At 62.8% G+C, this 50,315-nt stretch carries 41 protein-coding genes and 3 pseudogenes; 33 read left to right on the top strand and 11 right to left on the bottom strand.

From position 1 onward, the window contains the following. The 9 genes and pseudogenes from ASE69_RS05340 to ASE69_RS05305 all read left to right on the top strand — a co-directional run. Nucleotides 1-161, top strand: a 161-nt coding sequence (locus ASE69_RS05340) for an SDR family oxidoreductase (RefSeq protein WP_156362169.1), incomplete at its 5' end; no start/stop codon positions are given. Between the two features lie 9 nt (nt 162-170). Next, complete coding sequence (locus tag ASE69_RS05335; protein WP_056484070.1) at nt 171-932, top strand: SDR family NAD(P)-dependent oxidoreductase; 762 nt, start codon at nt 171-173, stop codon at nt 930-932. After that, nucleotides 929-2,058 (top strand): annotated as a pseudogene (locus ASE69_RS05330) (acyl-CoA dehydrogenase family protein); the annotation flags it as partial. The gene ASE69_RS05335 and the pseudogene ASE69_RS05330, both read left to right, overlap by 4 nt. A 1-nt stretch (nt 2,059) precedes the next feature. Beyond that, the coding region (locus ASE69_RS21820) for an acyl-CoA dehydrogenase family protein (RefSeq protein ID WP_268795480.1) at nt 2,060-2,251 on the top strand (192 nt) is incomplete at its 5' end. After that, a complete protein-coding gene (locus ASE69_RS05325; protein WP_056484064.1) occupies nt 2,248-3,033 on the top strand; it encodes an enoyl-CoA hydratase/isomerase family protein in 786 nt (261 codons plus the stop codon). The genes ASE69_RS21820 and ASE69_RS05325, both read left to right, overlap by 4 nt. Nucleotides 3,034-3,076: 43 nt before the next feature. Further along, the gene (locus tag ASE69_RS05320; protein ID WP_056484061.1) at nt 3,077-5,089 is read left to right on the top strand and encodes a 3-hydroxyacyl-CoA dehydrogenase NAD-binding domain-containing protein; all 2,013 of its coding nucleotides are present in this window, start codon (nt 3,077-3,079) and stop codon (nt 5,087-5,089) included. A gap of 93 nt (nt 5,090-5,182) precedes the next feature. After that, on the top strand, nt 5,183-5,947 hold the full coding sequence (locus ASE69_RS05315; RefSeq protein WP_056484058.1) for an SDR family oxidoreductase: 765 nt from the start codon (nt 5,183-5,185) through the stop codon (nt 5,945-5,947). 178 nt (nt 5,948-6,125) lie between these two features. After that, nucleotides 6,126-7,040, top strand: a complete 915-nt coding sequence (locus ASE69_RS05310; RefSeq protein WP_056484055.1) for an HNH endonuclease — start codon at nt 6,126-6,128, stop codon at nt 7,038-7,040. Continuing rightward, nucleotides 7,037-8,779, top strand: a complete 1,743-nt coding sequence (locus ASE69_RS05305) for a class I SAM-dependent methyltransferase (protein WP_056484052.1) — start codon at nt 7,037-7,039, stop codon at nt 8,777-8,779. The genes ASE69_RS05310 and ASE69_RS05305 overlap by 4 nt, the downstream gene beginning before the upstream one ends. 81 nt (nt 8,780-8,860) lie before the next feature. Here the strand turns inward: ASE69_RS05305 and ASE69_RS05300 are convergent, their stop codons facing one another. Next, the gene (locus ASE69_RS05300; RefSeq protein ID WP_056484050.1) at nt 8,861-10,126 is read right to left on the bottom strand and encodes a phospholipase D family protein; all 1,266 of its coding nucleotides are present in this window, start codon (nt 10,124-10,126) and stop codon (nt 8,861-8,863) included. A 501-nt stretch (nt 10,127-10,627) separates the two neighbouring features. Between ASE69_RS05300 and ASE69_RS21125 the strand changes: the two genes are divergently transcribed. The 4 genes from ASE69_RS21125 to ASE69_RS05285 all read left to right on the top strand — a co-directional run bounded on the left by ASE69_RS21125 (nt 10,628) and on the right by ASE69_RS05285 (nt 17,228). Beyond that, the gene (locus ASE69_RS21125) at nt 10,628-11,332 is read left to right on the top strand and encodes an RNA polymerase sigma factor (RefSeq protein ID WP_235518150.1); all 705 of its coding nucleotides are present in this window, start codon (nt 10,628-10,630) and stop codon (nt 11,330-11,332) included. Next, complete coding sequence (locus ASE69_RS21120) at nt 11,316-12,242, top strand: FecR family protein (RefSeq protein WP_082452905.1); 927 nt, start codon at nt 11,316-11,318, stop codon at nt 12,240-12,242. The genes ASE69_RS21125 and ASE69_RS21120 overlap by 17 nt, the downstream gene beginning before the upstream one ends. A gap of 93 nt (nt 12,243-12,335) precedes the next feature. Beyond that, a complete protein-coding gene (locus ASE69_RS05290; RefSeq protein WP_056484044.1) occupies nt 12,336-15,128 on the top strand; it encodes a TonB-dependent siderophore receptor in 2,793 nt (930 codons plus the stop codon). A gap of 78 nt (nt 15,129-15,206) precedes the next feature. Continuing rightward, the gene (locus tag ASE69_RS05285; RefSeq protein WP_056484041.1) at nt 15,207-17,228 is read left to right on the top strand and encodes a hypothetical protein; all 2,022 of its coding nucleotides are present in this window, start codon (nt 15,207-15,209) and stop codon (nt 17,226-17,228) included. On the opposite strand, the gene ASE69_RS05280 is transcribed toward ASE69_RS05285, so the two are convergent. The 3 genes from ASE69_RS05280 to ASE69_RS05270 form a co-directional block, all read right to left on the bottom strand. Next, nucleotides 17,225-17,896: a DUF6445 family protein gene (locus ASE69_RS05280; protein WP_056484037.1), complete on the bottom strand. Its 672-nt coding sequence runs from the start codon at nt 17,894-17,896 to the stop codon at nt 17,225-17,227. The two genes, ASE69_RS05285 and ASE69_RS05280, sit on opposite strands and share 4 nt — an antisense overlap. Continuing rightward, complete coding sequence (locus tag ASE69_RS05275; protein ID WP_056484034.1) at nt 17,893-19,401, bottom strand: tryptophan halogenase family protein; 1,509 nt, start codon at nt 19,399-19,401, stop codon at nt 17,893-17,895. Before ASE69_RS05275 ends, ASE69_RS05280 begins: the two co-directional genes overlap by 4 nt. Before the next feature lie 336 nt (nt 19,402-19,737). Further along, complete coding sequence (locus ASE69_RS05270) at nt 19,738-21,402, bottom strand: amidohydrolase (RefSeq protein WP_235518148.1); 1,665 nt, start codon at nt 21,400-21,402, stop codon at nt 19,738-19,740. Nucleotides 21,403-21,594: 192 nt separating this feature from the next. Here ASE69_RS05270 and ASE69_RS05265 point away from each other — a divergent pair, with 192 nt between their 5' ends. The 5 genes from ASE69_RS05265 (at nt 21,595) to ASE69_RS05245 (ending at nt 29,285) form a co-directional block, all read left to right on the top strand. Then, on the top strand, nt 21,595-22,182 hold the full coding sequence (locus ASE69_RS05265) for an FMN-binding negative transcriptional regulator (RefSeq protein WP_056484031.1): 588 nt from the start codon (nt 21,595-21,597) through the stop codon (nt 22,180-22,182). A gap of 65 nt (nt 22,183-22,247) precedes the next feature. After that, nucleotides 22,248-23,765 carry a PLP-dependent aminotransferase family protein gene (locus tag ASE69_RS05260; RefSeq protein ID WP_056484028.1) on the top strand — a complete coding sequence of 506 codons (1,518 nt, stop codon included), beginning with the start codon at nt 22,248-22,250 and terminating at the stop codon, nt 23,763-23,765. Between the two features lie 190 nt (nt 23,766-23,955). Then, complete coding sequence (locus ASE69_RS05255; protein ID WP_235518145.1) at nt 23,956-26,205, top strand: TonB-dependent receptor; 2,250 nt, start codon at nt 23,956-23,958, stop codon at nt 26,203-26,205. Nucleotides 26,206-26,219: 14 nt separating this feature from the next. Beyond that, a complete protein-coding gene (locus ASE69_RS05250; RefSeq protein WP_056484025.1) occupies nt 26,220-28,304 on the top strand; it encodes an alpha/beta hydrolase family protein in 2,085 nt (694 codons plus the stop codon). Nucleotides 28,305-28,313: 9 nt separating this feature from the next. Further along, nucleotides 28,314-29,285: an alpha/beta hydrolase fold domain-containing protein gene (locus ASE69_RS05245; protein WP_056484022.1), complete on the top strand. Its 972-nt coding sequence runs from the start codon at nt 28,314-28,316 to the stop codon at nt 29,283-29,285. 293 nt (nt 29,286-29,578) lie between these two features. On the opposite strand, the gene ASE69_RS05240 is transcribed toward ASE69_RS05245, so the two are convergent. Beyond that, nucleotides 29,579-30,439, bottom strand: coding sequence for a hypothetical protein (locus tag ASE69_RS05240; RefSeq protein WP_156362167.1), 861 nt, complete (start codon nt 30,437-30,439; stop codon nt 29,579-29,581). Nucleotides 30,440-30,453: 14 nt separating this feature from the next. Beyond that, nucleotides 30,454-31,725, bottom strand: a complete 1,272-nt coding sequence (locus ASE69_RS05235) for a PQQ-dependent sugar dehydrogenase (RefSeq protein ID WP_056484016.1) — start codon at nt 31,723-31,725, stop codon at nt 30,454-30,456. A gap of 224 nt (nt 31,726-31,949) precedes the next feature. Between ASE69_RS05235 and ASE69_RS05230 the strand changes: the two genes are divergently transcribed. Both ASE69_RS05230 and ASE69_RS05225 read left to right on the top strand, forming a co-directional pair. Further along, nucleotides 31,950-33,443, top strand: a complete 1,494-nt coding sequence (locus ASE69_RS05230; RefSeq protein ID WP_156362166.1) for an FAD/NAD(P)-binding protein — start codon at nt 31,950-31,952, stop codon at nt 33,441-33,443. Next, nucleotides 33,440-34,372 carry an AEC family transporter gene (locus tag ASE69_RS05225; RefSeq protein WP_056484010.1) on the top strand — a complete coding sequence of 311 codons (933 nt, stop codon included), beginning with the start codon at nt 33,440-33,442 and terminating at the stop codon, nt 34,370-34,372. Before ASE69_RS05230 ends, ASE69_RS05225 begins: the two co-directional genes overlap by 4 nt. A 53-nt stretch (nt 34,373-34,425) precedes the next feature. On the opposite strand, the gene ASE69_RS05220 is transcribed toward ASE69_RS05225, so the two are convergent. Further along, nucleotides 34,426-35,355 carry a serine hydrolase domain-containing protein gene (locus tag ASE69_RS05220; RefSeq protein WP_235518139.1) on the bottom strand — a complete coding sequence of 310 codons (930 nt, stop codon included), beginning with the start codon at nt 35,353-35,355 and terminating at the stop codon, nt 34,426-34,428. Nucleotides 35,356-35,702: 347 nt separating this feature from the next. Further along, complete coding sequence (locus tag ASE69_RS23360) at nt 35,703-36,728, bottom strand: serine hydrolase domain-containing protein (RefSeq protein WP_414882954.1); 1,026 nt, start codon at nt 36,726-36,728, stop codon at nt 35,703-35,705. Nucleotides 36,729-36,974: 246 nt separating this feature from the next. Here ASE69_RS23360 and ASE69_RS05215 point away from each other — a divergent pair, with 246 nt between their 5' ends. The 8 genes from ASE69_RS05215 (at nt 36,975) to ASE69_RS05190 (ending at nt 43,346) form a co-directional block, all read left to right on the top strand. Then, nucleotides 36,975-37,811, top strand: a complete 837-nt coding sequence (locus ASE69_RS05215; RefSeq protein WP_156362163.1) for a DUF5694 domain-containing protein — start codon at nt 36,975-36,977, stop codon at nt 37,809-37,811. Continuing rightward, entirely contained in the window at nt 37,808-38,509 is a 702-nt protein-coding gene (locus tag ASE69_RS22780; RefSeq protein ID WP_235518138.1) for a hypothetical protein, read from the top strand. Before ASE69_RS05215 ends, ASE69_RS22780 begins: the two co-directional genes overlap by 4 nt. Continuing rightward, nucleotides 38,433-39,254 (top strand): S41 family peptidase, encoded by an 822-nt coding sequence (locus ASE69_RS05210; protein ID WP_235518137.1) that lies wholly within the window; start codon nt 38,433-38,435, stop codon nt 39,252-39,254. The genes ASE69_RS22780 and ASE69_RS05210 overlap by 77 nt, the downstream gene beginning before the upstream one ends. Nucleotides 39,255-39,412: 158 nt before the next feature. After that, nucleotides 39,413-40,198, top strand: coding sequence for an aspartyl protease family protein (locus ASE69_RS05205; RefSeq protein WP_156362162.1), 786 nt, complete (start codon nt 39,413-39,415; stop codon nt 40,196-40,198). A gap of 132 nt (nt 40,199-40,330) precedes the next feature. Beyond that, a complete protein-coding gene (locus ASE69_RS05200; RefSeq protein ID WP_235518152.1) occupies nt 40,331-41,155 on the top strand; it encodes a retropepsin-like aspartic protease in 825 nt (274 codons plus the stop codon). Between the two features lie 52 nt (nt 41,156-41,207). After that, nucleotides 41,208-41,933, top strand: a complete 726-nt coding sequence (locus ASE69_RS21110) for an AraC family ligand binding domain-containing protein (protein WP_082452901.1) — start codon at nt 41,208-41,210, stop codon at nt 41,931-41,933. Further along, a complete protein-coding gene (locus ASE69_RS23355) occupies nt 41,875-42,018 on the top strand; it encodes a helix-turn-helix domain-containing protein (RefSeq protein ID WP_414882953.1) in 144 nt (47 codons plus the stop codon). The genes ASE69_RS21110 and ASE69_RS23355 overlap by 59 nt, the downstream gene beginning before the upstream one ends. A 104-nt stretch (nt 42,019-42,122) precedes the next feature. Beyond that, nucleotides 42,123-43,346, top strand: a complete 1,224-nt coding sequence (locus tag ASE69_RS05190) for a S41 family peptidase (RefSeq protein WP_056484074.1) — start codon at nt 42,123-42,125, stop codon at nt 43,344-43,346. 131 nt (nt 43,347-43,477) lie between these two features. Here ASE69_RS05190 and ASE69_RS21100 read toward each other — a convergent pair whose 3' ends face one another. Beyond that, nucleotides 43,478-44,608, bottom strand: a complete 1,131-nt coding sequence (locus ASE69_RS21100) for a serine hydrolase domain-containing protein (RefSeq protein ID WP_082452899.1) — start codon at nt 44,606-44,608, stop codon at nt 43,478-43,480. 210 nt (nt 44,609-44,818) lie between these two features. Between ASE69_RS21100 and ASE69_RS22775 the strand changes: the two are divergent. Both ASE69_RS22775 and ASE69_RS21090 read left to right on the top strand, forming a co-directional pair. Continuing rightward, nucleotides 44,819-45,223 (top strand): annotated as a pseudogene (locus tag ASE69_RS22775) (Arm DNA-binding domain-containing protein); the annotation flags it as partial. A 508-nt stretch (nt 45,224-45,731) separates the two neighbouring features. Then, nucleotides 45,732-46,400 carry a hypothetical protein gene (locus tag ASE69_RS21090; protein ID WP_235518153.1) on the top strand — a complete coding sequence of 223 codons (669 nt, stop codon included), beginning with the start codon at nt 45,732-45,734 and terminating at the stop codon, nt 46,398-46,400. A 195-nt stretch (nt 46,401-46,595) separates the two neighbouring features. Here the strand turns inward: ASE69_RS21090 and ASE69_RS05165 are convergent. After that, nucleotides 46,596-46,718 (bottom strand): annotated as a pseudogene (locus ASE69_RS05165) (IS3 family transposase); the annotation flags it as partial. 206 nt (nt 46,719-46,924) lie between these two features. Here ASE69_RS05165 and ASE69_RS05160 point away from each other — a divergent pair. The 3 genes from ASE69_RS05160 to ASE69_RS05150 all read left to right on the top strand — a co-directional run bounded on the left by ASE69_RS05160 (nt 46,925) and on the right by ASE69_RS05150 (nt 50,154). Next, nucleotides 46,925-48,154: a GGDEF domain-containing protein gene (locus ASE69_RS05160; RefSeq protein WP_082452896.1), complete on the top strand. Its 1,230-nt coding sequence runs from the start codon at nt 46,925-46,927 to the stop codon at nt 48,152-48,154. A 67-nt stretch (nt 48,155-48,221) separates the two neighbouring features. Continuing rightward, the gene (locus ASE69_RS05155; protein ID WP_056483982.1) at nt 48,222-49,868 is read left to right on the top strand and encodes a putative bifunctional diguanylate cyclase/phosphodiesterase; all 1,647 of its coding nucleotides are present in this window, start codon (nt 48,222-48,224) and stop codon (nt 49,866-49,868) included. Then, entirely contained in the window at nt 49,858-50,154 is a 297-nt protein-coding gene (locus tag ASE69_RS05150) for a BLUF domain-containing protein (RefSeq protein WP_082452895.1), read from the top strand. Before ASE69_RS05155 ends, ASE69_RS05150 begins: the two co-directional genes overlap by 11 nt. 21 nt (nt 50,155-50,175) lie before the next feature. On the opposite strand, the gene ASE69_RS05145 is transcribed toward ASE69_RS05150, so the two are convergent. After that, the coding region (locus ASE69_RS05145; RefSeq protein ID WP_156362160.1) for a transposase domain-containing protein at nt 50,176-50,315 on the bottom strand (140 nt) is incomplete at its 5' end.

The raw sequence follows: 50,315 nt of genomic DNA, 5'->3' as shown, positions 1-50,315 counted from the left end.
CGTCGGAGGAAGGACAGCGCGCGCTGCTGGCGGACACGCCGCTTGGGCGCAAGGCCTCGCCGGACGAGATAGCCGACGCCATTGTCTTCTTGGCCGGAGACGGATCGCGTTACATGACGGGCTCCGAACTGGTCGTCGATGGCGGATCCACCGCACAATAGGAGACAGTCTTGAAGATCAACGACATAGCCGCCATCGTCACCGGTGGCGCATCCGGACTAGGCGGCGCCACCGCTGCGATGCTCGCGGCCAGAGGGGCCAGGGTAACGATCGTAGATCGGGATCGTGACGCCGCAGAGTCTCACGCCACAGCAATCGGCGGGCGCGCCGCGATCGTCGACGTAACGGACGACGCCGCCATCGAAGCTGCACTCGCCGAGGCGGAGCAGGCCCACGGCGTCGCCCGGATATTGGTCAATTGTGCCGGCGTAGCGCCCGCGATCAAGACCGTCGGCAAAGAAAACGTTCCGCATCCGCTCGACGCCTTCCGCCGCGCCGTCGAGATCAACCTGATAGGCACCTTCGCTATGATTGCCCGCTTCTCGGCGAGACTGGTCGCGGCCGAGCCGATCGGTGAGGAACGCGGCGTGATCGTCAACACCGCTTCGGTGGCCGCCTATGACGGACAGGTAGGCCAGGCAGCCTATGCCGCCTCGAAGGGTGGCGTCGTCGGCATGACGCTCCCCATCGCTCGCGACCTTGCGCAGCATCGCATCCGGGTGATGACGATCGCCCCCGGGATCTTCCTGACGCCGATGCTCATGGGCCTGCCACAAGCGGCGCAGGATTCGCTGGGAACGCAGGTGCCGCACCCTAGCAGGCTCGGGAAACCAGACGAATATGCCGCGTTGGTCGAAGCGATCCTAACCAATCCCATGCTCAACGGCGACGTGATCCGCCTGGACGGTGCGATCCGGATGGCACCCCGATGAGCGGCACCACCATTGCCGCAGCCGTGGCAGGCTTCGTTCGCGACCAGGTGGTGCCGTACGAACACGATCCCCGGCGTAACGCGCACGGTCCTTCGGACGAACTCGTCCAGGAGTTGCGCAATCTGGCGCGTGCGGCCGGAGTCCTGACCCCGCATATTCTTTCCGACGGCAGCCACCTGTCGCATAGAGATACGGCTAAGGTGCTGCGCGCTTCCGGGTTGTCGCCACTCGGGCCATTGGCGGTCAACGTCATGGCACCCGACGAGGGCAACATGTATCTGCTCGGCAAGGTCGCCAGCACCGAGCAAAAGACGCGCTTCCTCTCGCCGCTGGTGGACGGAACGGCGCGATCCGCCTTCTTCATGACGGAGCCAGCGGCCGATGGTGGCGCCGGCTCGGATCCGTCGATGATGCTCACGACCGCAACGCAAGATGGAAACCACTGGGTCGTCAATGGTCGCAAGGCGTTCATCACGGGCGCCGACGGTGCCAAGGTCGGCATCGTGATGGCGAAAGCCGACGAAGGTGCGACGATGTTCCTGGTCGACCTGCCCGATCCTGCGATCACGATCGAACGCGTGCTCGATACGATCGACAGTTCCATGCCGGGCGGTCATTCGGTTGTCGCTGTCACAAACCTGCGCATCCCGGCCGACCAGATGCTTGGCAATCCGGGAGACGGCTTCAAGCTCGCGCAAGTTCGGCTGGCGCCCGCACGGCTTACCCATTGCATGCGGTGGCTGGGTGCCTGCGACCGCGCGAACGAGATCGCGACCGACTATGCCTGCCGCCGCCACGCGTTCGGCAAGCCGCTGGTCGATCACGAAGGGGTCGGCTTCATGCTTGCCGAGAATCTGATCGATCTGAGACAGGCCGAACTGATGATCGATTGGTGCGCCGACGTGCTCGATACGGGCGCGCTTGGTACCGTGGAAAGCTCGATGGCAAAGGTTGCGGTCAGCGAGGCGTTGATGCGCATCGCCGATCGTTGCGTGCAGGTCATGGGCGGCACCGGCGTGACCGACGACACGATCGTCGCGCAAGTCTTTCGCGAGGTACGCGCCTTTCGRATCTACGACGGTCCCACTGAATCTACATCAAGCTTACCGATCCGGTGGTCCGATCGNATGCGCATCGCCGATCGTTGCGTGCAGGTCATGGGCGGCACCGGCGTGACCGACGACACGATCGTCGCGCAAGTCTTTCGCGAGGTACGCGCCTTTCGGATCTACGACGGTCCCACCGAGGTCCACAAGTGGAGCCTTGCCAAGAAGATCAAGCGCGACTGGCGCGACGCCCAAGGTCCGGTTCAAACATGAACGGCTTGCTGTTCGAGCGCGTTGGACCAGTGGCTTGGCTGACCCTCGATCGCCCTGACGCAGCCAACGCGATAGACGTGCCGATGGCGAAGGCGTTGATGGAGACTACGATCGAGTGTGACGAAGACCCGGCGATACGGTGCGTCATCTTGACCGGAAACGGCCGCATGTTCTGTGCCGGTGGGGACGTCGCCGGCTTTGCAAAAATGGGTGATGCGTTACCCGCGCACATCAAGCAGACGACTGCGTATCTGCATGCCGCCATCACTCGCCTGGCGCGAATGGACAAGCCGCTCATTACGGCAGTCAACGGTCCAGCGGCGGGTGCTGGTATCGGGCTTGCCGTCATCGGTGACATCGTGTTGGCAGGCCCCGAGGCCCATTTCACGATGGCGTATACCGCACTCGGAATGTCGCCAGATGGCGGTACAAGTTGGCTTGTTCCACGTCTCGTAGGATTGCGACGGGCACAGGAACTATTCTTCTGCAACACACGCGTCTTGGCGACCGAAGCCGCCAAGATGGGACTTGTGACGCGCGTCGTAGAAGGCGGCAGCCTCAGAGAAGAGGCAACGGCATTGGCCGAAAAGTTGGTGACCTCCGCCACATCGGCACTGGGCGCAACGCGGCGTTTGTTATTCGATAGTCTGGTCACGCCGCTCGAAACACATCTCGACGCCGAAGCACGCAGTATCGCAAGTCAATCGCGACGGTCTGAAGGCCGCGAAGGCATCGCGGCCTTCCTGAGCAAACGCAAACCGACATTCCAAGGTGCTTCTTAGCCCTGTCTACACCGCGTTGAACGACAGAAATTCTGGAGATTGTATGACTTCGCCGATCCGCTCCGAACGCCATGACGACGTGCTCGTCATCACCTCGAACAACCCGCCGGTCAACGCGCTCGGCGCCGCGGTCCGCCAAGGCCTTGAGGCGGCGATCAAGGAAGGCTTGAACGACGACAGCATCACCGCGATGGTGATCCGCTGCGACGGCCGTACGTTCTTTGCGGGTGCGGACATCACCGAGTTCGGCAAGGAGATGGTCGAGCCCGGCCTGCCCACCGTCGTCGACATGATCGAGGCGTCGTCGAAGCCCGTCGTCGCGGCGATCCACGGCACGGCGCTCGGCGGCGGCTGCGAAGTCACGCTCGGTTGCCATTACCGCGTTGCCGTCCCCTCGGCCAAGATCGGCACGCCCGAAGTGAAGCTCGGCCTGCTCCCCGGCGCGGGTGGCACGCAGCGTATTCCGCGCATCGCCGGCGTGAAGCTCGCGCTGGAGATGACCGCGAAGGGCGATCCGATCTCGGCCAAGAAGGCGCTCGACGCCGGCCTGATCGACAAGATCGTCGGCGAGGATTCGCTTGAGGCCGACGCCGTTGCATTCGCGCGCGAGATCGCGACCAAGCGCCCCCTGCCCCGTGCGTCCGAGAAGACGGCGCAGGCCGATCCCGAGGCAGTCGCCGCGTTCAAGAAGGAGAATGCGCGCCGTTTCCGTAACTTCGACGCGCCGGCGGCCAACATCGCTTGCGTCGAGAAGGCCGCCGACGGCTCCAGCTTCGAAGACGGCATGGCGTTCGAACGCCAGGAGTTCATGAAGCTTATGACGGGCGTCCAGTCGGCCGCACAGCGCCACATCTTCTTCGCCGAACGCCAGGCCGCCAAGATCGACGACGTTCCTGCGGACACCAAGCTCCGCGAGATCAAGCGCGTCGGCGTGATCGGTGCGGGCACGATGGGCGGCGGCATCTCGATGAACTTCCTGTCCGCAGGCATCCCCGTGACGATCGTCGAGATGCAGCAGGACGCGCTCGACCGCGGCACCGGCGTCGTCCGGAAGAACTATGAGGCGACCGCCGCCAAGGGCCGGATGAAGCCCGAGCAGGTCGAGCAGGCAATGGGCGCGCTGAAGCCGACGCTCGACTTTGCCGACCTCGCTGAGTGCGACCTGATCATCGAGGCCGTGTACGAGACGATGGAGGTGAAGAAGGAGATCTTCACGAAGCTCGACGCGATCGCCAAGCCGGGCGCGATCCTGGCGTCGAACACCTCGTATCTGGATATCGACGCGATCGCGGCGTGCACGAAGCGGCCCGAGGACGTGGTCGGGATGCACTTCTTCTCGCCGGCCAACGTGATGAAACTGCTCGAAGTTGTACGCGGTGACAAGACCGCTGACGATGTGCTGGCGACGGTCATGGCGCTCGCCAAGAAGATCAAGAAGGTCGCTGTCGTCGCCGGCGTCACCTACGGGTTCATCGGTAACCGGATGCTGATGCCGCGGCAGGTCGAGGCGACCAAGCTGCTGCTCGAAGGCGCGAGCCCCGAGCAGATCGACAAGGTCCATGTCGCGTTCGGGATGCCGATGGGGCCGTTCCAGATGAGCGATTTGGCGGGCGTCGACATCGGCTGGCACCGCGATCCGAGCCGGATCGAGAACATCCGCGATGCGTTGGCGGCGGAGAACCGCTGGGGCCAGAAGACCAAGGCGGGCTTCTACGATTACGACGAGAAGCGGACGCCGTCGAACTCCCCCCGCGTCGCCGAGATCATCGACGACTTCCGCAAGAAATCGGGCGTAACGCCGCGCGAGATAAGCGACGAGGAGATCGTCGTGCGGACGCTCTACACGATGGTGAACGAAGGCGCGCTGATCCTCGAAGAGGGCAAGGCGCAGCGCGCGTCGGACGTCGATGTGGTGTGGATCTATGGCTATGGCTGGCCGGTGTACCGCGGCGGGCCGATGTTCTGGGCGCAGTCCGAGGGGTTGCCGAAGGTCGTCGCGGGGCTCGAGCAATACGGGTTCCCGGTAGCGGAGTCGTTGAGAAATGGGATACGCTGATCTTAGCATGCGCTGCTGTGCGGCATGCCGATGTGGCCCCGTCCGCCCGCTCCCGTCCGTGATTAGGTGGTACAACACAGGCTGCGAAGCCCGATGATCCCGTCGCCGGCCCGACAAGTGAGCAGAACGCTGACCGGGCGGCTCGCGCTTGTCACGGGCGCGGGTGGTGGTCTCGGCCACGCAATCGCTCGGAGCCTCACTGAGACTGGTGCGGAAGTGGTAGTTCACGGTCGTGACCGGGGGCGGTTGGAAGCGGTCGTCGCCGAATTGGTGGATGCGGGCGGCTATGCCAAGGCAATTGTCGTCGACCTAGAGGACGAGAGCGCCCTTCGCGATTCCGTAACAGCGCTCGGTCCGATCGACATACTCGTCAGTAATGCGGGTCTACGCGATCGACGTCCCCTCGCTGAACTCGACCGCGCCGCTTTCCGCCGGCTGCTCGAAGTAAACCTTGTCGCTCCGTTTGACCTCGTGCGAATGGTGGCACCGCAAATGCGAGAAGGTGGGCGGATTATTACGATCACATCAATTGCCGGACAGATCGCGCGCGCTGGTGACGCCGCTTATACCGCCACCAAGGGCGGGCTTGAAGCGCTGACCCGCGCGCTCGCTGTCGAACTGGGCCCACGTGGGATCACGGTCAACGCGGTCGCGCCGGGCTATTTTGCGACTGATGCCAATGCGCCGATGGTGGCCAGCGAGGAGATCGCGGCGCACCTTGCGAGGCGCACGTCACTCGGCCGCTGGGGTTATCCTGCCGAGATCGCCGGAGCGGTCGTGTTCCTCGCCTCGCCGGCAGCTTCCTACATTACGGGCCAGGTAATTGCCGTCGATGGCGGATACCTTGCCCACTTTTAGGCCGTAGCTTGGTCGGCGTCGAGCGTATCGACCCAGAACCGGACGTTCGAGGCCGCATCTGGACTCCCCGAAAGCGGCCGTTCGTTCAGCAGCAGCTTGTTCCACGATCGCTGACCGCTGACCGTTGAACGTTGTTAGCAAGGTTGCTCCAACCCGAGAACCGCGTCACGATCCTGGCATGAAGGGTGTGTTCGAAATCAGCGGTGCATCGCGCTACGACGACATGATCGCGGAGCGGTACCATTTCCCACGCATCTACCTGCGCGCAGCCGAAGCATGCGTCGGCGATTGGATCATCTACCGCGAAACCGGCTCGGCGGGTGGGCGCAAGGCCTATGTGGCGGCCGGCCTGGTGCGCAGCATCGACCCTGATCCCGCCGACCGCACGCTCTTTTACGCCCGCATCAGCGACTTCATCGAGTTCGATCGTCCCGTGCCGTATCGCGATCCTGACGGCCGCTTTCTTGAGCGTATGCTGCGCGAGCTGGACAACCCCGCCGTCGTTGGTCGGACACTACGCGGTCGATCGGTTCGAGGCATTGATGATGCTGACTTTGCTGCCATCGTGAACGCCGGCTTGGTCGACACGTTATCGCCCGAACACGCGATCCGGCTCGAACTCGATCCCCGCCACATCGACGCCTCCACGGCCGCATTACTGGCCTCACCGCCCGACGAGCGGCGCGTGGCGCAGCTACTGGTCAACCGCAAGGTGCGCAGCGCCGCCTTCCGCGGCCATGTGCTGGACGCATATGACAACCGTTGCGCGGTGACGGGGCTGCGTATGGTCAATGGCGGCGGAAAGGCCGAAGCTCAGGCCGCGCATATCTGGAGCGTCGCCGATGGCGGGCCGGACGTAGTGCAGAACGGCATTGCTCTGTCCGCGACCGCGCACTGGTTGTTCGACCGTCACCTCATCAGCCTCGACGATGAGTGCCGGCTGCTGGTGTCGCACAACAAGGTGCCGTCCGAGCTCATTCGGCTGTTCCCACAACCGGGCGAGCGCGTTCGCCTGCCGGTCGATCCACGGCTCCACCCGCGCCCCGACTATGTCGCTCGGCACCGTGCCCGTTTCGCGGGCCTCGACGCTTGAACAGCTACCTCGACGTCGTTGCTGCCTATGACGGCCAAGCCGACATGCTAGCCGAGCGGTACGAGGCGGTATCATCCGAGCGCATGCTGGCGGAGGTGTTGCCGGTTATCCCTGACGGCAGCGACAGCAAGCTGGCGCTCGACGTCGGCGCCGGCACAGGACGTGACGCGGCCTGGCTCACCTCACGAGGCTACGAGATTGTGGCGGTCGAGCCTGCTGCAGGTATGCGCCGGATCGCGGCCGAGAAGCATAGAAACGACGGCGTAAGGTGGGTGAACGATACCCTGCCCTCGCTCGACCATGTCCATGGGCTTGGACTTGCCTACGATTTCGTGCTGCTGTCAGCCGTTTGGCAGCACGTCGCGCCTGCCGATCGGCCCCGTGCCTTCCGCAAACTCGCCACTCTGTTGAAGCCGGGCGGTGTGCTGGTGATGACGCTGCGCCACGGTCCCGCCCCGTCCGGTATGCAGATGCACCCGACCTCAACCGCCGAGATCGAGGGGCTGGCCCGGGCACATGGGCTGGAGGTGTTACGGGTTGCGACATCCAGCGATCAGGGCGGACGCGCCGGTGTGACATGGGACGTCATAGCGCTACGCATGCCCGATGACGGCACCGGCGCGCTTCCTCTGGTGCGCGGCATCGTCTTGTCCGACGAGAAGTCATCCACCTATAAGCTGGCACTGCTCCGAGCCGTGGCACGCATCGCCGAGTATGCGCCTGCCGCAGCTACGCCAGCGCCCGAGGGCCGCGATGCAGTCGAAGTGCCGCTGGGCTTGGTCGCACTGAACTGGCTTAGAATGTACCTGCCCCTGGTTCGGGCGAGGCTCCCGCAGATGCCGGGTAATGTCGGCATTGAGCGACTGGGCTTCGCCAAGGACGGGTTTGCAGCACTGCTCGCGCTCGGCACGGCACCGGTCGAGCTACGGATTGGTGCGGTCTTCGCCGGCGAGCAGGCCCACGCCATCGCTTCCGCGCTGTCCCGGGCTGCTCACACAATCGCCAAAATGCCGGCGACCTTCACCCGCTATCCCAACAGTGACATGCAGGTGTTCGGCGTCAGCCGCGGGCGGCGGGGCGGTGCATCCGCAACCGTGCTCGACCTTGAGACGCTGCGCGGCTGGGGCCTGATCGAGGTGCCGGGCCACCTGTGGCGGGCTATGTCGCGGTTTGGGTCCTGGATCGAACCCATGCTGGTCGCTGAATGGTCCCGCCTCATCCGCGTCTATGCCGACCGTATGGGTCTGGCGGTCGCGCCCGGCGCTGCAGAAGCCGCCCTGGCGTGGGTAGAGCCGGTTCGCACCACCGCTCTTGGTCGCGACGTGCTCCAGCGGCTGCTCGGTCGCGGGCAGCCGCTCGAGTGCGTCTGGACGGGACGCCCCCTCAAGCCGAACAGCTTCGACATCGACCACTGCCTGCCATGGTCGGTTTGGCCATGCGGGGATCTGTGGAACCTGATGCCGGCGCACACCCGAGTTAATCAGCACGAGAAGCGCGACCGCCTACCATCGGCCGCTGCAATGGCAAATGCGCGAGATCGCATCATCGGCTGGTGGGAGGCAGCCTATCTGGAGGATGACGCGCTTCGACCTCGTTTTCTGCGTGAGGCCGCTGCGGCACTGCCACTAAACGATGCTGTAGGGTCCACAGCTGTCTACGATGCGCTGGACTGGCGACGTCTGCGACTATGGCAGGACCAGCAGGTGCCGCAGTGGACACCTGCGAACGCATTGACCTGACCGCCCCACAATGCGACATTCAGACTTGGCCTAAGCTTTCCCAAAAGCCGCCACTTATTCATGTTTGAGAGAAAGCCGGGCTCACCCACCTGGAACATCGAATCCGATGAAGCGAAGCGCTTTGGCCATGCGTCCGTTCATAGGTGGGCAGCGTTCCGGGTGAACCGTCCCGAAAAGCTCGAGCGCGCAAAACCGTCCGAACAGGCCAAGCTCGTATCGGGGCAAGTAGAGTGCGTCGTGCAGACGCTCGATGAAGTCGCCGTCCCCGTATAGCAGATGAGCAAGCGTTTTGCGCACCCGTGCTGCGTCGCCGCCGTTCGCGGTCCAGAACGCCGTGGGCAAATTCGATAGACCGCCCTTCGTGAATCGGAGTTGTTCGGCGAAAGCGTGGAGGGCGGTAAGCCCATCGGCGATCTCTTCGGGTGAAAGGCCAGCGATGCGCTCCGCCGATCCGAAAGCAGCATCGACTCTGCCAAGCCAGTCTAGATAGTCGTCGGGAACCCGTGACTGCTCCGCATCCCGCCACGCTTGGCCGGCTTCGATCACGATGGCCCGACGCTGCTCCGGCGCGCGTAGCGGCGCGTCCCGCCAAGCGTCGTCACCTGCCACTCTCGTCAGACGCAGCCAGTTCAGGAAGCGGTTGGTTTCGTTCGCGAGGCCGGCTCCGGCAAGTTCCGGACGGCGGAAGTGGTTCGCCACGAGGATACCCTCGACTTCCGAGAAGGCGGGCCGGTACTGCTCGTAAACAAGCTGACGCAGGTCCTCGAGAAAAATGCGCTCGCGACTGGGACTTCGGCTGTCGACCGAGATATTCGCGGGTTGGTTCTTCCCGACGGCCGCTTCGATCTCGGCGTCGGCGTCCCCATACTTACGGCGAACCATCGTCCACGACGACTTGAATGCGGCTAGCTTCTCGTCGGTCAGGACTGCCGCGCTTTCCCATAGATCACGGAACAGCTGCTTAACCTCGTCGATAGCGTCCGAATCCTCGGCTCTGTCGAGACATACGACCGCCTCTCGATTGCTCATCATGCCACCATCTGTCAGATTGGAGGAGCCGACCATCGCGATGTCGTCGAAGATGAATATCTTCGCATGGAAGCGGGACGTCAGGAACCGGATAGAGAGACCGGGAAGGTGATGCAGCTTCTCCAGCTCGAACGGCGAAGTCGCAGAGTTCAGGCCCACAATTAGCCTCACGCTGCGCCCCGCCTGGACCGCCGCGAGTATGCGGGCGCCGTCCGTAAAATACGGTGCCGCCAAGAGCACATTGCGGGCGTTCCGGACTCGATTGTCGAAGGCGCTTCCGACAAAGTTTCGGGAGGCATTGGTGAAGACCCGTCGCATTGTAGCCCTCGCGGTCGTGGATGGCGCCTCTCGCCGAGGGCCTAATTACTCTACGGTATCGCAACCATTTGCCAAACTGGAAGCGACGCGCACTGATCCCGAGCCGGACAAGTAGCCCCTTCTCTCAGGGCGCGTCACCAGGCCGCGCACCAACGTAGCCCCACCCTCGGCGCGTCGACCCACAAGTGGACACTCACGAGCCATTTCCTCTTTCCACATTTCTGCCGTTCGTTCATCTTCAGCCTGCACGAAATGTCGCCGATTTTCGAACTCAGAGCGGCTTTGTACGCGAGAGCCATCCCGTCCAATGGTCATGCCTGAGTGAGACGCATTCGATCTATCAGCGGTGTGGATGAGCGTCGAAAGCGAGCCCCTGCAGGGAAACAACCGACTGCAATCTTTTGAAAAATGTCGGTCAGGAAAGGGTTCTGATCGGCGCCGATCTTGTCCCCTACCATGTAGGTTTTCGAGGTAGTTCCAATAAATTAGCGATACTTTGCCATGGCAGAGCTTTCGACGCCTATCCACAACCGGCGCCATCGAATGATGGGAGCACAGATCTGGTCTTCGCTCGGTAAAATCGTGACGGAAATATCGGGGCCATGCATCTATGTTGTGGTCAGGAGTGAAATGAGGCACGTAACTACTGAACTCGTAAACTGGGTTGCCCAGCGGATTCTGCCGCATGAGCCAGAGTTGCGACGGTGGCTCCGGGCCGGATTTCCTGGCGTTGATGTCGATGATGTCGTCCAGGAAGCCTATTGCCGGTTGGCCGCGTTGGCAGATTTCAAGCGTGTAGAGGATCCGCGTCGTTATCTGTTTCAGACAGCACGCAACGTGGTTCTGACCGAGCTGCGCAGGGCTCGCGTCGTGCGTATTGAGGCCGTTGGAACCATTGCCGATCTCGAGCTTGCGCTAGCTGCCGACCATCTGTCACCTGAACGTATCGTCGCAGGGCGGGGACTATTAGCGAAAGTCGAACATCTTCTAGCCGCGCTTCCAGAGCGAAGCCGAACCATCTTTCGCATGCGAAAGGTCGAAGGACTGTCGCAGCGGCATATCGCAGAAGAATTGGGCGTGACTGAGATGATCGTTGAGAACGATCTGGCACGGGGATTAAAAGTTATCCTTAGTGGCCTTTCAACAGATGACAGGGCAGACTTGCCATCGCGAAACGAAAGGAACCGCAATGCGCGACCATCCTGACGCTATCGACGTTGCTGCAGCGCGGTGGGTCGCGCGGCTGGATCGCGCACCAGACGATGCGAACTTGGCAGGCGAGATCGACCGTTGGTGTGCAGAACATCCGCGCCACGTTGGTGCCTTGCTGCGTGCCCGTGCTGTTTGGAGTGGGTTGGACGCGGCCGATGCCCGCATAGTAGAGAGACCGTTATTCTCTCGTCGGCGAGTACTGACGGTCAGCGGGGGCTTAGCGGTTGCTGCCGCGGCCTTAGGCGTGGTCTGGCTAGAAACGCACCGCAGTATGGGCATAGAAACAGCTGTCGGTGAACGCCGTCTAGCCAGGCTTGAAGACGGATCAACCATCGTTCTCAACACCGCTAGCCGGACTCGTGTGCGAATGACGCCGGAGCATCGGTCGGTAGCGCTTGACGATGGCGAGGCCTGGTTCGCGGTAGCAACGGATCATGCTCGACCGTTTGTGGTCTCTGCGGGCGACGTGCGGGTTCGTGCGGTTGGAACGGCCTTCGCGGTTCGCCGTTATCTGGGCCGCGCTGAGGTGACGGTAACGGAAGGGCGTGTTCGAGTCTGGTCGGTTGCTGCCCCAGAACGCTTCGTCATGTTAAGCGCTGGCAAGCAAGCAAGCGTAGCAGATGTGTCCGGTACCGCCGAAACCGTCGTCGCAAATGCGAAGCCCGCCGAGTCATTAGCCTGGCGACAGGGTGAAATCATACTCGATGGTATGACTTTTGGCGACGCTGCAGCCGAGTTCAACCGGTACAATAGGCGACAATTATCCGTCGATACACAACTAGCCGAGCGCAGGATCGTGGGTTGGTTTCGCACCGATGATCTGGACGGGTTCGCACGCGCGGCTGCGATAATGACGGGTGCGAAGATCGAGAGAGACGGCACTGATTTACGGATCGTAAAATAAATCTCGCAAATCCTGACGGAAACAGGAGCGCGACGCATCTTCCCTGCAGACGCGCTAAAGACGCGGTCGGCAGATCGTAAGGGGAGGATTATAATGCGTTCGCAGTTCTATATGGGCCTTATGTTGACCAGCGTCGCGGTTGCCGCATCGCCAGCAGTTGCTTTCGGACAGACCCGAAACTTTGATGTCGCCGCCCAGTCGGCATCGACCGGTATCGTCGCATTCGCACGCCAGGCGGGCATCCAGATCATTGCGCCTGAAGACGCTACGCGCGGTCGACGGATCGTCGCAATCAAAGGCAATCTTGCAGTCGCCGACGGCCTCCGCCAGATCGCTAACGCCTCCGGTCTCAAGATCGTGTCATTCAATGGCCGCACGGCTGTGCTCGCGACTGGGGTTATGGCGGCACCCCGCTCGACAACTCAAGTATCAATTTCAGTTGCGCAGGATACAACCGCCCCAACTGCGGTGGGCGCATCTGATGAGAACGCGGACATAGTCGTCACAGGGCAAACATCCCGTAATCGAGCTCTAATAACATCGTCAGCTGATATTACGCTAGCGTCGCGCGCCGATATCGACCGCAAGGCTCCGCGGTCGACCGCGGATATGCTTGAACTTATCCCCGGCATTTTCGTCGAGTCGACCGCGGGCGCCGTATCGAACAATTATTCGGTGCGCGGCCTGCAAGGTGGCGGCCAGCGCTTCATCCAGCTGGAAGAGGACGGCATGCCGATCCTGTACAGCGGCGGCGGTGCCGACTTCTTCTTCGACCAGGACCTGACGATCGATCGCCTCGAAGCGGTAAAGGGTGGCTCGTCAGGCGTATTGACCGTCAATGGTGCCGGCGCGACGATCAACTTCATTTCCAAGACGCCGAACTTCACGCGTACTGAAGCGATGGCGCGCGGCAGCTACTATAATTACGGCCAGAAGCGCGGCGAAGTGTATCTATCGTCGCCGATCACCGACAAGCTGGCGTTCAACATCGGCGGCTATTTCCAGTCGAGCCCCGGCGTGCGCGACAACCCGTTCGACTATCGCGGCTGGCGCATCAAGGGCGCGCTGGAATATCGCCCCGAGGCCGGTGGCTATATCCGCATCTCCGCCAAGGGCGGCGATATCGAGAATGCGTTTTACGCAGATCAGCCGTATCGCTTTATAGATGGCGAGCCGAGCGGTATCCCGAGCCTCAGCACCCAGTTCGGCAATGTCGGCGGTGATGCGTTCAAGAGCATCCAGGTCCCGGTCTCGACTTTCGCGCATCCAAGCGGCTTCCGCGAATTTCGCTATCAGGATGGCATCAAGGCGAAGACTGCTCAGTTCCGCATCGACATGGAAACGCCGGTCAGCGACAGCGTCAACCTGTTCCTGCACAGTCGCTATCTGAAATACTCGTACGACTTCAACGGCCTGTTCCCTGGCTCGGGCACTGGGAATGCCGGTCTGACCAGCGCCGTCAACTATCTGACGCCCGGCGCCGGTTCGCCGATCAACGACCTATTGACCGCGGGCCGAACGGCGTTTCCGACCGCGACGCGCTTCGGCATCCGCAACCTGCGGACCGGCACGGTGCTGGGCAGCAACCAGACCACGGACCTGAATGCGCTGAACGGCAACGGCTTCCTCCAGCGCACGACGCTCAACCACGATTACATCGACGGCAAGGACTTCGGTCTGAACGGCGGCGGCACGTGGGAATATGAGAGCGGCGGGTTCAAGAACTCGCTGACCGTCGGCGCGATGTATTACGACGTGACACGCGAGCAGGACCAGTCGGCGACGGCAAGCGTCGTCAACGACGTGCGGTCGAACAGCGACATCTACGACATCGTCGCGCTGAACGCGGACAATGGCGTCGTCGGTACGCTGTCCGATAACGGCCTGGTTTCGTATGGCGACTGGGGCGCTGGCATCCGCACGCGCAAGGACTCCACCGTCTCGTTTTATGCCAATGACGAACTGTCGATCGGCGACCTACATCTCGACGGCGGCATCCGCTGGGAGCGCGACTCTGCGACGTTCCTGGACGGTCAGGCAGCGGCGGTGAACCAGCCGGTGCAGCCAAACGTGCCCGGGCTCATCCGCACGGTCGGATCGACCTTCGACGGGACCTTTGCACAGACGCAGCGGACGCAGTCGAAGGCAGCGTACACCGCCGGCGCGAACTATCAGTTCACGCCGAACCTCGCGATCTACGCGCGCTATGCGAACGGTTTCCAGACCAACAATACCGATCCTATCACGACGATCGAGCTGTACGAGGCTGGTGTCCGCTATCAATACCAGCGCTTCATCAGCGGCTCGGCGACCGTTTTCCAGACCAACTTCAAAAACCAGAACTACAACTTCGCCAACCCGACCAACCCATCGCAACAGCAGAACATCAACGCTGACCTGCGCACGCGCGGCGTCGAAGTGGATGTGAACGTCCGTCCGATCACCTGGTTCTCGGTGGATTTCCAGGGCGTGTTCCAGCAACCCAAGCTGCTCAACCTCGAGATCGACGGCGTTAGCCAAGGTGCGCAGTACGAAGGCAACCGCCCCGAACGCACGCCCGCCAAGCTGTTCACGATCACGCCAGCGATCAAGCTGCCGAATGGCTTTGGCGAAGTGTACGGTCGCTACAAATATGTCGGGCGCATTTTCGCCGATGCCGGCAACGGGGTCGCGCTCCCCAGCTACGGCGTGACCAGCGCGGGGATCACGATCAACGTCAACGACCGGATCCAGGCGAACTTCAACGCCGACAACATCTTCAACGTCGTTGGCCTGACCGAGGGCAATCCGCGGCAGGGCCAGACACAGGCGGTAACCGATGGCTATTTCTATGCCCGCGGCATTGTCGGCACGACCTATGGCGGATCGGTCACGCTAAAATTCTGATCGACCGACGATGTGAGGGTTCAAACGGGGCGGCGAGCAGGCAACTGTTCTGCCGCCCCTTTTCGCGGAGTGACAATTATGAAGACGATAGCGCGCATGGCGATGGCGGGTGGCCTCGCACTCCTCACCTGCGCCGCGGCGCCGATCACGGCTCGACCGGAGCTTGCGTATCAGTTGACCGAAGGAAAGAACCTCAACGCCTTCGTCCGCGACAAGGCGGTGGCGGCGCATGTCCTGCTGCGCAACGGTGACGATCCGCGCATCCTGGTAGCGTTTCCCGCGGGCAACAGCGGTGTCGGCCTGTGGTTCGCGAACACCGCACGTCCCGTCACCTGGCGGCTGGACCAAGCACCGCTACCGCTGAACCGCGGAAGCCTGCACGGCATCGTCGCGGTAGCGACCGCCGATGCGGCGCGGTTGGTTCCAAAGCAGGCGGTGTTGTCCAACATCCGCTTCCTGCGCGACTATCAGGCGGTCAGTACGTTTCCTGCGGAGCTCGCCGCGACGTCGGTAATCGCCGGGGACACAATCACGTGGCGCCGCAAGCGGCTCGACGGCGCGGCAGGCTATGAACTGACGCTGCGGGTTGTCGAGGGGCGGATCGACCAGGGCGCGATCATTGCTGGCGCGAACGGGCAAATCCGGTTGGAGATCACGGCGCTGACCGGCGACGGACCGTTGACCCCGATCCCGGCGGCGGAGTTGCTCAATGCGACAGCGGCCGCCGATCCCGCTGCGCGCAACGCGCTTGCGTTTCTCAGCTACCGGGAGAAGTTCCTGGCGGGTTCCTGGCGCTTCGATACCTATTTCGGGCGCGACACGCTGATGTCGTTGCGGCTGCTAATGCCGGCGCTCAAACCCATCGCGATTGAGTCGGGCCTCAATGCGGTCATCGCGCGATTGTCACCCGGCGGCGAAGTCGCGCATGAAGAAGGGATCGGTGAATTTGCGATCCTCGCCAATCGCAAGGCGGGCCGCAGCGGTGACGCCGCCGAACTCGACTATGGCATGGTCGACGACGATTACATGCTCGGGCCGGTCGCCGCCGACTATCTGCTCGGGGCGGGCAAGCAGCGCGCGTCCGCCTATCTGGCCGCACCCCTCGCGAGCGAGAGCCAGAAGGGGCGCGGCGAGACGGTCGGTGCGGCGCTGGTCCGCAATCTCCGCTTCGTGCTGGCGCAGGCGAATGCGTTTGCCGCAGCCCCATCGGCCCGCAACCTCGTCGCGATCAAGCCCGGGCGGATGACCGGCGAGTGGCGCGACAGCGAGGAGGGCCTTGGCCGCGGCATTTACGCGTATGACGTGAACGCCGCCCTAGTCCCCGCGGCGATCGAAGCGGCAGATCGCCTCGCGCAGGCCAGACTACTCGACAGATATCTGTCGGCGGGCGATCGCGCGGCGTTTGGGCGGGCCGGCACGATGGCCGAAGTCTGGCGGACAAAGGCACCCGCGCTGTTCCGCGTCGAAATTCCTGCTGCAACGGCCGCGGCGGACGTGCGGCGCTATGCGGCGACCCTTGGCGTGCCCGCAGCACCGGCGCTGGCGGCACTGGGCAAGGCCCCCGTCGTATTTCATGCGCTATCTTTGGGCGCCGATGGCGAGCCGGTTAAGATCGTCAATTCGGACGAGGGCTTTGCGCTGTTGTTCGGGCGACCGTCGTCAATCGATCTCGATACCTTTGTGGGCGGGATCATGCAGCCCTTCCCGGCGGGTCTGATGACCGACATCGGCTTGCTGGTAGCTAATCCGGCGTTCGCCGATGGGGCGGCACAGGCGCGCTTTACGCCCGCGGCATATCACGGCGCAGTCGTCTGGTCGTGGCAGCAGGCGTTGCTGGCGGCGGGGCTTGAACGCCAGTTGCAGCGGACTGACCTGCCCGCGGCGACCCGGACGCGGCTCAGGACGGCACAGGCGGCGTTGTGGCGCGCAATCGCGGCAGGCAGGACGATCCGCGGATCGGAACTCTGGTCTTGGGCGTACAAGGACGGCGGCTACCGCATCGTCGCATTCGGCGCGGGCAAGGCCGATGTCGACGAATCGAACGCGGCGCAATTATGGAGCACGGTCTATCTGGCCGTGCAGCCGCCCGGAACTCGCTAACCGGCGAAGAAGCCAGTGATCGTCAGGCGTCCGGTTTGCGGGTCGGACGCCAGCGACACGCCGTCCGCGATCTCACCCGAATGCAGCAGGCTGCTGCGATACAGCAGCGCACGATTGTACACGCCGTCGATGCGCGCGATCCGTTCGAACAGCTGCGTGTCACCGGCGATATAGGACTCGGGTGCGCCGTGCTTCACCAGATCCCGGTTAAGCGCGGCGAAATAAGTATCGCGGCGACTGGCGTCGATCGTCTCGAACCCGGTCGAACGATGCCGGTAGAACGCGGTACCGCCGGTTTTGTCGGGCACGAGATAATGGATCAGCGCCAGCCGTCCAGGCTCCACCGCATCAACGTGCGGCAGGCGTTGCTCGATCGACAGCGCGGACGGCGCCATCGTCACGATTGAGAAGCGCGCCTCCAACACCGACAGCCCGGCCGACATCCCAAAAACCTGCTTCGCGATCGTCGCGATGAGCGCCCCTTGATCGCGCATATAGCTATCGGGAAGCGTTGCCGCGATGCCGGGGTAGTGTCGTCCTGCCGGGCCATAATCCTGGGTCGCGGCAAAAACTCGCAGCGCGTGGGGATCGGGGACGAAGTGGTCGATGACGACTACCGGCTCCCCTTCCTTACCGATACGGCGCGCCCGCACGTCGGGCGTCGTCATCTCGCGGCGACCTGCGGGGCAACGAGCGCTGCGATGGCCGCGTCATGCAAGGGCAGCGTGGGCGTCGCGCGCGCGATGACCGTCTCGATCTGGTTGAGCTGGCGGCGGTTTGTCGCCGCATCGAGGGTATCGGCCAACGGCGCATGGCCCAAGGCGCCCACCCCCTGCCCCTCCAGCACGGCGAGCCAGCTTGCCTCGCGGAACAGTTCGTCGGCACTCAACATCAGACGTCCGGCGCGCGTATATTGCGCCATCTTGTCGACCAGCGTGGGAGGCGGCGTCATATGACGAGTGTGTTGCCAGAGCGGCGCGTCATGGCCCTGCGTCGCGTGATAGTGCAGGATCAGAAAGTCGCGAATGCCGTCCATGTCGCGCGCGAACAGCGTGTTGAACTGACGCGCCAGCGCGGGGTCGCAATCGGCATCCGGGAACAGCGTGATAAGCTTGGCGATGCCACTCTGGATCAAGTGAATACTGGTCGATTCGAGCGGCTCGAGGAACCCCGATGACAACCCGATCGCAACGACATTGCCGCGCCATGCCTCGCGCCGGAACCCTGCGGTAAAGCGCAGCATGCGTGGATCCGCCAGCGCTTCGCCATCGAGGTTGGAGAGCAGGGTCGCCACCGCCTCGTCGTCCGACACGAAGCTGCTCGCATAGACATAGCCGTTGCCGGTGCTGTGCTGGAGCGGGATCCGCCACTGCCAGCCGGCGGGGCGCAGCGTCGACCGCGTAAACGGCGTCGTCGCGGCGATGCGCGCGCACGGCACCGCGACTGCGCGGTCGCAAGGTAACCAGTGCGACCAGTCCTCGAACTGCGCGCCCATCGTCTCGTCGATAAGCAGGGCACGGAAGCCTGAGCAGTCGATGAAGAGATCGCCTTCCAATCGCTCACCCCGGTCACTTGTCAAAGCGGTCACGAAGCCGGTTTCGGGATCACGCTCGATATCGCGCAGCATGCCCTCGTGCCGGACGACGCCGCGTTTTTCGGCAAGTTGGCGTAAGTGGCGGGCGTAGAGGCCAGCGTCGAAATGATAGGCATAGCCGAGCGTTGACAGGATCGACCGTGGGTCGTCCACGGGCTTCGCGAAGCGGCCGGCGGCGGCAAGCTGCGCGACGAGTGAATAGGTTGAGAGCGGCCGATCGAGCCCATCCCCCTTGGCCCGCAACCAGTGCTGATGGAACGGTACTGGTCCAAGATCGACGCCGTAGCGACCAAACGGGTGGAAATACCGCGTGCCGGGTCGCGCCCAATCGACGAATTCGATGCCCAGCTTGAAACTCGCTTTCGTCGCCGCGACGAACGCCTCCTCGTCCAGTCCGACCAACTGGTTGAACCAGTGGATCGTTGGGATAGTCGCCTCGCCGACACCGACGGTGCCGATTGCGTCGGATTCGAGGATGCTGATCTTGACCAGGTCGCCGAATGTGGCGCTCAAAGCCGCGGCGGTCATCCACCCCGCGGTTCCTCCGCCAAGGATTACAAGACGTTGCACGCGCTTCATGCTACGTAGTCCTGCGCAATTTCTTTTGGATAGCAAGCTGCTTCCTTACCCGTGCCCCGCACGACGGTCAGCATTGACAGGTGCCCAATGCCCTGAAGTCCCGGTTGGCCAGCGGCTTTCAGCTAGCGTGTGATCGATTAAACTAGCCCGCGTAGACTGTGCCGTGCGCAAGCTCCGTAGCGAGGCAGCCACTCGGACACGTTGCCCCACATTCAGACGTTCCCGGTAGCTCCTCCGATCTACAACTACGATCGTTCGCTCATCTAGCTCCAACGGCCATTCTTTTAACGCATATAATGAATTCTAGTTGGGATAACCAATGGATCGTGTTCGGTATTATGCCTTAAAGCGCTCCCTGCCGCCGACTATCGTACGAACGACCTTAACCCTTTTGACCTGTTCGACGGGCGTCACCAGAAGGTCCGTATCAAGCACGGTCAGGTCGGCCAGATAGCTGGGTGCGATCCGACCGAGCTTGCCGTCCTGGAACCCGGCGTAGGCGTTGTTGACGGTGTACGCGGTCAGCGCCTGGGCGACCGTCGTCTTCTGGTCAGGAAGCCAGCCTGCCGGGTTCTTGCCGTCGATCGTCTCGCGTGTGACAGCGGCGTAGATGCCCTCGATCGCATCGAGCGGCCCGACCGGCCAGTCCGATCCGAACGTGACGGTCGCCCCGCTGTCGATCAGCGAGCGGAACGCGTACGTGCCGCGCAGCCGCGCCTGGCCGATCCGCTCGATTGCCCAGCGTCCGTCGTCGATCGCATGGAACGGCTGGACCGAGGCGATAACGTGCTGTTTGGCAAAGCGCGGGATCGCCGCCTGCGACAGATGCTGCGCATGCTCGATCCGGAAGCGACGATCACGCGCGCCGTTCTCGCGGACAATCTCCGCATACAGATCGAGCACGTCGTCGTTGGCGAGGTCGCCGATCGCGTGCGTGGTGACGTGCAAGCCCGCCCTGTCCGCACCGCCGACATACGCCTTCAAGTCGGCCAAGCTGGTGACGCGGACGCCGTGCTGGTCGTGCGCGTCGGTATAGGCGTCGCGGAACACCGCGGTGCGCGAGCCGAGCGAGCCATCCGCAAGCGCCTTGACCGCACCCCAGCGCACCCAGTCGTCGCCGCGCCCCTCGGCCTTGACGATCGCGGCCATCTTCTCCCAGTCGCGGATCGGCACGAAGCAGTAGAATCGCAGGTCGGTCTCGCCCTTGGCGCGAAGCTGCCGCGCGGTCTCGTACGTCGTCCAGTCGAACGGTTCGGGGGTATGAACCTGCGTGAAGCCGCGGCTGAGCGCATGGGCGATGCCGCCGCGCATAATCGCCTGCCATTCGCTCGGCGTCGGCACCGGGAACACCCGCTCGGCCAGCGCCTTGGCGTTGTCCTTCAGGATGCCGGTGGGCTCGCCCTGCGCGTCGCGGACGATGACGCCGCCCGCGATGTCGGGCGTATCGCGCGTGATCCCCGCGATCTTCAGCGCCGCGCTGTTGAGCAAATACATGTGCAGGTCGGTGCGCGGGATTGCGACCGGCGTGTCCCCTGTCGCCGCATCGATCCACACGCGCGTCGGCAACTGGCCGCCCAGACGCTGCTCGTCCCAGCTGCCACCGAGGATCCACTTGCCCGGCCGCGCCCTCGCCGCCGCACCGAGCCGCGCGGCGAAGTCGGGAATCGTGGTGGCGGACAGCAGATCCGGCTGCATCAGCGCAGCCGAGCCGATCATGAAATGCGTGTGGTTGTCGATGAACCCCGGCGTCACGAACGCGCCCTTAAGGTCGATCACCTTGGTTGCGCGACCGATCGCCGCCTTCACCGCCCCCGACCCGGTCGCGACGATCCGGTCGCCGACGAGGCCGATCGCGTCGGTATACGGCTGCCGCGGGTCGCCGGTCCAGGCATTCGCGTTGACATAGGCGACGTCCAGCACGCGCTCGATCGCCAGCGCCCGTCCCACCGACGCCCAAGCCACCCCGCCTGCCAACACCATCCGCCGGTCGATCATCGTCATGCTCCCATCATCGGACGATCGTGTCAGACGCCGACGCAGCGCGGACCCGCCAATTTTCCAATCCCGGCGGAGCCAAGCTGGCCCTCCCGGATTTTGCGTGTTGGCGCTTGCGGCGACGAGGCGGGTCGCGAGAGTGGCCGCATAAGGGGAGATCATGACGCACCACCGCCCTGCCACCGCGCCTGCTCCCGCATGACCGGGATTTTCGAAACGTTCGACAACAGCGACGTGCGCGATCTGATCGCGGGCTATCCGCTCGCCTGGGTGACGGCGCCAGGCCACGCCCCGCCCAGCCTGCTCCCGCTGCTTGGCGAATATGATGCGGAGGGACGGCTCACGCACCTGCTCGGCCACATGGGGCGGCGCAATCCGCTGCACGCGCAGCTGACGCAGGCGCCGACCGCGACGATCCTCGTCAACGGCCCGAACGGCTATGTCTCGCCCGAACATGCCGACCGCCGCGACTGGGGACCGACCTGGAACTACGCGCAACTCGTCATCGACGCGCAGCTCGTCTTCCTCCCCGACGAGACCGACCACGCACTGGGCGCCCTCACTTTCGCGATGGAGGGCGAGCACTGGACGCCGCGCGAACTCGGCCCACGCTACGACGGCATGGCCGCCGCGATCATCGCCTTCCGCGCCGAAGTCACCAGCCTGTCGGGTCGCTTCAAGCTCGGCCAGGACGAGGCACCCGCCACCTTCGCGGCGATCCTCGAACGCCACCCCGACAAAGCCCTCGTATCCTGGATGCAAAGGTTCGCACGGAAGCAGGCATAGAACACGACTTGCCGCCAGGACTTGGCCCCCTATGCTAGCCGCTCCACGATCGGGAGAGCGGGCCAATGCTGAGACCCTGGAAGATCACGCTGGGCCGCATCGACCCGGCCTTGCGGACGCCGCTCTACCTCCAGATCGTCCACGCGATCATCCACGAGATCGAGCGCGGCCGCCTGCCCCCCGGCGCCTTCCTGCCGAGCAGCCGCGAACTCGCGACAATCCTCGGCGTCAACCGCAAGACCGTTGTCCTCGCCTATGAGGATCTAATCTCGCAAGGCTGGCTGCTGTCGGAGGGCACGCGCGGCACCGTCGTCGCGGCGCTGTCGACCGAGCTGCGCAAGCCACCACCGCGACCCTCGATGCCGAGCGCCACCACCGCGCCCGAATACCGCTTCCGCGCGCCGCCCGAACGATCACTCGCGCTGTCGCCCGGCAAGGGCATCAAGCTCGACGAGGGTGCGCCGGACGGTCGCCTGTTTCCGGCCGACATCCTCTCGCGCGCCTATCGGACCGCGGTGCAGCGCGCGAGCCGCGACAACCGACTGCAATATCGCGATCCACGCGGCTCGCCCCGATTGCGCGAGGCGGTCGCGACAATGCTGCGCGGCGAACGCGGGCTGGCGGTCACCGCCGACGATATCTGCATCACGCGCGGCAGCCAGAACGGCATTTACCTCGCCGCGCGCACGCTGTTGCAGCCAGGCGATACCGTGCTGGTCGAGGCCCTCACCTACGAACCCGCGGTCGCCGCCTTCACCGATCTCGGCGCCAACATCGTCCCGGTCGGGCTCGACGAGAACGGCGCGGATGTCGAGGCGATCGAGCGCGCCTGCCGCAAGCACCGCGTCCGCGCGATCTTCCTCACCCCGCATCACCAGTTCCCGACCACCGTCGCGCTACGCCCCGAACGGCGCCTGCGCGTGCTCGAACTCGCGCGGCAATTCGGCTTCGCGGTGATCGAGGACGATTACGACCACGAATTCCATTTCGAATCGCAGCCGCTGCTGCCGATGGCGAGCTATGCGCCCGGCCGCGTGATCTATGTGGGTTCGCTGTCGAAGCTGCTCCTGCCGGCGTTGCGCGTCGGCTATATCGCCGCCCCCAGCGCCTTCATCGAGGCGGTGGCGCACGGCGTCTCGCTGACCGACGGCATGGGCAACACCCTAACCGAGGATGCCGCGGCGGACCTGATCGTCGAAGGCGAACTTCGCCGCCACGCACGCCGCGTGACTCAGGTCTATGCCAAGCGGCGCACCGCGTTCGACCAGGCGCTCGCCGCGACGTTCGGTGCCGCGATCGACTACCGCGTCCCCGATGGCGGCCTCGCCTTCTGGCTGCGGTTCGCCGACCCTGCGCTGCTCGACCGGATCGAAGCCGGAGCGCCGGAGCACGGCCTCAGCCTCGCCACCTCCGCGTCGTTCGCGACCACCGACGACGCGCCACGCGGCCTCCGCCTCGGCTTTGCCAGCCTGACCGAAGCCGAAGCGGTACGCGCGCTGACCTCGCTGGCCGCGGCAGGCGGCATCCCCGCCGCCGGGTCCAGCGCCGACGATCGGCACGCCTTGGTCCCGTCGACATCATAGGACTGGATGTTTGTACGGTTCCAGTTTGAGCGGACCCTATACCCTCAAGATCAGAGCCGCGACGGTCGAAAAGACCGCAGATGGCCGCAGGACGGTTCGGGCAATTTGATGCGGACGGCGCCAGAGGTGCCGGTCGCCGAGCATTGGGGGCGAGCTAATGACATACCGGTTTCTCACTACGACGGCGTTGGTGAGCGCAACAGCGCTCTCGCTGACCGCGACTCCCGCGGCCGCACAGGTCGCCAGCACCACGGCGCCCGGCAACGCGTCTCCGGACGCGCCCGTAGCGTCCGAGCCGGTCACGAACAGCTCCGACGACATCGTCGTGACCGCGACAAAGCGCAACGAATCGCTGCGCAACGTCGCGATGCCGATCAGCGCGGTGACGGGCGACCAGCTTGCCAAGGCCAACGCCAACAGCCTCTCCGACTATATCGCGCGCCTGCCGGGCGTCGTCTTCAACGATTACCAGCCGGGCATATCGGAAGTCGTGATCCGCGGGATCGCTGCGACCACTTACCACGAGCAGGGTCAGACCACGGTCGGCTATTATCTCAACGAGATTCCGCTGGTCGAGCCGGGCTTCCCGATCGGCATCCCCGACGTCGACACCTTCGATCTCGACCGCGTCGAGGTGTTGCGCGGGCCGCAGGGTACGCTATTCGGTTCGTCGACGCTCGGCGGTCTCGTCAACTACGTCGTCAAGACCGCCGATCCGGGCAAGATCGACGCCGCCGCACAGGGCCTGATCGGTTCGACCAAGAACGCGAGCGGCGACCTGAACTACGCCGGCAAGGTCATGTTCAACCTGCCGATCATCAAGGACAAGCTCGCCGTCCGCGTGATGGCGCTGCAACGCTATGATGCAGGCTATCTCGACAATACCGGCACCAACAACCAGGGCAGCAACGATTTCCGCACCCGCGGCGCGCGCGGGTCGATCGTCTTCACGCCGGCCGAGGGGACCAAGATCACGTATCTGGCGACCTATCAGCAGAGCAAGCTGTCCGACCAGACCTACCTCACCTCGCTGGATTCGCTGACCCGCGTGTCGGCGCGCGAGGAGCCGCAGAAGACGAGCTTCTTTCTCAATTCGCTACGCCTCGACCAGGATCTTGGGTTCGCGAACTTCACCGTGTTCGGCTCGGTCGACAAGAAGAAGAACAGAACCGTCTTCTCCTACCCCTATGCCTATGTCACCGGCGTCACGACGGGCGACGCCGCCGCCTATTCTCTCGGCGACGCAACCGCGAACATCAAGCAGGTCGAGGCGCGGCTTGCGTCCGCGGGCAATGGTCCAGTCCGCTGGCTGATCGGTGCAAGCTACCTGCGCGCGAAGAAATTCAGCTACGACCAGATCTACCAGCAGGGTGCCGGCGCCTTCATCAACGCCAATCCGGCACTGTTCGGCGGCTATAGCGGGACGCAGTTGACGCCCAACGACCGCATCTACGGCTATGCCTCCGACACGCTGAACACCGATCTCGGCATCTTCGGCGAGTTGTCGTGGCGGCCGGTCGAGCAGTTCGAGATCTCCGTCGGCGGCCGCTATTACGACACGCGCGCCAAGGCGACCGTCACCAACCAGGCCGGCGCGCTCGGCGGCTATCCGGGCGGATACACGCCGGTCGGCTCGGGGGGCAGCGTCGACCAGAAGGAGGACGGCTTCACGCCCAAGGCGACGATCTCATTCCGGCCGGTTCCCGGCTTCCTCGCCTACGCGACCTATTCGAAGGGCTTCCGGGTCGGCGGGATCAATCCGAATGCCGGGCTGCTGTCGGCTATTCCCGCCGCGTACGACAGTGACACGGTCGACAATTACGAGGCCGGCGTGAAGTTCGGCCTGTTCGACAACCGCATCCTGCTCGACGCCACGGTGTTCACGATCGACTGGAAGAACATCCAGGCACGACTGTTCGGCCCGGCACCTGCCTTTTACTCCTACGTCACCAACGCCGGCAGCGCGAACATCGGCGGCGTCGAGTTCTCGGGCACCGTCAAACTGACCAGGGCGCTGACGTTCAGCTCGAACGTCACCTATCAAGATGCGCAACTTACCAGCCTGTTGCCGGACAGCTTCGCGGTCGGCGGTGGCTACGCGTCGGGCACGACGCTGCCGGGGTCGTCGAAATGGGCGGTCGCCAACAATCTCGTGCTCGACCTGCCGAACGTCAAACTGGCACCGACGTTCGAGATCGCGCATCGCTACGTCTCGTCCGCCCCCGTCGCGTTCGGCAACACCAACACGCGGGGGAATTTCAACCAGTTCGACGCGCGCGCCTCCGTCACCGTGATGGAACGCGTCCGGCTGCTCGGGTTCGTCAACAACGTGCTCGACAAGCGCGGCGTCCTCAACGCGCCGTTCACCGATCAGGTCGCCCCGGCTTATTCGATCATCCGGCCACGCACCTACGGCCTGCGCGTCGATATCGGGTTCTGAGGGTGCGGCATCGCATGACCTCGACGCTGCCGGTGCTGGCCCTGTTGCTGGCCGGCACCGCGCCGCTTCCTCAGACCGCAACGCCTGTGGCCGCCGAAAAGGGCGGGCCGATCGCGCCCGCCGACATCATGCGGCTCCACGATATGCGCGATGTCGAGATGTCGCCGGACGGCAGGACCATCCTGTTCACCGTCCAGCCGCAGATGGCGACTTTCGGCCCCGAGCAGCGGACGATCTGGTCGGTCCCCACTGACGGCAGCGCGCCCGCCCGGCGGTTCGTCACCAGCGCCGGCGCGGACGACACGCCGCGCTGGTCGCCGGACGGACGCTCGATCGCCTTCCTCTCGAACCGCAAGAACCCTCTGTCGGGTGGTGCCGATACCGGGTTCGAGTTCAAACCGGATATCTCGGCCGGCCCAGGCGCGCCGGTCGACGCGACCCCGCCGACCCCGCCGACCGCACCGGCGGCGTCCGGCGAGCCATCCCGCCAGCTCTGGGTGATCGCGCGCGATGGCGGCGAAGCGACTCCGCTCACCGCGCTACCCGGTGACATCGCGGACTTCGTCTGGTCGCCCGATGGCACCAGAATCGCCTTCCTCAGCACCGATCCCGATACCTCTGCGGAAAAGGCCGATCGCGCGGCCAAGCGCGACTGGGTCGAGATGGACAAGACGCGCCACGTGACGCGGCTCTGGATTCTCGATCTGGCCAGCCACACGGCACGGCCTGTTTCTCCGACCCACGTCAGCGTCAGCAACATGGCGTGGTCGCCGGACGGCAAGCGCATGGCGGTGCGCGTGACCGACACGACCGCGATCAACGACTATTTCTACCATTCCCGCATCGCGCTATTCGATACGGCGAGCGGCACGGTCGGCAAGACGCTGATCGAGCATGCTGCGGAAGGACCGCTCTGGTCCCCCGACGGCACCGCAATCCTCGGTTCCGAAATCCGCACGCCGGGTTTCATCGGCGTTGGCGCCCGCGTGTACGACCTCACCATCGATACGCTGTCGGCGCTGGCGGACGATCACCCCGGCCTGCTGACGCAGGTCCGCTGGGCGGCCGACAGTCGCTCTATCGTCGCGCTGTCGTTCGAACAGACCCGATCGAAGCTCGTCCGGATCGCGCGCAAAACGGGACGCGTCATACCGCTGGCACAATTGGACGGCGAAGCCTCCGACATCACCGCCAGCCGCGACGGGCGCCATCTCGCGGTCTCGCTGTCGAGCCCCGACCGCCCCGCCGACGTCTGGACGATCGACGGCGCCCGCGTCCGCCCGGTCACGACGATCAACCCGCAGGTCGCGACCTGGAAGCTCGGCCAGGTCCGCCAAGTCTCCTGGACCAACAGCCGCGACGGACAGGCGATCCACGGCGTTCTCGTCACGCCGCCCGGCTACGTCGCCGGCACGCCGATCAAGACCGTCGTCCAGGTTCATGGCGGCCCCGAATGGGCATGGTGGTCGGGATGGCTCGGCAGTTGGCACGAATGGGCGCAGATGCTCGCGACCCACGGCTATGCGGTGCTGCTGCCCAATCCCCGCGGCTCGGACGGCCAGGGTACGGCGTTCGCACGCGCGGTCAGTAACGACTGGGGCGGGATGGATTATCAGGACGTGCTCGACGGTGTAGACATGCTCGTCGCCCAGAAGATCGCCGACCCAGCGCGGCTCGGCATCGGCGGCTGGAGCTATGGCGGGTTCCTGTCGGCCTGGGCAGTCACGCACGGCGACCGCTTCAAGGCGGCGATCGTCGGTGCCGGGCCTACGGACATGACCGCGATGGCACGGATCACCGACACTCCGGACTTCACCACCGGCTATTTCGGCGAGCCGTCCGCGCACCTCGGCGATCTCGACCGCGCGTCGTCGATCCGCTTGCTCGACAAGGTCCATACGCCCGTGCTCGTCCTGCACGGCGAACAGGACACGCGCGTGCCCGTCACGCTCGGTCTCGAATTCTATCGCGGTCTGAAGTTGCTCGGCAAACCCACCGAGATGGTCCGCTATCCGAGGGAAACGCACTGGTTCCACGAACCCGAGCATCAGGCCGACATCCAGCGCCGTGTCCTGGCCTGGTTCGACGCGCACCTCTAGGACCAGCTCATGGACAATGCTCTCGACCCCGACATCCGTATCTTTACCGAGATCCTGCGCGAGGACTGGAGCCGGTATCCGTCCCTTGACACTGTATCGACGGTGGAGGCACGGCGGATCGCCGAACTGGTGCGCGCACGCTGGACCGCCGGCGGACCGGTCATGCGCGAGACCCGCAACATCCAGGTCGAAACCGGTGCCGGCAGGCTTGGCTTGCGGATCCACCGTCCGGTTGGCGTCGCGCTCGAGAACGCGCCCGCCTTGCTCTACATTCACGGTGGCGGCTTCGTCTTCTTCAGCCTCGACACGCATGACCGGCTGATGCGCGAATACGCTGATGCCGGGCAGTTCGTGGTGATCGGGATCGACTACCCGTTGTCGCCGGAAGCGAAGTATCCGGATGCGCTCAATCGCATCGTCGCACTGGTCGACTGGCTTGGCGAGCATGCTGCCGAACTCGGCATCGACGCGACGCGCTTGGCGATCGGCGGAGACTCGGCAGGCGCGAACCTTGCCCTAGCGACGTGCATGAAGCTGCGCGACGCCCCCGGGCACTCTGCGATCCGGGGCATACTCTCGAATTACGGCGCATTCTCAAGTGATGTATCCGACGCAGCAGAGGCGGCGTATGGTGGCCCAGACGCGCTCCTGACCCAAGCGGACATGGTGTACTTCTTCGATCACTATCTCGTATCGGGCGATCAACGCGACGATCCCTATTCGTGCCCGCTCTCGGCGAGCGACGTATGTGGCCTACCGCCGATCCTGCTCATCATCCCAGAACTTGACGTCCTCGCCGAGCAAAGCTTCGCCCTTGAAGAGCGATTACAGGCTGCCGGTTGTGCCGTGGCACGCAACGTTTATTTGGGGGCAACTCACAGTTTTCTCGAAGCGATGTCGATCGCCCCTCTCGCTCAGCAGGCAATCCGTGACGGCGCGTCATGGATCCGCAAGCAACTGCTTTCTCGTTTGCCGAAGTAATGACGACCCAAAACCGGACGCCCAACTGGCTTCGCGCCTTCCCCACTTTCTGACGTTCGTTCAGGTCTACGCCGCTTCGCCAAATGCCCCGCCAGGCTGACAGCTGCACCACCGTCTTCTTTGTAAATTCTACGAATTAGCCGGCAATATTGCCCCTCTCACGGCTTCTTGAATCAAGTATCATCTCTCGTCTGCCACTTCATATATCTCGGTATCTCATCGGCATCGATTGGCAGGGTTCGCCCCCTCTCGTCCACGCTCGGTTGTCGTTGGCCCACACGTGAGGGTCTACCTTACCAAGCCATTGCAATCGATATCGTTGCCAAAGGCACGATAGATGCGGTCGTGCCGCCAGGAGCGTCGAGCCACCTAAGCTGACGGTCACGAACGAGAGCAAGAATTTCGCCCTGCAATGAAGCCTTCGCGCCAGCAATCCTCAACGGCTGAGCCACACTCATCCCGGCGCTGCCGTAGACCCTGTCTCCGCTATCCGCTGCATAGAAGCTGCGCCAACCGGCACCGACCGAGACCGGCACCGTGAGCGTAGGGCCGTCCTTTGCGCGCGTGAGGGGGAAAGCGGGGGCTATGCCGACGATCGTGTAGAAGCCGCCCTGCCCCTTCGTCCGCGTCGTGGCGGTAAAGCGGGGAGCAAGGAATCCCACTGCGTCCTTGCCGGTGTACAGGAACGTCAGGCTGGCTTCATGGGTCGTCCCCGCCACGCCGTTGGGACTTGCCTTGATGGCATAGGCTGCGGCGGCCGACAGCCCATCGACCGGTCGACATGCCAGACCGACGATCGTGTTGCTTTCGTACCAACCGCGCGGTCGGGATCTTTCGTCGGGGCGGGGCGCGTGAAAGCCGTTTGAGCTTTGCCCTACGAGGAACAGCGTCCCCTGCCCGTCCGCACCGCGCTTCAGCACTGCGGCGGCGCCGACCGAGACATGGACCGGAACCCTGCCAAAACCGGCGGCATCGTCGTCATACGCACCTCGCGCGTAATCGCCGTTGCGGACGTCGAACGAGACGATCGGATGAACGCTCCCACCGCCGACATCGACCTCAGATAACGTTGCATCCTCGGTGTCGATGAACGGCACGGTCTGCGACGACGCGGGTGACGCAGCGACCAACGCGAGCGTCGCTGCGAGAACCATCAAGGCCGGTATGGTCACGAGGTGCGTCGCACCATCCACACGGTATCCCCGGCATCGTCGACGACGAAGATCGCACCGTCATCGCGCGTCTGGACGCTTACCGGTCGACCGTAGACTTCATTCTTCTTCTCGTCCGCGACGAACCCGGTCAGGAACGGCTGCGGCGCGGCCGTCGGTCTTCCGTTCGCAAATGGTACCGCGAGCACGTCATACCCGATGAACGTTGACCGGTTCCACGAGCCATGCCGCGCGACATAAGCAACCTGTTGCTCGGCCGGCGTTCCCTGTGCGAACGCTACGCCCAGCGCCGCGGCATGGGGACCGACCGCGACGTCGGGCATCAACGTCGTCGCCAACAGTTCGCGCTTGTCGTTCGCATGACGCGGATCCTGCTTGCCGTAATAGCTGTAGGGCCATCCGTAGAAACCACCATCGCGCACACCGACGAGATAGTCCGGCGCAATATCGTCGCCGAGCTGATCGCGTTCGTTGACGGCGGCCCACAGCACGTTCGATCCCGGCGCCCACGCCATACCGACCGGGTTGCGAAGCCCGGATGCATAAAGACGCTCCCGTCCGGTACGAAGATCGACCGCGAGAATTGCTGCCCTGCGTGTCTCCTCGTCCATGCCATGCTCACCGACATTGGACGCCGAGCCAACCGACACGTACAGTGTTCGCGCATCTGGACTGAGTAGCAGGTTTCGCGTCCAGTGATTGTTGTAGCCACCCGCAGGCAGCGACACGATCGGCTGCGGCGTTGCAGTCACGCGCGTCTGGCCGGGCGTGAACGGGACACTGACGACTCCGTCGGTATTAGCGACATACAGGCGACCGTTGCCGTACTGCATCCCGAACGGCTGGTTGAGCCCCTCGATTAGTACGAAACGCTGTTCGGCGACGCCGTCGCGGTTCGCGTCGCGTAGCAAGGTGATACGGTTGGCGCTGAAGCCGGTCGTCTTCGACAGGGCTTGGCCACGCTGGACGTCCGGCTCGGCATCGAGCTTGGGCTTCGTACGAGCCTCTGCGACCAGCACGTCGCCATTAGGTAGCAACAGCGCCTGGCGAGGATAGTCCAGTCTGCCAGCGAATTTGACTACCTCAAACCCTTGCGGCGTTTTCGGCTTACGTCCCTCGGGCCAGCCAATCGTTCTGGGGTGGTTGACTACGGACGCGGTCGCATAGGGCTCTGCTTGCGCCTTCAGGCCGACCACTGCCGGTGTTTTCTGTGCGACGGCGCCGCTTGTCAGGCTTAAAACGGTGACGGTAGCAAGGATCGTTTTCATAATGTCTCCCGGATTATGATCGATAGTGTAACCCCCTGACATTCAGGGATATCCGCGAGACAGACAGCCGTGCGAATTAATTAGGGTCCGAGCGATCGGCCCTTGGTGCAACGTCCCATGGTCGGGGAACTGCTCGAAGCACTTAAAATGACAAAAGTTTCACGTTCACCGTGGCACGAAAAGGCTGCCGCGCGTTGTCGCCGTTCCTCAGCGAACGGGCTATCATGCCGAAAACACTCACTATTATCGGCATGGGTGCCTGCGGCGTTGCCGCATTCGCCGAAGCTGTAACGCGGCTTAGCTACGATCCGGGCGAAGGTTGGATGATCCACCTGATCGAGCGTGACGATGAGCTTGCGCGGGGATTGGCGTTCGGCACGAAGCAACCCGGGCATCTCCTGAACACGGAATCCCGCCTCATGGGGCTCTACGACCGCGAGCCGGGCGATTTCCGAACCTGGCTGGAAGCGCGGCGCGCGGCATCCGGCTCCCCGCTAGATCCCGATGGCGTCGAATACCCGCAGCGACGCGAATACCGCGTCTATATGCAAGAGGTTCTCGACCGTGCGCTCGATCAGGCACGGACCACCGGGATCGATGTCCACGTCCACCGCGAGGAAGCTATCGCCATCGAGGGCGATCATGCCGCGGCGACGGTTCGGCTCGCGAACGGGTCGATGATCGCGACGGACGTCGTCCTTCTGACGATCGGCACGCCCGATCCGGATCGGTTCGGCAACTTGAACGGTACGCCCGGCTACTTCGACTCCCCCTACCCCGCCCACCGCATGACCGAGAAAATCGACCGAAATCAGTCCGTGGTGGTCCTCGGCAGCGGCCTGAGTGCCATCGACGCGGTCATGACACTGCTGGACGATGGGCATCGCGGTCACATTCACCTGATATCGAAGGAGGGGATGTTGCCACGCGTTGAGATCCCGGCGCCCGAGACAGGCTATGACCGTCAGCACCTTACGCTTGGAAACGTCCATCGGCTGATCCGCGAGCGGGGCAGCGCCTTCTCGGTGGTCGACCTGTTCCGCCTCTTTCGTCTTGAAGCCGAGACGGCTGCCGGACGCGCGATCGACTGGCAGGCGGAGGACCGATACGACGGTGACGCCAAGGTCGCCTTGCTGCACGACATTGCGGCAGCGGAAGCCGGAGACGAACCGTTCCAGCGCATTCTCACCGCCGCGCGGCATGATTCGACGGCGATATGGAACCTGTTGCGCCCCGCCGACCAGAAACGATTCGGGCAATGGTTGGCGCCGCATTTCGCCGCGGCGCGCTTCGTCACGCCGATGGCGAACGCACGGCGCTTGGCGGATGCAATGACCCGCGGGTTGCTCAGCGTACGCGGGCGGATCGACGAGACCGTTGCCAACGAGAGCGGTACGGGCTTCACCGTCCGGTTCGAGAATGGCGACACGCTCGACACGCCGGTCGTCGTGAACGCCACGGGCCAGGCCACCACGCTCGATGAGATGAAGGAGACGTTGATCAAGGACCTGCTCGCGAAGGACTGGTTGCAAGCACATCCGGTCGGCGGGGCCATCGCCCACCGGGCAACGTGTCGGATCATATCCGCCACGCGCGACGCGCCACGACTCTACGCACTCGGCCAATTGCTGAACGGCGAGTTGCGTGACACCAACGCGGTCTGGTTCAACGTCGAATGCACCGGCCGTGCGGTCGACGACATTTTGCGCCAACAATGAGCGCGCTCGGCAACATCGCCGCGGCGCTCCTGCCGCTCTACGGGGTGATCCTGCTGGCATGGGCTTTCGGCGCTCGTGTGCCTTGGGCAGCGAAGCTGTGTTCGAAGGTCCTCGTCTTCGGCCTCATCCCGTTGCTGGTCATCGACAAGGTGCTCGGTGCGGAAACACGACAGCTGTTGGTGATCCCGCCGCTGATGTTCGTCGTCTCCGCCCTGATGAGCATCCCCGCATACCGGTTGGCCAAGCGACTCGGCGGCGACTTCGACCCGAAACTGCTGTCGGCGTCCTTCTCGTTCTTCAACGTCGCGTTCTTCGGGGTGCCCGTCAGCCAGGCGTTATTCGGCGAGGTGGGCGTATCGACGGTGATCTGCGCGTATGTCGGCAGTGCCCTGTACGGCAACACAATCGGGTATTTCCTCATTGCCCGTACCAAGGAGGGTACACGCACTGAAGCGACCAAGGCGTTGCGGGTGCCGCTCGTCTATGTCGTCATCGGCTCGCTACTAGCGAAGTGGGGCGGCGTCACGATGCCCGAAGCGGCAGCGCCTATCGTCTCGATCGCCGGCACACTGGTCTCGGTTCTTGGCATGGCGGTGATTGGCCTCAACCTTGCCGAAACCGGCCGGGACGACTGGCGGCCAAGGCTGATGACGCGCATCCTCGCGGTCAGGCAGATCGCCGGTCTAATACTGCTCGGCGCGGCGCTCGCACTAGAAGCGGCATTCGTCGGCATATTGAGCCCGCGCGACCGCGTGATCGTCGGGCTTGTCGCCCTGTTCCCGATCGCCAGCAACGTGACCCTGTTCGCGACCCTCCTCGACACGAACCGGAAGGCAGCAGCGATCCTTGTCGCGCTGTCGAGCGTCGTATCCCTTGTCCTCGTCCTGCTCATCGTGGGCATGTTTCACTCGGCCATACCGACGCGTTAGTCATGGTTCCCCTGTGCTGGTTCCGCGCTCAGCCGATGGCAGCTAGGCAAAACTCACGACGCACCTCGCTCCGCAGCAGGAACGACCGCATTCTCGACGATGCCATGCAGCGCGTCGATGTGCCCTGTGTCTCGTGAGCCATTTGGGTCCGACGTCATGACGATCGTCATCCGTAGATCAGGGATGACGTAGACCATCTGTCCGCCGTAGCCCCAGGCGAACCGCACTGGATGGCCCTTCATCTCGGTCAGGAACCAGCCGAAGCCGTACGCCTTCCCACTCCAAGGCGAGACGGCACGCGAGGTCCAGCTTTGCTCGATCCACTTGGCCGGGACAACGCGCCGGCCATCGATCATACCACCTAGCCGATAAAGCTCGCCGAAACGAGCGAGTGCGCGCGGCGAAAGCCTCATCTCGTTGCCGCCAAAGTAGATGCCTTGCGGGTCAGCCGGCCAGGACGGGATCGCGATTCCAAGCGGCTCACCGAGCCATGCGCGCGCGTTCGCGAGCGTGCTTCGCCCGCTCGCCCGTGTAAGCGCCGCCGATAGCAGGTGGGTGGAACCGGTCGAGTACAGCATTGCCGTACCGGGATCAGCGACGAAGGGGCGGGCCAGCGCGAACCGTATCCAGTTGGGGCTGGACACCCAACGGCCGTAGTTCTCGCCAGAGGTGCGTTCGAGCCCCGCCTGCATCGACAGCAGGTTGCCGATGGTCACCCTGGCTAGCCGTGGGTCAGGATCGGCGGGCGCGTCACGCTTGAGCAGCGGCAGCACCGGCTGGTCGACGCTGTCAAGGACACCGCGTTGAATGGCAATACCGATCAGTGCCGACATGACTGACTTCGACGCCGACTTGATGTTGACCGGCCGGTCTAGCGGGGGACCGCCATTGAACACCTGTGCTGTCAGCGTCTGTCCGTCTCGAAGGACGAGGAGCGAACGAAGCCGCGGGAGCGCGGAGGCTCTTGCCTGCATGTCACGCATGGATGCGGCGTCGAGTCCCTTCGTGTCAGATCCAGCGACCGCGCCTGGGACAGCCGCACCTGCTAACGAGGTAGGTCCCTCGCAGCCGGTGAGGAGGATGAGCAGAGGGACGATAAACCGCATCGCCACCATGTCGCCCCTCAGGTTTGCCTTACAACCCCGCAAATTCCCTAGAATTTACTCAACTTTTTTGGGGTGAAGGATAGCGCGTCGACCTCGGTCCAGTCCGATACTTCGAGAAACCGTCGGTACCGCCTCGTTCGGAACGACCCACAAGCCGCCATTCAACGGTACTAAGACGGTTCCCATCTTCGGACGCTCATTCATCGGCCCGCCCTTTGATCTGGCTAGGTGCTTGGTGTTCTGAGGGAGATGCGTTCGAGGATCTGCGATGTAATTGCGACCCCACGTTCGCCGCCGCAGTTGGTAAGCGCCCCGTACCCATGACCGGACTTGCGGTCGATAATCGCACTCGCAAACCATAGGGTGTTCGACCCATCGTGCATTAGTCTGCTGGCCGGAGAGTCGGATGGTCCGTCAAGGCTCCAGCCCCCGGCATAGCCCAAATCCGGCTGGGCTGGAGTAAGCAAGTGCCTTAGCGTCGTTGTACGAAGAAAAGGTGGCCCACCGCCCAAATAACTGGCCAGGAATTGCGCGTAACCCAAGGCGCTGATGTGTACGCCGCCGGATGGCCATAGTACCGCCGGATTGTCAGCCTCACCAAGGGCCGGGTCAATGGGTTTCAATATGCCACCATTAGCTTCCCGCCCCCACGGCCCCGTTCGAGGAGGTGCCCCAAACCCCGCTTCGGCAATACGCAAAGCTCTGAAAACTTCGCCCCGCAGTGCCTCCTCCCACGTAACGTTGACCGCCTCTTCAATAGCTGCGCCCACCATCACGTAGTTCAGATTGCCGTAGCGATAGACACCCCGCCTTTCCGGCGGAGCACTGCTAAGAACGCGCTCAACCAGATCCCGCCGTTGTTCATTGGCAGATTTTGGATCGGCGCGCCTCGCATCCAACCACTGAGGGTCAACGAAGGTATCGGTTAGGCCTGCTGAATGACTTAATAGTTCCTCGACACGTATGTCGACCCAAGCAGGATGCGATGCGATTGCCGGGAAGAGACTAGGTACGCTTGCGCCCCATCGGCACCGTCCGCGATCGACCAAGCGAGCGTATAGGGCGGCTGTCATTGCCTTGGTATTGGAACCGATGTGCCAACGGAACGACGGATCGAGAATTGCGCCATCTTCGCCCTGCGAGATAATTCCCGATACGCCCGCCTTCGAACATGTGAGGCCCACCGCTCCATTAGGTATGACGTCCGCTCCATGCACAGCGCCTGATAAAGCGGCCCCCGCTGCACCCATGAGGAAGCTACGTCTTCTCAACTGCCCTCGCCCCATCATAATCTGGCTTGGCGGATTGTTAGGGCATGAGATCAACAGGGGATATGATTAACTCGGCCTGCTCGCAAACGTACCGATTCCGGGACTGGTGTCGTTGCCAGCTTTCGGACCAACCTCATCTACAGCGGCGTCCAATGCAGCAAATCCAGATAGACAGCTGCCGTTCGACGTGTATTGTTTGAGCACCACACCAAGGAGGCCTCCTGCATGCTGCTACCCATACTCGCTGCGGCAGCAACGCCTGCTGTGACCGCTGCACAACAGCAACCTGTCCAAGTGATGGTGCTGGGTAGCTATCATTTCGGCAACCCTGGTCGTGACAAGGTGAATGCCCATGTCGACGATGTCACCACGCCGCAGCGCCAGCGCGAACTGGAAGCACTGGCTGATGCCATCGCTGAGTTTGAACCGACGCGGGTCATGGTCGAGGCGCAACGCCCGGGCCCGACCTACGATGTGACGGACTTCGCAACGTTTTACCCAAAAATGCTCAAGACCGACCGGGACGAGACAACCCAGATCGGCTACCGCATCGCTGCTCGCGCCGGCCTTCGGTCCGTTCAAGGTATCGACGAGCAACCCGACAAGGGTGAACCGGACTATTTCCCAATCGGCCGGGTCGAAGCTTATGCAAAAGCTCACGGGCAGCAGGTCTATCTCGACGCCGCCTTTGCGACGGTCCAGGCGTCTGCCAAGAAGTTTGAGGCTGAGCAGGCAACCACCAGCATACCGCGGATGCTGATCCGCTATAACGACCCCTCTACGCCAATGGGTGGACAGGATTTATACTACTCCCTGCTCCGCCTTGGCGACGGTAACGAGCAACCTGGCGCAGATCTGAATGCCATGTGGTATCTGCGCAATGCGAAGATCTTCGCAAAGCTTATCAACTTGGCCAAACCAGGCGATCGCATCCTCGTCGTGTATGGGTCTGGTCACGGGTACTGGCTGCGACACTTCGCCTCGACGACGCCGGGCTACAGTTCGGTTGATGTCAGGCCCTATCTTGAGAAGGCAGCGAGCAAACTGGCCGCGCCGAGATGAACCTGTCGCTCCTTGCCATACCAGCGGCGGTTCTGCTGATCGGTGCGACCAACGTGCCCGGCGACTGGGCAGCGACCTTGCGGGCAGACGCCCAGGCTTATCACGACCAGATCGCCGACAATCACCCTGGTCCCTACAACAAACTCGACCCCGGCTTTGCGCGTCGCAATAATGCCAGTCTGGCGTTGGCCCTGCGTCGGGCTGCAACCGTTGGAGACTACCCGGGATATCTGTGGGCGATGCGCGGTTACGTGGCGAGCTTCAACGATGGACATGTCGCCCTAGACCTTGACCAGCCAGCCCCCCTGCCGATCCGCTGGCCCGGCTTCCTGACCGGCTTTGACGGCACCGGACGTCAGGTCGTGATGACCCGAGCGAATGACGCTCCCCTACCGCTCGGAGCAGTACTCGTAAGCTGCGATGGCATTGATGCCGAACACTTGGCTGCCCGCAACGTCGGCGCCTTTAGAGGCAGGTGGGAACTGATCAGCCAACGATCGACCAATGGTGGTCGGTTGTTCCTTGACGCCGCCAACCCTTACATCAAGCGTCCCGTCCGCTGCCGCTTCAAGGTTGATGGCAAACTAAAGGATGCGATGCTCAGCTGGCGCGATCTGCCTGATGCAGACTTCGACGCACGTTTTTGCCGCTACTGCACCGCGGGCGCGTCCGGAGTTCGCGGCTCGAACGTTTGCTGACGGCACGCGCTGGTTCTCGCTCCCCGGCTTCAACGGCGACCCCGACAGCGCTGATACCAAGTCCCTAACGCCAATCATCAAATCGATGAGGAAGGACGCCATCGCGATCGCAGCAGCGCCGCGCATCGTGCTCGACCTTCGAGGCAATGGCGGTGGATCGTCCGACTGGTCGTATCAGATTGCGGCCATCCTCTGGGGCCAGGCTGCAGTGAATGCGCTTCCATCAGGATCGGAAGGCGTCGACTGGCGCGCTTCGGCTGGAAACATCGCCACGCTCGAAGGCTATCGCACCGCCTGGCAGAATTCCGCCGATGTCTCGCAGGCGGTGAAAGACTGGGCTGCTCGTACAGCAAAGGGCATGACATCTGCCCGCGCGCTCGGGCAGGCGCTCTGGCGTGAAATCGATGCCGACGAAGCAAAGCCAGCGGCAACTGGCGCTGCTCCCGCGCTGAAAGCGCGTGTGTTCGTGCTGACGGACTGGGGATGCGGCTCGGCATGCCTTGATGCGGTCGACCTATGGACCGCGTTAGGTGGCGTTCATGTCGGGCAGGAGACGAGCGCTGACTCGCTCTATATGGACGTACGGCAAGTCGCTTTACCTAGCGGGTTTGCCCGGGCCGTCATTCCGATGAAGGTGTATCGCGGCAGAAAACGCGGTTCGAACGTCCCGGCCAGGCCGGTACATGCTTACACCGGCGACATGCGCAATACCGATCAGCTCGAGCGCTGGATCACTGCTCTTTAGCCTTAAATAGTAAAATGCATCATCCATTCGATTACTTCGATGGGCGGGTATCCCACGGTAAAAGGGGCATTCTTTGGAAAAAGCTATTAGTGGCTGCGTTGCTCATTAGTGTGGCGTCTGGAGCGAATGCTGCCCCAACGAGTCCGGTTCGGCTACCGTTGGAAAGCTACCGCAAAGGCGTAGCGGCACGAGTGAAGGTGGCCGGACGGGAGCGACTCTTTCAACTCGACACTGCAGGCGGACTGACGGTGATCTCACCAGCGCTGGCAAAGGAGATAGACTGCCAACCTTGGGGATCAATCACCGGGTTTCATATGACCGGCACGAAGATCACCGCCCCACGATGCGACAATGTTGCAATCCACTGGAAGAACCAAACCCTACTGAGCCCTGTTGCAATCGTCATGGACGTGGGGTCTCCCGACACACCGATCGATGGTCTGCTTGCCCTCGACGCATTCACCGGACGCACTGTAACCATCGATTTCGCAGGTCGCGAGCTCACGTTGGAAACACGTGAAAGCGCGGCTGGGCGCACGGCGAACGCGGTAGAGCTTCCTGCTCATTTGGCTCGTGAGATTGGCGGCCTGGCGCTGTCTGTGTTCATTGACGTCCCGACCGAACGTGGACCGGCGCGCCTTGAGCTGGACAGTGGCAATGGCGGCACGATCCTGGTTGCACCAAAACTTCTTCCTCTACTTGGCTTGAAGAAAGTTACCGGCGAGGGGCCGCAACAAGGCCGCTTTCAGATCGCCCCCAGTGTCGAAGCGTCCGGGATGATCTTCAGCCCCGACATCGTGATCGACGGATCCCTTGGCATGCCGTTTCTCAAAGATTGGGTGGTCACCATGGATCTCGCTCAAGGACGGGTTTGGCTCAAACGCAGTGCCGTTGCAGCACCCGCCGGCATGGGAACCCCACCGCCAGTGAAGCCTGTGGGGTAAGGGAAATCAAAGTCGCAGGCGAAAACGCAACGGGCAGCACGCTCGTGAACTTGACGGCCTACATCCGGGCGTCTGAGTTTTTCGACCGTAGCGTCGGTGGCCAGCCAATGAACAAAGGGGATGCTAGTGAAAATGTTGATGATGGGCGCGTTGCTCGCCGCCCTTCCCGCCGGACCATCGCAAGACCGCGGCCCACAAACGATAAGCCTCGAGCTTTTTCAAGGTAAGCAGTTCACTGTTCAGGCATCGGTTGGCGGCCGCGAGCGGACCTTCTTGTTTGACACCGGCGAGGGGGTGACAATGATTACGCCAGCCCTGGCCCGCGATCTTGGCTGCGAACCTTGGGGCAACGTCACGGCGTTTCGTATGACAGGAGAGCGACTGGACCTACCACGCTGCGATGACGTTGCTTTTAAAATGGGCAACCATGCCTACACAGCACCGACAACGATCGTCTACGATCTCGGCAAGCTCGATGCCGACACTGCCAGGCTGGACGGCTCGATCGGACTAGACCTCTTCGCTGGCCGTATCATCACCATTCGCTTCGCTGGTCGCCAGATCGTGATCGAAACACCGGGCTCCCTCGCGGCGCGTATGAAGTCCGGTCTCGAAGTGCCGGTTCGGCTGGTGCGGGGAGCAGAAGGTGCCGCCCTCGACGTCAACATCGGGGTGAACACTCCCCGGGGTCGTGCCTGGATGGAACTGGACTCTGCCAACGCAGGGCCAACCATTTTCGTGTCGCCGCAGATCGCGCCGCTCCTGGGCTTACGCACGGACATTCGGACGGCTCAGCCGGTTAGCGCGACGATCACGCGCGACGTAGTATTTACCGGGCAAGCACGCGTATTTCCGAATATGATCATGGACGGCAATATCGGCATGCAACTGATGGGCAGGTGCGACCTGACGCTCGATTTGGGATCTGGCCGCGGGTGGATCGGTAAGGCGCAATGACATACTTGCTTGGACTGGTCGGCGTTCAGCTCTGGGTAGGCGGCGCGTTAACATGAGTGAGCCAGTAAGAAATGATGCCCACTTCTCCCGCCCCTCCTACCTACCAGGCGTCGAACTCGTATCCGTCGAGTATAACGAGCGAGCGTTTCCCGAGCACAGCCATGCGGAATGGGTAGTCGGCGCGGTCATGGCAGGCTGTGAGGCCCTCGCTGTTGGCGGCAGAACCTACAACGTCGAGGCAGGTCAGGTACTGCGTCTTCATCCCGACCAGCCGCATGCCAACCGAACGACGGGAGGTGAGACCTTACGCTATCGCGTCGCGTACATCCCCGACGAAGCGATACGTCCCTACATCGCCGCGCGCCTGAACGCGCCGCGGTTTGACTCCCCCGTGTTGGCTGGCGATCGGTCTCACTCCATCGTTGCTGATGCGCACACTTTATTGTGTCGCGACGACGCGGGGCGATTGGAACAGGAAAGCGCACTCGCCGATCTGGCTGGGGTCCTGTTCGCCGACCAGGTGAAACAATCGTCGGATGACACCCGCGTATTCAGCGATGCCGTTGCGCGCGCTCGAAGCTACATCGACGCCCACTTCGCCGACGGCTTTGGGCTGGGCACGCTCTCGACCGTATCCGGGATCAGCGTCTTCCATCTTGCGCGTAGCTTCCGCAAGGCAGTCGGGATCACCCCCCCTTGCGTACCGCAATCAGTGCCGCATCGTCGCAGCACGACGCCTGCTGTTGGCAGGTCAGCCAATCGCGGAGGTTGCGCTTGATGTTGGCTATGCCGATCAAAGCCATCTCACACGGCAATTCCAGCGTATCGTCGGTGTATCGCCGGCACGCTACGCAAACAGGTAAGCTCGCACCGTTCGCGCGACAGCAATATCGTTCAAGGCGGCGAGATTTCTTTCGGCTAACCGCATGGAAGACCACTAGCGAAAGCCGATCACATGCACCACCCCATGACCCGTCGCTCGCTGCTTCATGCTGGTATTGCCCTGGGTACGGCTGCGGCATTCCCGCCGGGTATAGCCCAGGCGGGCGAGCCGGCTCATGACGTGACCTATGTCGAGGACTTCGACGAACTCTGGCGGACACGGGACGAGCGCTACTGCTATTTCGGGGAGAAGCGCACCGATTGGAGGGCAGTAAGGCAGATGTATCGCCCGCTCGCCGCTGCCGCCCAATCGTCTGAAGCGTTCGCCGGCATTGTTGGCCGGGTGATCGGCGAACTGTACGACGCGCACACCCACTTGAATGATCCGGCACCGGACGCGGCGCGCGGGCCATATTTCGATCTGTGGGTCGAACCCAACCGCGATGGTACGGCGTTTGTCACAAGCGTTCGCGATGGGTCCCCCGCAGCGGATGCGGGCATCACGCCTGGCCAGAGCGTGCTTGCGATCGACGGCCGGCCGATTGGGCAGATCGCCTCGGACATAATACCGCGCTGTCTTAGCCGTCCAGATCCAGCGGCAACGGCGTTTGCGCTTAACGTGGCGGTATCGGGGCGGCGCGGCATGCCAAGGACGTTAACGGTGCGGTCGACTCCAGGTTCGGAACACGTCGTTCCCGTTCGCGTGAAGCAACCTGTTACGCTCCCCAATGTCGAGAGCCGGATGTTAGCTCATGGCATTGGTTGCATCGTCGTTCGCAGCTTTGCTGACGATGCGGTTGTGACGGCCTTCGACGCGGCGCTGGCAAGTTTCCGGAATGCACCCGGACTCATCATCGATGTTCGTCAGAATGGCGGCGGCGACACCGCGGTCGCCCGCCCGATCATGGGGCGCTTTATCACCGAGACGATGCCCTATGCCCGCATGCGCAGGCGCGACGGCAACCGACTGAGTGCTGCCTGGACAGAGACCGTCGAGCCGCAGGGCCCCTTTACCTACACCGGCAAGGTCGCTGTCCTCACAACGCGGTGGAGCGCCAGCATGGCGGAAGGCTTTCCCATGGGCATGCGTGGTCTCGGGCGTGCGGCTATCGTAGGAACGCCAATGATGCGGGTAGGTGCCGCGGTCTTTCCGTTACGGCTCGACCGCACTGGTCTGGCGCTGCAATACTCAGCAGAGCCAGTTTACGACGTCCAGGATAAACCCAGATGGGAACTGGAACCCGATGTACCTGTCCTCATGGGCGGCAACATTTTGGAGGCTGCAATACGCTATCTGCGATCAGCGTGACCCATCCCCTGCCATTGCGAGCGTCTTGTTCATACTCCAGAATCCGACTGAGATGCGCCGGGTAACAGGGTTGCGACTTGAAAGCGGAGCCCTCTCCATATCGCAAGCAGAGCCGGATGGGCCGGCAGAGGTCACTTCAGCCAGGCGAACGCATCAAACTCGCGTGCGAAGACAGTGCGGGCAGCACGCTCGTACACCTTACGCCCAGCATCGCCATTGGTAAGGACCACGATCGCCAGGCCCGACACGAGGTCCACCACGAATAGGTTCGCGACGCCATCGTTGGTGCCCCAGTGCCAAGCGAAACGCCGCCCACCGTCACTCTCCATTCCCCAGCCTAGCCCCCAGTCGAGTGTTCCCTTCACTCGTGTGGTCTTCGTCGAGAGCCCCGGATAGCGCTGTGCGAAAGCTAGGAACCGCGCGTAGTCGCTGGCGGTGGTCCACAATCCGGCTGCCATGTTGGGCGTCATGAATATTGGCATCGCCGGTTTGCCAAGTGCGATGACCGCTTTCTCCCGTTCGCCTAGCGTCCACCGGTCGACTGGTTTCGGCGGGCCAGCATCGCGACGCATCGCATAGCCCGCTGGGCCCTTGTCCACGAGTACACCGCCGCCTCCGTCGTGCGCCCAGGCGACCGCTGGCTCGGTGCCTCGCGCCCATCCATAGGTGCTTCGGCCCATCCCCGCCGGTCGCAGGACCCGCGTTTCAACCACCTGAGCGGCGGTCTGTCGTGTAACTGCCTCGACCAACCGGCCGAGCAGGACGAAGCCCTCGCCAGAGTAGCGGAATCGTGTGCCGGGAGCGAACGCGGCTGTTAGTGACTCGCCCGCTTCGTCGCGCCAATTAGGCAAGCCACTAGAGTGGGAGAGCAGGTGGCGAGGCGTAATCGATCGCGTCGCAGCATCATCCGTGAACGCGACATGCTCCGCCACCGGACGGTCGAGGTCGATCAAGCCCTCCCGCACCATGTCATGAACCGCGACCGCCAGAACCACCTTCGACAGCGATGCTGCTTCGAACAGTGTTTCGGGTGTCGCGGGCACCGCATTAGCCTTTGCGTAGCCGACCGCACCAGACGAGATGGCACCGGAGCGGTCCAGCATTGCCCAACTCGCGCCCGGTACGGACGCCAGGTCCATCCAGGTGGACATGTTGGCAAGCATGCCGGGTGTCGTCGCGGTTTTTGCATCTGCCGCCATGGCTAGGGCGAGCGTCCCGAAGCACGGGGCAGCGAGCATCGTCCGCCTGGACACCAAATCCATTATCAACTCCCGTCAGCGACCTACTTACTGGCATACAGGTTCGGCGCGACTAGGCTAGCTGAGACCACCGCCGCGGAAAACCGTCGATCGATCCGCGTCAGCGACGACCCAAAAAGCGACATCACCGTCCGGTCTCGGCGCATTGGGAGCGGACGTTTGTTCAGGAAGATGCGGCGGTAGTGCACACCTTACGCAAGCTACGCTTGCAGAATGGAAAAAAAGTCAGCAAAATCAAAGGCCGCTCTTCTAAAAACGCCCCGCAGTTCGGGGTGCGGCGATGGCCATATGGTCCCCAAAAACTCAACGTTTCCCGTCGGTTGCGAACCTGATTTGGCCCCTTCTGATGGCTATTTGGTCCCCAATGCCTCCAGAGCTGAAAAGCGGGCACTACTGGACGGTAATTTTGCTCGCAAAAACCATCCTGCCCGCCCTTCGGAATATGTCATCTGGGACGCGGAGCTTGCCGGGTTCGGCCTCCGTATCCGACCAAGCGGACACGCTTTCTGGACAGTGCGGCTTCGTCATCGCGGTAAGCAGCGCCGCGTTACGATCGGTCGGGTCGAGGACGTGGACGCAACCCTTGCGCGTGCCCAGGCGCGCCGTCTGTTGGCCGAGGTTGCGCTGGACGGCTTGCCCAAGCATAGGTCAGTGAAGGCCACACCGACGTTGTCTGCCTTTGTCGAAACCTACTGGGACGACATTGCCCGTTACTGGAAACCTTCGACCTCCAAGCGCAACCATGATGCATGGCGGCGCGACCTTGCGCCGGTCTTTGGCGGAACGCGGGTCGCCGAGGTGTTGCCAGCCGGTGTGATCCGCTGGCGTGACGATTGTGCGGGGTGCGCCGAAACCCGTTTCAATCGTGCGGTGCCGGTGCTGGCCAGTCTCCTGAAATATGCCGAGGCGCTCCATCTCCGGCGCAAGGGTTCGAACCCTTGTCGGGGTCTCCCCCGCTATTTCCCCCGGGCCGGAGCAGGCCGCCTTCATCTCAGAGGTCCAGGCCTGGGAGGGCGGACTGTTCCGCGGTGGCTTCGTTGGGGCGAACGACCTGCAAGACGGAATAACGCGCGCGCTACACGACGTAACGCTGGCGAGCGCCACAGCTCCAGTCGACGAGCAAGAGATGACCGCCCGCTCCATCGCAATGCTCGAGCCCGAGAACAGAAATCAGGTCATGGCAGCAATGCTGGACCTCGTCGTCATTGGTGGACCACGCCAGCGCATCCTGCGGCCGGCGGAACTCGAAGCGCCCGAGCTTGCCGAGCAGTTAGAGCAGTCTGCGCTCTACGGCGGTAGCCGGTTGTTCGAGCGGACGCTCGGCACCGCAAACGGATTGGATGGGCCTGACCTCGTTTTGCGCCAGGAGCGCGGCGCAGTCATCCGAGTCACCGAGCAGGGATCCGTCTCTTTGCGCGTGCCGCTGGACGAACCGCGCGCCGGCGGGCGGGGTTTTGATCCTATGAGCGGCATGATCATCATAGAGGAAGCGGTGCAGCAGCGGCTCGGTACTACGCTAGAGTACGCGGCGGGCGTCCTCGACCTCATCGATCGCACACAGCGGCTAACGCATCTCGTTGTAGCAGCGCGCCTGTCAGGCGTGGAACACCGCGGATGGCGGACGCGCGCCCAGCATGCGTCAAACGCCAGTTCCGTTCAGATGGGGAACGGCGGAATCAGGGAGCGCCCACCGATCATCCTTGCAATTCGTCGAGCGGCTCTCGGCCTTGATCGCACCGCTTTGATCGAAGACATCCTTGTTCCGCTTCGGCGCCAGTTCCCGATAGCGAGCTAGGGGATGGGACCCACAAGCCGCCATTCAACGGTACTAAGACGGTTCCCATCTTCGGACGCTCATTCATCGGCCCGCCCTTTGATCTGGCTAGGTGCTTGGTGATCTGAGGGAGATGCGTTCGAGGATCTGCGATGTAATTGCGACCCCGCGTTCGCCGCCGCAGTTGGTAAGCGCCGCGTACCCATGACCGGACTTCTGGTTCGGGTGAACGTCGAACTGCGGCGCCAGCTCAGCCAGCGTCTTCTTGCCCTTCACGGCAGCCAGGGCCACCTTCGACTTGAAGGCCGGCCTGTGGTTCCGGCGTGTTCGCTTCGTCATCTCATCTCCTGTTCGGCAGCCATGCTGGCTGCCTTCAGGCCGAAACTCCACTTAGCAGCCTGTCCAGATTTGCCGAGGCGCCTCTGCTTTCAGCCCGTCACGTAAGGTCAATCCTCTATCTGCGCCGGGCCGGGTTCACCAAAATTTAACCCCAAAACGGCAATTAATTGGGAGAGCTCCCGGGGGGAGATCCGGGAGTAATCGTAATGCCACAGGATGATGGTGTACTGCCGCGTTGGGCAGTCACGCGGTGGTTGGTTGAATGTGCTGGAGTTGTTCCAGCTGAGATCCGCCCATCCCTGGTTCAAGGATTGTACGGATCGCTCCCGATCTTCCTGGGCGGTGTGTTCAATACGATTCTCGTCTCCTCGATCGTTGCCATTAGAATTCCCACACCGGCGTTCCTGTTCTGGGCTGCGCTGGAGATTGGGCTTGCTACGCTGCGGCTTCCGCTGCTCGTCAAAGGGTCTCGCGCCGCGAAGAGCGGCAAACGAGCTCATATCGATCTCTACATATTGGCGGCGGTGTGTTGGGCCGCATCGGTAGGCTATGGTTGCTTCATAACGGTTCTAAGTGGGGACTGGCTTGCTGCCACCCTTGTCGTGCTTTCCGCTGCAGCCATGACTGGCGGCGTGGCATTTCGTAACTTTTCGGCACCTCGGCTCGTAATGGTGATGATCATGCTTAGCCTCGGGCCATGCGCCATGGCTGGTGTCATATCCGGTAAACTGATCATGCTCGCAACCGCGCTGCAGATACCGATGTATATCTATGCCATGACGCATGCCGCCTATCGGCTGAATGCGATGCTCGTTCAGACAATGCGATCAGAGCGTGAGAACGGACGTCGCGCATGTCAGGACACGCTTACCGGCCTGTTAAACCGTGCCGGTCTTGAGGACGTCGTTGCTCGTCGTGCAGACAGCACTGAGAGCGGAGCCACGCTTTTCTATATCGACCTCGACGGCTTCAAGACGATCAATGACACGCTCGGCCATGCGGCCGGTGATCAACTGCTAGTCGAGGTCAGCCAGTTGATGAGACAAGTAACGCCGACGATGGACGCCGTTGCACGGATTGGAGGCGACGAATTTATCATTCTTGCCAATGAGATGGATCCTACCACCGCTCGTCAGACAGCGCAGCGCCTCATCGACACGCTACGCGGCACGTCGTTCGTGGTTAATGGCAACGCGGTGAAAATCAGCGCAAGCGTGGGAATCTCGATCCGGTCGCAAGCAGGCCCAGACCTTTCAACCTTGATGCTCGATGCAGACGGGGCATTGTACGCTGCGAAGCAAAAAGGGCGTTCCCGGGCCGTACTGGCCTCAGGTACCTTGCCGAACCTGTACCTTGCTTGTGACCAGAGTTCGAGTTTCCAATCTGTAAGTTGCTTAATTCGCGAAAGCCGGACGCCCGGCGCTGTTGCCACCTAGGTTTGCTCAGTAGCTACTGCTTGTAGCGCCCACCCATTTCCGTGCTTGCAACAAATTTTAACCTGCCATGGCAGCGGAGCAATTGATTATGTTTCAGCACGTTATGCAGAATTCCGAGGCCGAAATGGTCTCATCGACGCAGATCCTCGAATCGTTGCAGCACCCGGTTCTAGTCGTTGATGCCAACAGTGAAATTACCTACGCTAATGCAACCGCTGCGGCCAGTTTTGGTGGCTGGATCGTCGGGCTGACACTGGCCGATATCTTTTCCGACTACCTGCGCCCTGCCTCGATCGGCGACGGCCCATCGAGCATGCGGCTCATGACGCGTCAGTCCGAAGCATACGACGCACTGCTCAATCCGGTAGGTGGGGGCAATATCTGCGTCAGTTTCTGGCCGGTTGCCCTAGCTCCCATTGAGAAGACGGAAGCCAAGACAGATGACCTGACGGGATTAGCCTTACGCAATACCTTCATGGCGACACTTGAACGTGCATTACCGGGCACCGCCGAGGGGGGGGAGCCAGTCGCGGTGCTTTGCCTCGATCTTGATCGTTTCAAAATGATCAACGACACGCTGGGCCACGGCATCGGCGACCAGCTACTCAAGAAGGTAGCGGATAGGTTGCGCAAAGCCTCGCGCAAGGACGATCTCGTTGCCAGACTTGGAGGCGACGAGTTCGTCATTCTTCAACGTGGTATCCGCTCGCCGCGCGATGCTGAGCTGCTTGCCGAACGTCTGGTTGACCTTATCGGGAGGACCTACGTGCTCGGTGGGCACACGGTGAACATCGGCATCAGCGTCGGTGTAGCGCTCGGGGTCGGTTCGATGCAGCCTCGCGACCTCCTCCGAAATGCTGATTTGGCACTTTATGAGGCGAAACGGGCAGGCCGGGGACGCTACCGCTTCTTCGAACACGGCATGGACACGCTTCTCCAAGAGCGCCGTGAGTTGGAGATCGACCTTCGCCGCGCGTTAGCGCTCAAGCAGTTTGAGCTCCACTACCAGCCGTTTCTCGATCTCTCGACCGATACCGTGATGGGCTTTGAAGCACTATTGCGCTGGCATCATCCTGTCCGCGGCAATGTGCCCCCGCTCGACTTCATCGCCGTCGCCGAAGAAAACGGGCTTATCGTGAAGATTGGGGAGTGGGTACTCCTGAAGGCATGTATGGAAGCGGCAGCCTGGCCTGGTGATCTCGTGGTGGCAGTCAACGTTTCGCCGCTACAGTTCAAGGCCGACACGTTGCTCGCGTCCGTGTCGTTAGCGCTTGCCAGATCAGGGCTGAAGCCAGAACGCCTTGAGGTTGAGATTACTGAAGGCGCCCTCCTCGCCGACACGGACAACGTGCTGGCAACACTGCACGCGCTGCGGGCCTTAGGTGTGAAAATTTCGATGGATGATTTCGGCACGGGCTATTCCTCGCTGAGCTACCTTCAGAAATTTCCATTTAACAAAATCAAGATCGACCGCTCGTTCGTTGCTGGCGACGATCCCGACAGCGAGGCCATCCTGAGAGCGGTTTCCAGTCTGGGAACTAGCCTCGGTATGGCAATTACAGCCGAGGGCGTCGAAACCGCCGAGCAGCTTAAGCGCATACGTGATCAGAACTGTACCCATGTGCAAGGGTACCTTACTGGACGGCCAATGGCGCAAGCTGACGTTCAGTCATTTCTCACTATCAAACACAAAGGAGACGGCGATGTCCGCTAACATTTATCGTTTAGTATATTACAGCCGCAACCTCACAGCGGATGACGCTAACAGATTTGCGTTAGAGGTGGATGACATCCTCGCAACTAGCCGTGTTAACAATGAGCGGGACGGCATCACCGGCGCTTTGATGTTCAATGCCGGGTGCTTCGCCCAAGTGCTTGAGGGGCCGCTTGACGTGGTGGAGATCGCGTTCGAGAGGATCCAGCAGGATGATCGACATAGCGAAGTCTCCCTCCTTGCGATGGAGCCAATTGCAGAGCGCAGCTTCCCGAATTGGGCGTAAGCGTGGCCGGCAGGCCGCAGATTACGCGGCTTGCGCCACTCGCTCTGCGGTTTGCGCGGACCAGTTCCAGGGCATGAGTTCGTCCCATCGCGCGGCCGGCCAATCCGCTGCGATCTTCCCAGTGACGTCGGCGATGTAGGCCTGCGGGTCGACGCCGTTGG

Origin of the sequence: Sphingomonas sp. Leaf208 (assembly GCF_001421415.1) — a bacterium.
Lineage (GTDB): Bacteria > Pseudomonadota > Alphaproteobacteria > Sphingomonadales > Sphingomonadaceae > Sphingomonas.
This window is presented reverse-complemented; position numbering and strand designations above follow the sequence as displayed.

Excerpts from the sequence above, each read along its gene's own strand:
- ASE69_RS05325 (WP_056484064.1), top strand. The coding sequence starts at position 2,248 with ATGAACGGCTTGCTGTTCGAGCGCGTTGGACCAGTGGCTTGGCTGACC.
- ASE69_RS05320 (WP_056484061.1), top strand. The coding sequence starts at position 3,077 with ATGACTTCGCCGATCCGCTCCGAACGCCATGACGACGTGCTCGTCATC.
- ASE69_RS05315 (WP_056484058.1), top strand. The coding sequence starts at position 5,183 with ATGATCCCGTCGCCGGCCCGACAAGTGAGCAGAACGCTGACCGGGCGG.
- ASE69_RS05310 (WP_056484055.1), top strand. The coding sequence starts at position 6,126 with ATGAAGGGTGTGTTCGAAATCAGCGGTGCATCGCGCTACGACGACATG.
- ASE69_RS05300 (WP_056484050.1), bottom strand. The coding sequence starts at position 10,126 with ATGCGACGGGTCTTCACCAATGCCTCCCGAAACTTTGTCGGAAGCGCC.
- ASE69_RS21125 (WP_235518150.1), top strand. The coding sequence starts at position 10,628 with ATGGCAGAGCTTTCGACGCCTATCCACAACCGGCGCCATCGAATGATG.
- ASE69_RS21120 (WP_082452905.1), top strand. The coding sequence starts at position 11,316 with ATGCGCGACCATCCTGACGCTATCGACGTTGCTGCAGCGCGGTGGGTC.
- ASE69_RS05290 (WP_056484044.1), top strand. The coding sequence starts at position 12,336 with ATGCGTTCGCAGTTCTATATGGGCCTTATGTTGACCAGCGTCGCGGTT.
- ASE69_RS05285 (WP_056484041.1), top strand. The coding sequence starts at position 15,207 with ATGAAGACGATAGCGCGCATGGCGATGGCGGGTGGCCTCGCACTCCTC.
- ASE69_RS05280 (WP_056484037.1), bottom strand. The coding sequence starts at position 17,896 with ATGACGACGCCCGACGTGCGGGCGCGCCGTATCGGTAAGGAAGGGGAG.
- ASE69_RS05275 (WP_056484034.1), bottom strand. The coding sequence starts at position 19,401 with ATGAAGCGCGTGCAACGTCTTGTAATCCTTGGCGGAGGAACCGCGGGG.
- ASE69_RS05270 (WP_235518148.1), bottom strand. The coding sequence starts at position 21,402 with ATGACGATGATCGACCGGCGGATGGTGTTGGCAGGCGGGGTGGCTTGG.
- ASE69_RS05265 (WP_056484031.1), top strand. The coding sequence starts at position 21,595 with ATGACCGGGATTTTCGAAACGTTCGACAACAGCGACGTGCGCGATCTG.
- ASE69_RS05260 (WP_056484028.1), top strand. The coding sequence starts at position 22,248 with ATGCTGAGACCCTGGAAGATCACGCTGGGCCGCATCGACCCGGCCTTG.
- ASE69_RS05250 (WP_056484025.1), top strand. The coding sequence starts at position 26,220 with ATGACCTCGACGCTGCCGGTGCTGGCCCTGTTGCTGGCCGGCACCGCG.
- ASE69_RS05245 (WP_056484022.1), top strand. The coding sequence starts at position 28,314 with ATGGACAATGCTCTCGACCCCGACATCCGTATCTTTACCGAGATCCTG.
- ASE69_RS05240 (WP_156362167.1), bottom strand. The coding sequence starts at position 30,439 with ATGGTTCTCGCAGCGACGCTCGCGTTGGTCGCTGCGTCACCCGCGTCG.
- ASE69_RS05235 (WP_056484016.1), bottom strand. The coding sequence starts at position 31,725 with ATGAAAACGATCCTTGCTACCGTCACCGTTTTAAGCCTGACAAGCGGC.
- ASE69_RS05230 (WP_156362166.1), top strand. The coding sequence starts at position 31,950 with ATGCCGAAAACACTCACTATTATCGGCATGGGTGCCTGCGGCGTTGCC.
- ASE69_RS05225 (WP_056484010.1), top strand. The coding sequence starts at position 33,440 with ATGAGCGCGCTCGGCAACATCGCCGCGGCGCTCCTGCCGCTCTACGGG.
- ASE69_RS05220 (WP_235518139.1), bottom strand. The coding sequence starts at position 35,355 with ATGCGTGACATGCAGGCAAGAGCCTCCGCGCTCCCGCGGCTTCGTTCG.
- ASE69_RS23360 (WP_414882954.1), bottom strand. The coding sequence starts at position 36,728 with ATGGGTGCAGCGGGGGCCGCTTTATCAGGCGCTGTGCATGGAGCGGAC.
- ASE69_RS05215 (WP_156362163.1), top strand. The coding sequence starts at position 36,975 with ATGCTGCTACCCATACTCGCTGCGGCAGCAACGCCTGCTGTGACCGCT.
- ASE69_RS22780 (WP_235518138.1), top strand. The coding sequence starts at position 37,808 with ATGAACCTGTCGCTCCTTGCCATACCAGCGGCGGTTCTGCTGATCGGT.
- ASE69_RS05210 (WP_235518137.1), top strand. The coding sequence starts at position 38,433 with ATGCAGACTTCGACGCACGTTTTTGCCGCTACTGCACCGCGGGCGCGT.
- ASE69_RS05200 (WP_235518152.1), top strand. The coding sequence starts at position 40,331 with ATGTTGATGATGGGCGCGTTGCTCGCCGCCCTTCCCGCCGGACCATCG.
- ASE69_RS21110 (WP_082452901.1), top strand. The coding sequence starts at position 41,208 with ATGAGTGAGCCAGTAAGAAATGATGCCCACTTCTCCCGCCCCTCCTAC.
- ASE69_RS05190 (WP_056484074.1), top strand. The coding sequence starts at position 42,123 with ATGACCCGTCGCTCGCTGCTTCATGCTGGTATTGCCCTGGGTACGGCT.
- ASE69_RS21100 (WP_082452899.1), bottom strand. The coding sequence starts at position 44,608 with ATGGATTTGGTGTCCAGGCGGACGATGCTCGCTGCCCCGTGCTTCGGG.
- ASE69_RS21090 (WP_235518153.1), top strand. The coding sequence starts at position 45,732 with ATGACCGCCCGCTCCATCGCAATGCTCGAGCCCGAGAACAGAAATCAG.
- ASE69_RS05160 (WP_082452896.1), top strand. The coding sequence starts at position 46,925 with ATGCCACAGGATGATGGTGTACTGCCGCGTTGGGCAGTCACGCGGTGG.
- ASE69_RS05155 (WP_056483982.1), top strand. The coding sequence starts at position 48,222 with ATGGCAGCGGAGCAATTGATTATGTTTCAGCACGTTATGCAGAATTCC.
- ASE69_RS05150 (WP_082452895.1), top strand. The coding sequence starts at position 49,858 with ATGTCCGCTAACATTTATCGTTTAGTATATTACAGCCGCAACCTCACA.